This window comes from Paenibacillus sp. A14 (assembly GCF_036864815.1).
In the GTDB taxonomy this organism is placed as follows: Bacteria; Bacillota; Bacilli; order Paenibacillales; family Paenibacillaceae; genus Fontibacillus; species Fontibacillus sanfengchensis.
In genome coordinates this window covers 288,358-346,028 of the sequence record NZ_JBAGJD010000005.1, presented here as the reverse complement: position 1 = coordinate 346,028, position 57,671 = coordinate 288,358, and the positions used below count along the sequence as shown (strand labels likewise).

Sequence of the window (57,671 nt, the reverse complement as noted above, 5' to 3'; positions counted from 1 at the left end):
TCGTCAAAATACAGCGAATTATGCCCCGGAGATACATAACCGTATCCCGGACCCGATCCCGGATCGCCGATCTCCCGTTCGAACAGGAAATTGCCGATCATCTTGATGCCATAAGCCGTATTGGCCGCCGAACGGTCCGGCAGCACCGCTCCCTTTCCTTCGGCATCCACATATGGACCCTCCGGCGCGCCCGCACGGAACAGTCTCATATTGTAGCCGCCGTTGGCCGCCAAGCCGCCGTACGTCACGGTCAGATAATAATATCCGGTGTCCTCGTCGTAAAGGATGAACGGGCCCTCGCCGGATTTCGTATACCCGCCGGCGATATGGATGCCGAAGTAACGGTCGATCATGCGGCCGTCCGCCGTTTTTCCGTCCTGCCCCGGGTATTTGACTTGCCCTGTCGCCGGATCGAGCTCCAGGACAAAAATCCCGCCGGACCAGGAGCCGTAAGTCATCCATAACTTGCCGTTCTTATCGTAGAACAGCGTCGGATCGATCGCGTTAGGATAGGAGGCGTTGTTATAGGAACCGTTGCCGTTGAACCAGTCGGTTTTAACGCCCGGCAAAGCGCCTTTCTCAATCAAAGGCTTGATGTTGGTGTTATCCCACTTTTTGTTGACATCGCTGTTGTTGTCATAGGCCTCATCCCGCGCGAATCCGGTGTAAATGACCGTGTCCACGTAACGGTAAGGACCCTCGATCTTCTTGGACACCGCATAACCGATCGCGGACCGGATGTAGGTGGACGAGGCGCTGTAGTACATCATGTAGGCCCCGGTGGTGCCGTCCTCGTTCTTATAATCCTTGTTCCAGAACACGTCCGGCGCCCAGACGGCAAACCCGCCCTTGCTGTCCGCGTCATCCTCCCCGGCCCAGGCGAACGAGGCCGCCAGATTGGCGGACAGGTCGCCGTACAGTACGTTGCCCGGCGTGTCGTACCCGTTCGTAAATCGCGTCCAGTGCATCAGGTCCGTCGATTTTGCCGCTTCGATGTGCGAACCGAATACATAATAAGCGCCGCCGTCCTTGATGATTGAAGGATCATGCACGGATACATTCGCGAAGGACGGGATGCCGGTGCCCGGCGGCGAATTCGGAACCGGTGCGGACCCGCTGCCATGCGAGGAAGAAGCGCCGGAGCCGGAGGAGGCCGAACTCGAACCCGTACCGGCACTTCCGGATTCCGGGCCCTGCCCCTGCGCTTGCCCTTGTTCCTGACGGATCAACCGGCTGTTGGAGGAAGTGATTTTCCCTTTCCCGGTGACGGGAATGGTTTGGTCGCCCCGAATGTCAACGCTTTCAATTGTGCTATCCTCTTCAATATGGATCGAAACGGCACCGGACACGGCGGTGAGCCGCCGCACCGCGGTCGTTCCCTGGGCGGTGAGCCGGATATCGCCTCCCTGCTTATCAATCACGATATCGCCGATGTCCGAGTCAATGAGCGTCAGCGTGTCCTTACCGCCGCTCCACACAAACACCTTGCCCGCTACTTTCACATTCCGCAACACGATCTCCCCGCCGCCCATCGCTTCGGAAAGATAAAGGTTGCCCGGAATCACCGCATCCTTCAAGGTTACCCCTCCGCTTTGGATGATCATATTCCGCGCATTGTCTCCGCCGAACGTTCCCGGCGTAAGCAGCACCTTGCCGGAGAGGCGGTTCAGCAAGGCGACGGCCTCGGCACGGGTAACGGGCCGGGCCGGGTTAAAAGCGCCGCCCGCCGACCCTTTTACATAACCGCCGCTCCAGAGAGCGGTCGCCGCCGGCTTGCTCCACGCCGGCATGGCCGCCAGGTCCCGGAGCCCTGGGGATACCCCGTCCGCAACCGGCTCCAGGCGGAACGCCCGGAACAGCATGGCCGCGGCTTCCTGCCGGGTGACGGGCTCGGCGGGGCGGACGGTTCCATTTTCAAAACCGTCCATATACCCCGCCGCAACCGCCTTCCCAATCTCCGGGTAGGCGGCGTCTTCGGGCTTCAAATCGGTAAAGGCCGCGCCGCCGATCTCGGCAAAGCCCATAACCCGGTTGACGAGCGCCGCGAACTCCGCCCGCGTCATCGGCTGATCCGGCCGGTAAGTACCGTCGCCATAACCGCGAATCCACCCGTTTTGAATCCAGGAAGACCACTCTTTTTCCGCCCAGTGCCCCTGTAAATCGGAGCCGGGTTTCCCCGCTGCTACGCTAACGTCCCCAAACATATTCGACGGCCATAGCAGCGTCCATACCAGCGCTATCGCCACAAGCTTGCCGAACCTTCCCTTCACGGACATCTCTCCTTATTACCGATTCTTTTGAACCCCTGCGATACTCCAAACTATTCCACAGCGAGCGTCACCACGGACATCGGTGGAAGCTTGATCTGCAAGCGGTCAGCCTGCACGGCCACGTCCGAGAATTCCACCGGTTTCACGGCATCGGGACGCTCGAAAGTATTGTGGGCGTTCACCGATCCTGCGGTCAGCAGGGTACCCGATACTTTGGCTTCGTGGGCCCGAACGCCGCCGCGCAGCTCCAGACTCAGTTCCGCGCCGTTGTTGTGGTCGATGTTGCACAAGCTGATGTGAACCTTGCCGCGCTCATCCTTCGAGGCCGATACCGTCACTTGCGGCAGCTTCTCCCCGTTGTACTCGTAGCTGCCGAAGGTGGATTCGACCGCCAGCAATTCCGCATCCTGATGCACTTTGTACATGTCGAAGACGTGGTACGTCGGCGTCAGGATCATTTTTTCACCTTCCGTCAAAATCATCGCCTGCAGCACATTCACGGTCTGCGCGATGTTCGTCATTTGCACGCGGTCGCAATGATTGTGAAAAATATTAAAATGCAGCCCGGCGACCAAAGCGTCGCGGATCGTGTTTTGCTGATACAGGAAGCCCGGGTTGGTGCCCGGCTCCACGTCAAACCAGGTGCCCCATTCGTCGATGATCAGGCCGACCCGCTTGTCGGGATCGTATTTATCCATAATGGTGCTGTGCTTCGCGATCAACTCATCCATATGAAGCGCCTTTTTCATGGTGATGAACCATTCGTCCTCGGGAAAATCAAGCGCCGATCCTTTCCCCAGCCAGAAGTCGCCCGGAATCGTATAGTAGTGCAGGCTCAAGCCGTCCATCAGCCAGCCGGCGTTTTTCATCAGCACTTCCGTCCAATTGTAGTCGTCCACATTGGCCCCGCCGGCGATTTTGTAGAGTTTGTTGTCGCCATAGTTGCGCACGTAAGTCTGGTAACGCCGGTACAGATCGGCATAGTATTCCGGCCGCATATTCCCGCCGCAGCCCCAGTTCTCGTTGCCGACGCCGAAGTACTTCAGCTTCCACGGCTGCTCTCTGCCGTTTTGGGCGCGCCAGGACGCCATCGGCGATTCCCCGTCGAACGTCATGTATTCCACCCACTCGGACATCTCCTGAACCGTGCCGCTGCCCACGTTGCCGCAAATATACGGCTCGCACTCCAGCAGCTCGCAGAGCAGCATGAACTCATGAGTGCCGAAATGGTTATTTTCCACGACGCCGCCCCAATGCGTATTGACCATGCGCTTCCGCCCTTCACGCGGACCGACGCCGTCCTTCCAATGATATTCGTCGGCAAAACAGCCGCCCGGCCAGCGCAGTACCGGTACCTTGATCTGCTTCAGCGCTTCGAGCACGTCGTTGCGAATGCCCTGCGTATTCGGTATGGGGGAGTCCTCTCCCACCCAAATCCCTTCATAAATGCATCTGCCCAAATGCTCGGCAAAATGACCATAGATGTTCCTGTTGATTTTTCCCTTCGCAATATCCGTGTTGATGATAATTTGATTTGACATCTTCTCTCTCCTCCATGTCTCTATTCTCTTCTAGCCTTTGATCCCGGAATTCAGGTTGATCGATTGCAGGAAATGCTTTTGCGCAAATAAAAACAGAACCAACGTAGGAATGATCGCTAATATAGCCGAACCCACCAGCTGCCCGATCATGCGGTAGTTGCCGTAAATGTCCTGCAGCAGCAGCAATCCGGCCGTCACTGGCATCTTGTCGACATCGGTATACACGATGACCGGCCACAGGAAATCGTTCCAGGAGCCGATAAATGAGAACAGCCCGCACACGATCAGCACCGGCTTGATCAGCGGCAAAATAACCGAATAATAAATCCGGAAATCGCTGGCCCCGTCCACGCGGGCCGATTCGTCGAGCTCGGTCGGAATCCCCTTGAGGAACTGTCTGACGAGGAAGATGTTCCCCATGCCGGCCAGCCCCGGAATAATCATCGCCCAGGCGGTATTGACCCAGCCCAGCGCATCGATGATTTTGTAGGAAGGAATCAGGTTAACGACTCCCGGAAAAAAAGAAATGCCGAGCAGCGTAAAAAACAGCGTATCCCTGCCCTTAAAGTTGATGCGCGTGTACCCGTAGCCTGTCAGCGATATGACGACAATCACCAGGAAGGTATGGGTGATCGCGATGAACAGCGAGTTAAACAGCCAGCGCAGAATCGGCGCGGTCGAGGTATTTTCCAGAATCGCCGCATAGTTCTCGAAGTTCCAGCTCTCCGGCAGCAGCCGGAAACCGTTCGAGACCACCTCCGCTTCCGTCCGGAAGGACGTGGTGATTCCGAACAGCACCGGGATAATCCAGATCAAGCAAAGCAAGATTAAAAACAAATAGGCCAGATATTTGGATATATTGATTTTTTTCAGCATGATGCCTCACCCACCTCTCCTTTAGGAAGCATTCCGGTTCATCACATAGTACTGCATGGCGGAAATGATCAGGATCACGAGACCCAGCAGCACCGCCATCGCGGACGCCATTCCCGCGATGGATTCCCCGTGGCCGAACGCCAACTGGCGGATATACATCATCAGGACGTGTGTGCTCTGCTGCGGACCGCCCTTGGTCATCATCAACGGCTGGCCAAAGACGTTAAAAGCGCCGCCCGTTGTCATCACGAAGGTGTAAATGAGCGGAAACCGGATCGACGGCAGCGTGATGCTGGTAAACTTCCGGATGGAGCCGGCCCCGTCGATTTCCGCCGCCTCATAAAGGTCCTTCGCCACGCCGTTGATGGAGGCGCGGTAAATGATCATGTTGCCGCCGACGCCGCCCCAAACCGTGATCACGATAATGATGATCCAGGCATAAGGCTGGTTCGCCGGCCACGGAATTTGCGAGCCGAACACATTGCCGGTAATGCCGAGCTGCTTGTTGAAGATCAGCAGCCAGATCAGTGCCGCCGCAGAGATGGAAATCAGACCGGGAATGTAAAGAATGGACTGCATGAGCCCCTTCATTTTGACCTTTTTATGTTCCAGAGCCACCGCCACAAGCAGCGGGATGACAATAAGAATCGGAACGCTGAGGCCGACAAAAATCAATGTGTTCTTCATCCCGTTCATAAATTGGGTGTTGAAAGTGGAAGTTGTATCGAACAGTATCGTTTTGTAGTTTTCAAAACCTACCCAGATCGGATCCCCGAGCAAATTCCACTTCGTAAACGAAGCGTAAATCCCATAAATCGTCGGCACCAAAATAAAGACGATAAACAGGATGAGATGGGGACCAACAAAGAAGTAAGGTGTAAAAGATCTCTTTTTCATAGCCCTTCCTTTCTCCTTTTGGGAACAGTAATGTGCCATGATCCATGACACATTACTCCACTTGGCGCTTTGCCCTGTTTCAAGTCCGTTTATTGTGCCGCCGCTTTGCTGTTCTCGGCGATTTTGTCTTCGACAAACTTCTGCATGGTGGCCAGAGTTTCATCGAGGCCCACATTGCCGCGGACGATATCCGCACAATACGTATCTACCGCCTCGGCAATGTACGGATAGTGCTCATACGTATAAATGTAAAGGGATTCAATTTCCTTTTCGTTGGAAGTAAAGAAAGATTGCATGTAGTTTTTGTATTCCGGGTTTTCGATGACCTGCTTACTGGCTACGATTTGCCCGGCTTTCGCCCACTCCATGGAATTCTGACGGATGAACTCCAGGAAGGCGCCGATGCCTTTTTCCTTCTCATCCGTGCGCTTCTCGTTCTTCAGCATGGCGAACAAATGCGAGGAGGCCCGGTTCGTGAACTTGTCGGGCGTCGGCGAGTAAATGTTGGTGACGCCGAAGTTAAGCCCTTCCACTTTGGCGTGCGCGGTGGAGCTCCAGGTCCCGTCCGTGGAGAAAAGAACATGTCCGCCTTGGAACATCAGGTAACCGTCTTCACCGAACGGGGTCATCAAGCCCGCGTCGGCAATCTTCTTCACGCTTTCAAACGCCTTCTTCATCACCTCGGTGTTGACGGCCGGCTTGCCGTCCTGCTGGATATCGCCACCCAGGTTTTGCACCTGGGCCAGGATGACCCAGCCGAGGAGCGCGTCATTGACGACATAATCGCCCTCACCCAACTTGCCCTGGAGAGACAACATCTCGTCGATGGTGACGACGTTATCGTCCAGGAAAGATTCAACGTTGTATTTCTTGAGCAGATCCTTGTTGTAATACATCACATTGCTGTGAATATCGAGGGGAACCGTATACTGTGTGCCGTCGATCGTACCGGTCGACCAGGCTTGCGGCAGATAGTTTTCCTGTTTGAGTTCCGGCTGCGCGGACAGAACGCCGGTCAGCGGCTCAAGCACCCCTTGCTTGACGAAGCCCGGAACGCGGTCGGCGTGGATGATGGCCAGGTCGGGCACGCCTTTGCCGGAGTTCAGCACCGTGGAGACTTTGGTGTACATATCCGATGTAATGACGTGTTTTACTTTAATCTCCGGATTGGTCGCGTTGTATGCCTTGACGATCTGGTCCATGTACGCCCCGTCATCCCCGGTTAACGGCGTCCAGAAGACGATGGTATTTTTGTCCGATCCGCTTCCGCAGGCCGAAAGTAAAGCGCTTAATAAAGCTGCCAGCAAAATTAAAGAAATGGTTTTTCTTTTCAATTTGTTCTCCTCCTCGATTTCTTTCTACACGCATAAGTCCCGGTTACCATGCTGTCACGCCCAGATGTTGTTGCCCCCACTAGTTCATTAGATGTACGTACATGTTTAAGCGGATATAGGCCTCCTTTCCTCAACTAGCCATATGACGACTTACTCTCAGCTGTTTTTTTCTCGGCAAAAAGGATGTTTTTAAACGTTGAATTGTTTGTAAGCGTATTCTATGTATCAAATATTAATCCGCATGTTCGTACATGTCAATCAGTTTAATCATTTTTGTACGTACATATTTATATATGTATTTGCGGCCTTCCTATTTATTCATAGTAAATTTCCATGCGATTTGATACGATAGTTTTGTTTCCAAGTTGGGCAGGTTAGTATATAGCTAAACATACAGATCGAAGTGGTGATAACGTGTCGGAACAAAAAACCAAATACAATATGGTCAAGGAACAAATTACGGAATGGATCCGAGACGGAAAAGTAAAGCCCGGAGATAAAATATATTCGGAGAAAGAGCTTTCCGGCATGTTCGCTGTCAGTCGTCATACCGTCAGGCAAGCGATCGGCGCCCTGGTGCATGAGGGCTTGCTTTACAGGGAACAAGGTGCGGGGACGTTTTGCTCCGCGAGCCCGAATTTATCGGCGAACGATTCTTATGCGGGGCCTTCCGGCTCCTCTCCCGCGAGCGTCAATCGGAAGAATATCGGCGTCATTACGACCTATATCTCCGACTATATTTTCCCTTCGATTATCAAAGGCATCGAATCTTATTTGACGGCCGAAGGATATTCGCTAACGTTGGCTTGTACGGACAATGATTTGGAGAAGGAAAAACAATGTCTGCAAGCGATGCTGAACCGAGGGGTTGACGGACTGATCGTGGAGCCGACGAGGAGCAGTAATTACAACCCGAATATCAATTACTATTTAGCGCTTGAGCAGAACCAGATTCCCTATCTGATGATCAACCAATTCTACGCGCAGTTAATGCCTCCCCATGTTATCGTGAATGATGACCACGGCGGCTTCATCGCTACGGACCATTTGATCCGGCTTGGACACCACCGCATCGTTGGGCTGTTTAAAACGGATGACCTGCAAGGAATAGAACGGATGAAAGGATTTATCCGGGCTTTCCGTGAGAACGAAGTCGAATTCTTCTCGGAAATGGTGCTAACCTACACAACCGAGGAGCAAGGCAGTGCCCTCATTCGGCGTCTGGAGCCCTTCTTCAGCGGGGCTTCGCCCCTTCCCACCGCCATCGTCTGCTACAACGACCAGTTGGCCCTGGCCGTACTGGACTTGTTGAGAAAACAAGGACTGCGGGTACCGGACGAGATCTCGATCGTCGGGTTCGACGATTCCCCCCTGGCGGAAGCTTCCGAGGTAAAGCTGACCTCGGTCACCCATCCCAAAATGGAGCTGGGCATGGCCGCCGCCAAGTGGATTGTGGCCGCGGTCGAGGGCATGGACCTGCTTCCCCAATCCATCGTGTACGAGCCAAGGCTGGTGATCCGCGGCTCCACCGCGAGTGTGAAGGGGCGTGAAGTATAAAGGAAAGGGACTGCCTTCTTGTCCCTTCGCATGCCTCTAGGGTATATTGTTTGATAGATTAGAGAAACGAAAGAGGATAACCTATGGTAACGATTCACGATGTAGCCGCCAAGGCCGGCGTCTCCGTCACTACGGTATCCCGGGTGCTCAACAACCGGGGATACATCAGCGAAGCGACGCGAAAAAAGGTCTATGATTCTATGAATGCGCTCGGATATCAACCGAACGAGATCGCCCGATCCCTGTTGCGCAAGCAGTCCAATATCCTGGGTTTGATCGTTCCCAGCGTCTCCCACCCCTTTTTCGGCGAATTGGCGGACCGGGTGGAGTATTACGCCTATCAGAAAGGATACAAAGTGCTGCTATGCAACTCCCAGCGCGATCCCATCAAGGAAAGGGATTATATCGAGATGTTGAAGCGCAACCGGGTGGATGGGATTTTTATGGGGAGTCATACGCTAGAGGTAGAGGAGTACCAAAGCCTTCGTTCGCCGATTCTGACTTTTGACCGGCAGATTGGAGAGGAGATTCCGTTTATTAGCTCGGACAATTACGAGGGCGGCCGTTTGGCAACCGAACGGCTTGTGGCCCTAGGCTGCCGCAAAATCGCACATATTTGCGGTAATTTGCAGCTGGATTTGCTGGCCAACCAGAGAACAAGCGCTTTTCTTGACGTGGTTCGTCAGCACGGGATCGAGCATCTGATCATTCAAACGGACATGAATGTGTTCGATCAGGCCAAGTATGAAGAACTGCTCAGCAAGCTGTTGAAGGAGCATGCGGATATCGACGGAATTTTCGCCACTAGCGATATAATTGCCACCTTCGCTATCAAGGAATGCAAGCGGGTCGGCAAGAGGGTCCCCGAAGAGGTCAAAATCATCGGCTATGATGACGTAAGCGCAGCACGGTGGGTTACGCCCGAATTGACCTCCGTACGCCAGCCCGTCGACGAGATGGGCAAACTTGCCGTAGACTTGCTGTGCAGGCAGGTGGAAGGAGAAACCGTCGATTTTACGAATATTTTGCCTGTAGAACTTATTGTGCGGGATTCCGCCTGAAAATCTGGCCATTGCCAGTAGCCACTATCTCCGCGTTTATCGTACCGGGGGAGCGCCGCACTTTCGAGGAGCGCAGAAGCCCGAAGCTTGCGGGGGCATTTCAACGAAAGACCGGAGCTCTGCCGGGTATTCGAACGGAAGTCTCAAGCTCGCCGGGCATTCTAACGGAAGCCATAGCCGCTATTTCGTCCTTTACGCATGAATTGACATTCTAACGGACGCAGTAGCGGCTATTTGGGCAAAATGAGTTCATTGGGGCGTGATATTACCTCAATAGCCGCTGCTATTTCCGTTAGAAATCCGCAAGAGTTACTTTTGAGCGAAATAGCGCCTATTATATCCGTTGGAGCAACCGTCGAGAAGGGCCTTCCCTCAGTCACCTACGATGACTTTTGGGATAGCCCCCATTTTTTTTGCGATTTTTTATGTCAAACGATTGACATATGTTAATCGTTTGACATACAATGGTCTCGTAAACGATGCAAGCGATTACATTTAACAGGGGGAAAAGAAATGAAACGAGTATCCTGGATGAACATGACGGTCATGATCGCAATTTTAACGCTCCTCGTCTCGGCCTGCGGAGGCGGCAATCAAGCCGGCTCCAAAAGCGCCGAAGGCGCCGAATCCTCAACTGGAGGCTCCGGCGGCAAGGTGAAAATCTCCTTGCTGAACTCCAAGGGCGAAATTCAAACCCAACTCGAAGAGGCAGCTAAAACGTTTGAAGCCGACCATCCCGGCATCACGCTCGAAATTATGGCGGCTCCGGCGGGAACCTCGCCTTTCGAACGCGCCTCAACCATGTACGCTTCGGGAAACCCGCCGACCATGATCATGCTGGATACGGGGGATGTCGAGAAATTTAAAGACCGGCTCCTCGACTTGAGCGGTGAGAAGTGGAACGCCGACATCGTGGAGAATGCAACGAAACTGACGACGTTTGACGGCAAGAACCTCGCCTTCCCTCTGGCCATAGAAGGCTACGGTTTCATTTACAATAAGGCGGTTCTCGATCAAGCCGTCGGCGGTGAATTTGATCCAAGTACGATAAAGACCAGAAGCGACTTGGAAAACCTGTTCAAACAAATCGAAGCTTCCGGAAAGAAAGCGCTGATTATTTCGCCGATGGACTGGTCGCTTGGAGCCCATTTCCTGCCGCTGGCTTACGCTACCCAGAATAAGGACATGGCCGAAGTCAACAAATTTATCGATTCGTTGAAAGCGGGCCAAACCGCCCTGGCCGACAACAAATCTCTGAACGGGCTGCTCGATACGTTCGATCTGATGAAAAAGTATAACATCGACAAGAAATCCCCGCTCTCCGGCGTCTATGAGCGCGGTGCCGAGCTCCTCGGCAAGGGGGAAGTCGGCATCTGGTTCCAAGGCAACTGGGCTTGGCCGCAAATTAAATCCTTCGATACGGCGAACGGGGAATACGGGTTTATTCCTGTACCGATCAGCGATAATGCCGCCGATTTCGGAAATCAGGAACTCTCCTCGGCAACGTCCAAGCGGATTGTCGTAGACAAGGAAAAGAGCTCGCCGGAACAGCAAGAAGCGGCCAAGGCCTTTTTGAACTGGCTGGTGTACGAGGAAAAAGGGCAGGACTTCCTGGTAAATAAGGCCAATATCATCCCGGCCTTCAAGAGCATCACCCTGCCGGCCGCCGATCCGCTCGGCCGATCCATTCAAGAATACATGGCCAGCGGCAAATCCCAGGAATCGATGAGCGTTCTGCCCGCCGACCACTGGGCCAAACTCGGCGCTTCCATGCAGAAATATTTGAGCGATGCCGGAGACCGCAGCACATTGATTCAGGAAATCGAGGAATATTGGAAAACCGTAAAATAAAGAGAACGGCTCCTCCACAATTCATCAGTTAACAGAACAGAGAAAGGGCAAGCCTGGTCTTGTCCCTTTCTGTTCTTCCATCGACATAGACATAATAGAAAAGAGGAATCGAATTATGATTAGGGAGAAGGAATGGTGGCCCCGCCTGCAAAACCGACTGTTGTTCACCGGCCCAACCTTGTTTGCCTTTATCACAGTGATGATCATCCCGTTCCTTTACGGCATTTATCTGACATTGACGAATTGGGATGGCATCGCCACCTCACATTCGCTCGTTTGGTTCGAAAACTACACCAAGGTTTTTCAGGATAAAGTATTCTGGCAATCCTTCGGTTTAACGCTTAAATATGTGTTTTTTACCGTAGTTCTGGTCAATGCCGTGGCCTTTCTGCTGGCCCTCGGTTTATCCCGCGGCTTGAAGGGCCAGAACCTGTTCCGGGCCGGCTTCTTTCTGCCCAATCTGGTCGGCGGCATCGTGCTCGGGCTGATCTGGCAGTTTATCTTCTCGAATGTCTTCGTTTTCCTTGGCGAAAAAGCGAACATCCCACTCTTCAGCTACTCCTGGCTGGCGGATCCGGATAAAGCGTTCTGGGCCCTGGTCATAGTTACAGTATGGCAATACGCCGGATACATGATGGTGATTTACATCGCCGGACTCATGAGTGTGCCTCATGATGTTCTGGAAGCGGCCAGCATTGACGGAGCCAACCGCTGGACCAAGCTGCGCCGGATGATTTTGCCGCTGATGGTCCCTTCGTTTATCGTATGTATCTTTCTGACGCTGCAGCGCGGCTTCATGGTGTACGATGTGAACCTTTCGCTGACCAAAGGCGGTCCGTTTAAAAGCACGGAAATGGTCTCCATGCATGTTTACGAAAAGGCTTTCCTTTCCCGGGATTACGGGCTCGGTCAGGCCGAGGCGCTCGTGCTGTTTCTCCTGGTGGCGGCCATTACATTGCTTCAGGTCTACTTCGGCAAAAAGATGGAGGTGGAAGCCTAATGCGCAGCTCACGTTCTTCGGCCTGGATAAGAACCACCGGTTTGATCTTGGTCCTTTGCCTGTTCGTCTTCCCGTTTTTCTTTCTGCTGCTCAATTCGTTTAAAGCGAATACGGCCATCACGTCCAACCCGCTATCGTTTCCGGGAACGTTGAACTGGGAGAACTATCGAAACGCCTTCGAAAAAATGAATTACACGGCTTCCTTCTTCAATTCGTTGGCGATCACCCTTTTGGGCGTGGCTCTAATCTCGCTGTTTGCCGCGATGACCGCTCACTATTTTGTGCGGAACAACACGAAATTCAATCAGTACACGTTTATGATCATGGTTGCGGCGATGATTATTCCTTTTCAGGCCATCATGATCCCGCTCGTCAAAATCTACGGTTCCTTGAACCTGCTGGATAACAAATGGTCCCTGATCTATATGTATCTGGGTTTCGGGAGTCCGCTGGCGGTGTTTATTTACCACGGCTTTGTAAAAGGGATTCCCGCTGAGCTGGAGGAAGCCGCACTCATCGATGGGTGCACGCGCCGTCAAACCTTCTTCAGAATCGTATTTCCGGTGCTGGCGCCTACGACGGCAACCATTTCGATTTTGAATGTACTCTGGATCTGGAATGATTACCTGCTTCCTTCCCTGATCCTCATTTCGCCGGAAAACAGAACCTTGCCGCTCTCCACCTTTAACTTTTACGGCACTTACTCCGTGGATTATGGGCCGCTCATGGCCGGCCTCGTGCTGACGGTCTTGCCGATTATGCTCGTCTATTTGTTCGCTCAACGGTACATTATCCAGGGAGTCATGCAGGGTTCCATAAAATAAGGGATTTTTTCGGGAGGCCTATTTAAGTATGTTTACTGAATCAACTTATACCGCCCAACGAGCGGATCGATTCATTCGGGAATCGAAGCATTTATTGAATCCGGAATACAGACTTAACTATCATCTCATGGCGGAGTACGGCTGGATGAACGATCCGAACGGATTTATTCATTCGGGCGGAGTCTATCACCTGTTCTATCAGCATTATCCTTACAAGGCGTATTGGGGTCCCATGCATTGGGGCCATGCCGTCAGCCGCGATCTGCTCCATTGGGAGTACCTTCCCGTGGCTCTTGCCCCGGGGGAAACTTATGACAAGAACGGGTGCTTCTCGGGCAGTGCCGTAGAAGTTGACGGGAAGCTCGTGCTTATGTATACGGGCCATCGGGTGACCGGAGCGGATCCGGATAAGGATTATGAACAAGTCCAGGCGCTGGCCATGTCCGAAGACGGGATTACCTTTACGAAATATCCGGGGAACCCGGTGATTCACCGCAGCCAGATTCCCGATGGAGTAAGCCGCAAAGACTTCAGGGATCCCAAAGTTCTGCAAATCGGCGACCGCTATTATGTAGTTCTCGGGTCTAACGATGCGCAAGGCAACGGCCTCATCTTGCTCTACCGGTCGTCCGATTTGAAAGAATGGACTTTTGTAAACATTCTGGCCCAGAGCGACGGAACCATGGGGGATAATTGGGAGTGCCCCGATCTGTTCCCGCTGGGAGACAAATACGTTCTGATGCTGTCGCCCCAGCGGATGCCCGCTCAGGGAGAACAATACCGGAACCTCCACTCCACCATGTACATGGTTGGGGAGTTTGACCCGGAAACCGGGTCGTTCCATCCGACCTCCCAAGCTCAAGTGGACCATGGCTTTGACTTCTACGCCCCGCAATCCGCCGTCGATGACAAAGGAAGGCGCATTGTGATCGGCTGGATGGAAATGTGGGAACAGGACATTCCTACCCAGCATGGACACCATTGGGCCGGTGCCATGAGCCTCCCGCGCGTGGTCGTCCCGGACGGGAACCGGATTCTGTTCCAGCCGGTTCTCGAGGTGGAGTCCTGGCGCACCGCTCTATATGAATTGGGAGAAACCCGGCTGGATGGCGAGATCCCTTTGAACACCTCGGGAGACTGTTATGAGCTTCAGGTGGAGTTTGAGCCCGGCACCGCCACGCAATTCGGACTGAAGCTGCGGACCGACGGAACGGGAAAAGAAGAAACCGTCATTGCTTACGAAACTTCCGGGGGAATGCTCTGCATCGACCGGGATCGGTCCGGCGTCGGCTTGGGCGGTCGGCGCAAAGCCTTCGTCCCTCTTAAAGAAGGCCGGCTTCAACTGCGGATTTTTATGGATAAATCATCCGTTGAGGTGTTTGCCGGAGACGGGGAGGTCGTCATGACCGCCCGGATCTATCCTGGGGCCGCCTCCCAGGGAATCGTATTGTTCTCCACCGGGGAGTGCCGGGTGGACCGGCTGCGGAAATGGGATCTCGCAAAGCGGTGATGTGGAAGGGATTCCTCCTCCCTATTTTAAGAGCGGTAGCCGGGATGGGGATACCGTTCGGCAAACCGGGCGTATCCTTGTACACCCAGGCCTTGCTGGCCGCGGAGGCGCTGCATCTGCTGGAGGAATAGACGGCAAATGCCATAAACAAAGAACAGAGCGGGCTGCAAAAGGGGAATCCCTTTGCAGCCCGCTCTTTTTTACAATGATCCGTCATTCACTCTAAACCGCTTGACCAGGTTCTGAAGGTTGATCGCCATATCGGCCAGTCCTTGAGAGGCGTGGGCGATTTCCTGCATCGAGGCCATCTGCTCTTCCACGGCTGCCGATGTGGTCTGTGCGCTTTCCGCGGAATGTTCGGACATGTTGGACAACTGGTGGACCGCTGCGGAAGCCTGCTCGGTTCCGGCGGAAATTTGCTCGGCCACCGCGGAAATATCCTGAATTTGCTCGGTAATGCGCGCGGTCGACTGTTCGATGTTCGCGAAAACCGCTGCCGCCTCCTCGCTGATCCGCAGCCCCTCTCCCACCTGAGTGCGCACATTTCCGTTCATCGTTGCGTTGGAGCGCTGGATCAAATCGTTCATTTTATGGATCGTCGCGCCGATGTTATCCGCAGTCCGTTTGGACTGCTCCGACAGCTTGCGTACTTCGCCGGCAACGACGGCAAATCCGCGTCCCTGTTCGCCCGCTCTGGCCGCTTCAATCGCCGCATTCAGCGCCAGCAAGTTGGTCTGGTTGGCGATCTCCGCAATAGCTTCATTCATGGCGCTGGCCTCCCCGGAAAGCTTTGCCAACTCCTGAACCATATCCGTGGACTCGGCCACCGCCTCCAGGATCCGGTTCATCTGCCCGCTGACGTTCTCGATAGTCCGGCTTCCCCGTTCCACATCTTGTTCGGTTTGTCCCGCCGAGTCCACGATCTTATTCGCCGACTCCGCGATGGCTCCTACGCCGCGGGCCATTTCTTCCACCGCCCGGGCCGTCTGCTTGGAGGCTTCCGCTCCCGATACCGCGGCCTCCGCCGTCTCCTGAATGATCTCGGCGACATGCTGTACCGATTGGGGGGTTTGCTCCGTCCCTTCCTTGATCGTCTCCGAGGACGAAGCAAGCTGGGAGGAGGTTTGACCAAGCTCGGTTACCATCGTGCGCAGAGAATCGGTCATCGCGTTGAAATCATCCGCCAGCGCGCCGAATTCGTCTTTATTTTTCAACTGTACTATTTCCGTTAAATTTCCGTTACTGACACTGTTCGTTCCCCGCTGCAATCTACGGAGCGGCACGACAAAAGAGCGCATTACGAAGAAAATCAGAATGCCGACAATGAGGATGGAGAAGCCAATGACGATCAGCGTGGTGTTCATGATCGGTTTGGCGGCCACCCCATAGTCATTGGGGCTGAGCATCGCGTTGACCTTCCAGCCCGTTGCGGGCACTATGTCCGTGTAAACTTCGAGCGGAACTCCCAAGGAACTGGAGATTGTTTTCGTGATGTCGGCGTACTTCTCTTCGGCCGAAGCCTTTTCCAGGACATCTCCGGTCACTTCTATCGGCGCCCCGGGCTTGAGATACCCCTGATCGTAAACAAATCCTGTGCCTGTCACGACTTTCCCCAGATTATCCGTGACAATCAGCGTTCCGGTATCCCCGATCTTCGCGTTGCTCACACTTTCCGTCAGCTTATTCAGGTTGAGGGCAAAATTTAGCACCGTTTTCCCTTCGCCCAGCGACTTCGATACATTGAACACCCTCTGCCCCGTCAAGGCCGTCTCGCCCGTTTCCGACAAGGCCGCTTCCCCAGCCCGCTCCAGACCTTTCGTATACCAGCCCGCCTTCAGCGGATCGAATTTACCGTTTTTCGGCTTGGGTGAAACCACAAACGCGCCTGTTTCGTCCGCCAGAATCACCTCTTCCAATTCGGGATAAGCGGCCCGGATCCGGTCCAGCTTGCTTTGGGTTTCCGGAGCGCCGACATCCCCCGCTTTAAATTGGGACGACACCAGCTCCAAATTCTTGATGACGGAGGTCAGCTGCTGATCAATGGAGCTGCGAACGAGAGCCACATTGGAGTAGATGCCGTTTTTGATCCTTGCCTCCACTTCCCGCTCCGCGCTTTCGTACGAGAAAAAGCCGATTACCGCGCTCGGCACGATGAGGATAATTAAAAACCAGATGACCAGCTTCGTTCTCATCAGCCTCAACTGGCTTTTCACAAATTTCCAACCTTGCGTTACCCGCTCTTTTAATCCCGGTTTAACTGGGGGAGAAGATACAGAGGATTCTTTTTTCAATGGTAGTCACTTCTCTCTTATGTAATTTAAAAATTGAACTATATTTTATTTCGACATTTTGCAACATTTTTTTCACATTTGAGTTCTAGGCAAGGTACCTCTTACTAATTAATTTAGGCTCTTGTCCTGGACTTACGTCTATTTGTCATTGACAGCCCTCTGCTCATGACCCTTATAATGAGAAAGCCTTTTTTAGGGGTTTGTTTGAAATTGATAACAAGGGGTTTTGAATGATGTGGTTTTTGTTTGCCTTATTGACGGCGATGGCCTGGGGAGGTGCGGATCTTTTTTACAAAAAAGGCAGCGATAGCAACGACCGGTTCAGCCATATCAAAATCGTGATCATGGTCGGCCTGGTCATGGGTGTGCACGCTGTTGCTTATATGCTGTTAAAAGGACTCGCCTTTCATCCTGCGGACATGATCCGTTATCTGCCCGTTTCCGCCCTTTACATTTTGTCGATGACGATCGGTTACATCGGCCTTCGCTATATCGAGCTGTCTATCGCCTCTCCCGTGCAGAATTCCTCCGGAGCCGTGACAACGATGCTATTGTTTCTCTTTTTTACGCACAGCTTGGGCGTCCTTGAAATTGTGGGCATCGCGATCATTACGGCAGGGGTGGTCGGCATCGCCATCCTGGAAAAAAGAGCCGAACGAGCCGCGCTGGAGACCGGAGCGCTGCATTTCGACAAAAAATATCAGATCGGCGTCATGGCGATCCTGTTTCCGATCCTTTACTGCCTGATCGACGGGCTCGGTACCTTTGCGGATGCCATCTATCTGGACGAATGGAGCTTGATTAGCGAAGATGCGGCGCTGCTGGCTTATGAGTTCACCTTCTTCCTGTGCGCCTTAATCGGGTTGATTTACCTGCGCGGAATCAAAAAACAACCCTTCAACCTGTTCCGGGAACGGGTCAAAGGGTATGCGGCGATCTTCGAAACGATCGGGCAGTTTTTCTATGTCTTCGCCATGTCCAGCAATGCCATCATCGCCGCACCACTGATCGCTTCCTACAGTATTTTCTCGATCCTCCTCTCCCGCCTGTTCCTTAAAGAGCGGCTGAGCCGGGCGCAGTATGCCGTCATTGTTATCGTCATCCTGGGAATCGCCCTGCTGGGAATCGCGGATGAGCTGTAGGAATCGCGAACGCCTATTTCAACAATGCCCGCCTGGGGAAAAGAAAATTACGGGAAAAACTCCCGTTATTTCGGGCTAAAGGGCGCACGATATGCAATTAGCTGGAAAACCTCCTGCTAATCGCCGGCTAGAGGGCCCATTCGCCCTTGGGATGCAGAAATAGCTGGAGAAATTCCAGCTATTTGGTCTTCTGACGGCTTTCGAGCCAATTAAACGGGAGAAATTCCAGCTAATCGCTCAGCTGCTTGCTACGTCGTTAGTCTTGAGCCGTTCTCCTCCACCGGAACCTTGCGGAGATTCGTAGATTCGCCCCTGTGGGAATTTTAACGGAAGCAGCAGCCGCTATTTTTACAAAAAACACTATTTCCACACTAGCGTTGCATTAACCCGCGAGGTCTAACGGCTGTAGCATCCTCCCTTTGAAGCAGGGCAGGTGAATAAGAGCCTTTTGCGCCTTATGCAGCGCTATTTTGGCGAATTCGGGTGGTCGGGGGGGGGAATAGCCGACTTTTAGGCAATGACGTTGCATCAAACCTTCCTTGATGCTGCCCATTTGGGGCCAATCCGCCGCTTCGGCAAGCAGCATGTCGAACTTAGATCGTCGTCTCCCCCTCTAAACCATGCTAACGGTCGCCACAGCCGTTATTTGCCCTGTTTGCGCTGACTCCAAATTCTAACGGCCGCCACGGCCCCTATTTCATATAAGTATGGCTGTTTTGGTCGAAATGATGGTAAATAACGGTTCACACGACCGTTAAAATCCCAATACGTGATTCAATCGCAACATAACGGCTCTCACGGCCGTTAGACTTCCTAACTGCAGAACCTTGTTTAAAGGCCGGTACTTTTTTGCGAAGTTCTTTAAAAGCGATTAAGGCATCAAGCTCCGTTGTAATCATGTGTCAGGGTTAATGCAACGCTAGTGCTTTTTCCAAAGTCTAACGGACGCAACAGCGCCTATTTCCGCAACCCTTGGCAAAACGGCCGATTTTCTGTCAAATAGCCGCTACGATTTCCGTTAGATTTTGAAAATGGTCTTCTGGGCAGAAATAGGCGCTATGATTTTCGTTATAGATGGACACCGCACTAAGAAAAAGCGCCCTGAAGGGTGCCTTTTCAGTAGTGTAGGTCATTATTTTGCACGTTCTCCGTTGCTCACATCGTTAAAAAACTTGAGTGAATACAGCGCACAGATGCCGACGATCACATAAACGATTCGGGACACGGTGGCGTCCTGGCCGCCAAAGAGCGAAGCCACCAGATCGAACTGGAAGAGTCCGACCAGAAGCCAGTTTAAACCTCCCACGATCAGTAAGGTAAGAGCAATGATATTTAAGGTTTTCAATCCCGTCCACTCCTTATAATGTGTAACTGCATGTTTATTAGCAACGTACCCATTTTGTGGATAGGTTATGCGTTTATCTAAAAAGAAAAACAATTTCCGCCGACGCAGAGGAATGAACATAAGGGAATAACGCTCGGCCACCGAAGCGTTATCCCCTCTTTCTTTTCCTTTATTTCATAAAGTTTTCGGCCAGCTCGTAGCATCTTTTCTTGGTTATTTCGGCCTTGGTCGCGGCCAACTGCAAAGCTTCCATGGTCCCTCCCTCGAATTCCTCCGCCGCTTTCGCCGCGGCTTCGTCCCGCTCGGTAATCCACTTTCGCTGTTCTTCCTTCAAATCCTTCATGGCGCTTTCGGTAAGCTGGTTCTTCAACTCCCCGTAAATCTCATTCAGCGCCGTATCCCATCGCTTGTAAGTTTCGTCCGCCGCCTGGGTCATTGAGGCGGTGGTCCCTTCCTCGTTGAGTTGATCCAATTCCGACAGTCCCTTTTCGATCTCATCGAGCATTTCGAGAGCATCCGCCTGGGTCATTTTCTGAACGCCCGGCTTTTTTCCGGCCTCAGCCGGTTCTTTGCCTTGGGCCGGACCAGTATTGTCTTTCGTTCCTGCCGCTCCCGGGGTGTGGCTCACACTGTCGCTGTTTTTGTCCGCCGACGGGCTCTTCGCCGGGGCGCTGTCCGCCGTCCCTTTACCAGCGCTGTTCGATGCGGCGCTTCCCTGATCCGCCGGCGGACTTTCCTGTCCGGACGGAATGGGGATAATCTCCGCTGTCCCCTCATTTTTGGTCCCTCCGCAGCCGGACAAAAATACGCAAGTCAACAACGTTAGAATAACTAGTTTTTTCAATATCTTCACCTATCCTTACCAATTTTTATCTTCATCACATTTATACGACAGCAGTTCATTACCTGAAACGTTACGTCAGTAAGGAAGGTTGCATGTTTCTTCCAAATAGCCAAAAAAAGTGATAAAAGCCCGCTCCTCAAGGAACGGGCCTTCAATCCAACACCTATTGAAAAAGCGGCTTAACTAAACCGGGAAATGCAGGATTGAATCATCTGCGGCAAATTCGGGATATCCCGTTCCGTCACAAACAGGCTGATTTTCGTTTCGTCCATATCCATGGCCTCCGCCAGGAATCCGCTTAATCCTCTTGCCCTCCGGTCGATTTCCATAATGACTTTGACGCCATCCGCTTGCGGCAGAAACACCACTTCAAGCTCATCCAGCCTTTGGCGGTTCGCGCCATTCACGGGCACGAATTCGAACTCCTGCACAAACGGCAGGCGATTGCGGAAAATGCCCGATGCCTGTTCGCAATTGGCGTAGTGCAATTGAAAGCCCAGGGAATGAACCGCATTCAAAAAGGCGGATACCAGCGGTGTTGGAGAAATGGCGATGTAATCCCGGTCGGACGAATCGACGGCGTTTTTAATATCCAGCCCCGTTTGGACCCAGACGCGGGTTTTTCCCAAAGTGAGCGGGGTATCCAATGGCAGGATGAAGGAAAAAGGAATGTCTTTCTCTTCGTCCGGTTTCAGCGTAAACGACCGGGTAAGCTGATAGCTTCCCAGCTCCGCATGGGACGTAATCGTACTGTCATTGGATTCGCGTTCATAGGTCGTAAACAATTTAAGAAAAATACTATCGATCGTCTGCTCGACATTACCTCCCTTAATGCGGACAACCCCCTCAACGGGTTCGCCAGGGATCAACTGGTCGTGGTAAAGCACGGTATCCACCTTGGCGGAACCGATTCCAACACTGGCCAGCAATTTGTTTACGAATGACATCATACCCCTCGCTTTCAATAATTTAGGATAAATATAGCACAAGACGACGCATAATTGGGATAACCTTTGAGCAAAATTTTGAAGTAAATAAAATTAACAGTTATGGAGGGTTTACCAACCGATGAATACTCTTGGCGCACATGAGGTTATGGAACTGCATGAAGTAATGAACGATGCCATTCACGGATTGAATACATTGCAGTTGTTCCGCCCGCACGCAAAAGACCCGCAATTGCAAACGATGATGAACAACCACCTGCACGCCTGCACGATGGAATACAACAACCTGGTGCAAATGGCTCATCAATTGGGAGCTTCCGAAGCGATGCCGGCCCGCGCCCAAAAAACACTGCCGGATATGCGGATGAATCCGGCCGATATGTCGTTCCAACCGATGTATGGACTACGCAATCCGCAAACCCAAACCCCCGCCCAAAGCAGCGATCAAATCGATGACATGGACGTAGCCCTCTGTCTGATTACGTGTCACAAGCAAACAGCCGCTTTAAAAATGAAGGCCACCCTGGAAATGGCCAACCCGACGCTGCGCCATTTCATGCAAACTTGCGCAAACAAATCGGCGGACATGGCTTATGAAGGCTTCCAATACGCCAACCAAAAGGGATACTATCAAATCCCGACGTTGAAAGACACGACGATGAACACCTACATGCATTCCTACGGTACCGCTCCAATGATGGGCAACCTGGGCAACCTGGGCAACCAACAGTCCGGTCAGCAATACATGTAGTGCGCTGGTCGCCGAAACCCCAGCTATAAAAGAAGCCGCCCCAGGCGGCTTCTTCTATTCTTTCTCTCCATTATTTTTTCCGGACGCGACACGCTCTTTCAACTGATCATACAATTTTTGTGTCAACACCGGCTCCTCTTCATTGTAAAAAATATACCCTTCCTCCAGCTTGATCCGGATAAATGGGGGACGGTCCTTAAAAATGTACAGCCTGGCATCGCCCAAACCCTTCAAGCGGAAATGACCGCGTGCATGCCGTTCGGTCGCTTCCCCGTTGATCTTTATCCCTGATGCAGGCAGCTCGTCGACAAGGGCCAATTCCCGGATGTCTTCCGCACGGAAGTCGTAAGAATACATCGGATAATCGATTTCAATGCGATTTTCCGCGGAAAACCGCAGTTCGGGCGATATGAGTTCGGAACGGATAAGCATAAAGGAAACTCCGACAAGCACCGAGGCGGTCAGACCGAGAATGCCCCAGACGAGTATTTTTCCGGTCAAGGTCGCAGTGTTAACGGTTTCGCCCAGCCCCACTCGCTTGGGAACGAAAATACTCTTGTCATAAGGATTATGATAGGTAAACCCGTTGGCCCAGTACTCATCGTCATCCGTTACAAGGACTTTTCCTTCCTGAGCCAGCACATCCCGCTCAAGCGTGCGGATTCTACGGTAGGCGTACATTACCATCGCGCAGGGCACCGCTGTGAACAACAGGGTAATCGCCACCCAGTTTGCGGCCATTCCGGCACCCGCGCGAAGCGCGAGCAAAGTGATCAAATAAAAATGGATATTCTCCACGATCGCAACCGCAAGCCATAATAAAGAGAGCACTCTCCTTCTGGCCTGATTCAGACCGATATTTATTTCACTGTTCTCGCTGTACACTTTGGCTCTGGTTCTTCGCATCAGCAAGGAGACCAGGAAAAGCAAGGCCGTGACAACGAGTCCACCGGAGGCGATGCCGAGAAGCCGGATTTCCTCGCGGGCAGCCAACAGCATTATTCCTGTGGCCATGGCCACAGGAAGGACAAACAGCCACAAGGAAGCGGACTTCCGGTTTTTCAACCGGGCCACCCGCAAATCGCCCATAACCACCCGCTTCGGCCCCACAAACCAGTCCTGTTCGCGCTTTAAAGCCAGCATCTGCCGGAACGCCTTGCGGAAAGGCAGGGCCATAACGATGAGAAAGACCGGCAACCACATCAAAAAGCAAACGATCTGATAGGCCATATGGCCGCGAAGGAGCAGCACGGGAACAAACATCAGCACCATGCCGAGGCCGGTCATCCTGAACCGCTTGCGGAAACCGGCTTGAATCCTTGCCGTCTCCGGATGCTCCATCGCATGGGCAGGCAATGTCACGGCAAACAACATACCATTATGGTATTTGGCCTGCGGACCATATGTGGCAAGGAGTACGATATAACAGAGCAAGGCAACGCCCGATAACAACACAGTAAAAATAGGAATCAACTCATTTCATCAGGGAATTAAAGTTGATAGCTCATTTTCGAAAAAATCCGTGCGCAAAGCTGCTGAAAACACGATTGGTCAACTCCCCGGATCGTCGCTTGGGCGATAAGCAATTCGAGCTTTTCCTCCAATTCCGCTTCCGGGGCGGAATCACCCTTACGCCGCTGTCGGGCGTTCACTTTGGCTCCATGGCGGCGATCAATCGCAATGTATCCTTCCTGTTTCAGCAGCGCATAGGCTTTATTGACCGTCATCGCGTTGATCCCCAGGTCGTCAGCCAACTGCCGGACCGTGGGCAGTTTCTCCCGCTCCGCCAGTTCCCCGGTAGCAATCCCGATAATAATCTGATTGCACAGCTGTTCATATAAAGGAGTCTCGTTATCCAAATCCAATGAAATCAGCATGGACGGGCACCTCCCAGTATGTTGGTTTTTTGTATTATATATATTAATACAGATAATACTTAAAATCCAGATCGTTCCACTTCGCCCTTAGGTCCGGCGAATTCGGAGCTGCCGACGGCCTGTCCTCGTGGCAGTCTCCGGCTCCGGTATTCTAACGGACGCAGTAGCCGCTATTCTTGCAAAAAACGCCTTTTCCGAAATCTAACGGACGCCATAGCGCCTATTTTCCGCCTTTCCTGTTCGGACGGCCAAACCTTGGCTAAATAGGAGCTGGTATTTCCGTTAGGTTTTGACATCGGCCTCTCGGGCAGGAATAGCGGCTATTATTTCCGTTGAAAAAGTTGAATCTCGCCTCTCCCCGTCTCCACGCTTCACTCCCGCAGTTGCTCCTGCACCTCCAGGTACAGCACCTGCAGAAATTTCTTGATGTTCACCTTTACTTTGCCGTCCTTGCGCCCTTGTTCCAGATCCTTCATCTTTTGGCGTACTTCCGCAAAGTCAAAATAGAGCGGCGCGTAATATTCGAACTTCGGGTGGCCGTAGTCGGTCAGCCCGAGGGAGGCCAGATGGCTGATCCCGACGGTCAAGGCGCGGCGCAAGCGCTGCTCGATCGCCTTGATTTCCCTTTCGGGGTCGGCCGAATCCCGAGTTCCGCCGGTACCGGCCACGGCCCGGTAGATCTCCCGCAGCGGCGGAACCCCCGTTCCAGGCCCCTCCATCAGCCATTCCAGAATCGCGATGATGTCGCGGCTTCCGCTCTCGCCGATCATTCCCATGCTCATCAGAATGGGCTGCACGGCGTCCTTCACGGTTCTGCGGGCGACGGAACCCCTCATGGGAGCCGGGCCGCCGGCAGCTTCTCCGGCATATGGCCTGCCGGATATTATCCCGGGTCCCTCCGACACCGCCAGCGCCCGCTGCATTCCCTCCAGCTTCGCCAGCGAGGAGCGGATTTCCGTGAGATAGCGGTTCACGTTCCAACGCTCCGACACCTTTCGCAGCACCGCTTCGACCTCGATCCGATTGATCGGCTTGCGGATAAAGAACTCGATCCCCGTCCGGTACGCGCGCCCGACCATGTCCTGATTTTCAATCTGCGAAATCATGACATACTTGGCCCCGCAGCCGCGGCTTTGCAGCAGGGAGATCGTTTCGATGCCGTCCTGGTCGGGCATCAGCAGATCCATCAGCACAACGTCGGGCGACTGTTCCAGAATCACGCGGGCGCCTTCCGCGCCGCCTTCGGCCATTCCCACGACCTCGCCGAGTCGGCTGCCCTCAATGATATGCTGAAGCATCCGCCGGGTGCCCCGGTCATCGTCCACAATGCAAAAAGAAAGCGCCATCGTTCAATCCCCTCTCTTGATCGAGATCGTTGGAATCGCTACTTCAAACACCGTCCCCGGTCCCGCGACCGGAGCTCTTACTTCGATCCGTCCACCAAAAGCATTCACAATATCCCGGACATGCGACAATCCGATGCCGGTGGCCGCGGCCCCCTCCTCATCGAATTTCGTCGTAAAGCCCGGCTCGAAAATAAGTTCCCGATCTCCCTCCTCAAAGCCTCGGCCGTTATCCTGCACCACGATCCAGGTCCGGCCCTGCGCCTCAAAAATCCGCAGCCCCACCGTTCCGCGTCCTTCGATCGCCTCCACCGCGTTCGCCAACAGGTTGTTCAGCAGCGTAAGCAGCGGAATATAACGGTTCGTCCGGTAGTTGGCCGTCACCATTTGCTCGAACACGATCTCCTTGCCCAGCATATGGGCGTATTCGCCGTTGCTCTTGAGCGAAAACTCGGCCATCTGCGCGAGCCGCATGTCGGCAGCGGCGTCTTCTTGCTCGGACAGCTTCAGCAGCCCGGCCAGAATTCGCTGCGAATCCTTCTTCACCTCGTGAATCTGCTGCGTGATATCCAGCAGCCGCCTGGCGTGCGCGATCCGTCCGTCCTGTTTAAGGTCGCGGTACAGCCCATAGCTCTCCGCCGTCAGCCGCTCCACCGTGTCGACCGATTTGCGCAGGTAAAATACCTCGCCATACAGCCCCGAGCCGAAGCCAAGCATCTGGTCAATCCGCCGCTGCTGCTCCGCCTGGACGGCGCGCATCCGGTAAATCGCCATACTGCTGTAGATGCCGGTCGCGAAATACGTTCGGAGCACGGCGATCAGGGACAGGTACGCCCACTCGCTCAAGTGGAAGGAAGAAGTGCCGAGGACGAGCATGCGGGTCAGCAGTTCCGCCTCATTGGAAATAAAGTCGGCGCAGGCCGACGCGCCGCCGAGCAGCAGCGGATGGACGCGGTCCAGCCGGCGCACGAAGGATAAAGCCGCCCCGAAGGCGATATAATACACGGCCGCGGAAATATGGTTGCAGAAGCTTTGAAGCGGGGGAGCGTGATTCGGCCAGAGCACATCCAGCGCCACGCGAAACAGCAGGACGACGGCCCCCGTCGCCATGCCGGTCTTCAGGCAAGGGAGGTCGCGGAGAAGGAGGAGGAACAGGAGAAAGGCGCTGCTCCCCAAGGCAATACGAAAAATATCGCCGTCAAACGGATTGATTTTAAATTCGCCGGCGATCGCCGTACCCGCAGCCACCAGGAGCATCCGGCCTGCCCGGTGGCGAAAAAAAGGCCCCGTCTTCATCGCTTCTCATCCCCCGCCGATACGTTGGAACTATACTAGCATACTCCCGATTTTTTTCAATAAGCACTCTGACATCGGGTGTAACGGCGGGGTTAAACCATCTTGTTCTCCAGCCGCCGGGACAGCAGGGACAAAACGTAATTGACGATAAAATAAATGACCGCGCAAAGCAGCAGCACCGGGATCGCATAATTGTAGCTGTGCCCGATAATAATCTGGGCATTGTGCATCAGCTCCGCCAGGGCGATCGCCGTGGCGAGCGAGGTGTCCTTGAGCAGGGAAATAAACTGGCTCACCAGAGGCGGCACCATCCGCCGCAGGCCCTGCGGCAGGACGATATGGCGCAGCGTCTGCACCCCGCTCAGTCCCGAGGAACGGGCGGCTTCGATCTGCCCTTTGGGGATCGAGTTCAGCCCGCCGCGGACCACTTCGGAGATCATCGCCATCTCGAACACCGTCAGGGCCGCGATCGCCGCGCCTTCCGGTCCGAGCTGAAGCCCGAGATCCGGCAGCGCGAACCGGCTGAACAGGATGATCAGCAGCAGCGGCAGGTTCCGCAGCAGCTCGACCAGCACCGCCAGGACGGGCGACAGCACCGGCACCCGCGCATACCTGGCGATCCCGATCAGGCAGCCGAAGGTGAAGCTGAGCGCGATAGAGATCAGCGCGATTTTCAAGGTCATCCACAGGCCGTCCAACAGAAATACCAAAAATTCGCCCGAATACGCTCCGGCAAAATCCATGCGTTTCCCCTCCTTTCTTATAAACGCTTAATCATGCCTGGCCAGCTTCCGTTCCAGCACGCGGGAGCCGTAACTCAGCGGCAGCGTGATGATCAGATAAAACATCGCGACGAACAAGTACGTATTGATCGTGTCGAACGTCTCCGTGGCGACCACGTCGCCGTAATACATCAGATCGAACCCGGCGACGATGCTCAGGACGGAAGAGTTTTTGACCAGGTTGATAAACTGGTTGCTGAGCGGCGGAATGACCAGCTTGATCGCCTGGGGCAAAACGACATGGACCATCGTCTGCACATAGCCGAGCCCCGAGGAACGGGCCGCTTCCGTCTGACCGGCGGGCACCGCCATAATCCCCGCCCGGATCGCCTCCGCGATAAAAGCGGACGTGTACACGGCCAGTCCCAGCGTCCCCGCCGCAAAGCCGCTTAAGGTCACGCCCATTGAAGGCAGCCCCAAATAAAACAGGAACACGACCAAGAGCAGCGGAATGTTGCGAAAAAACTCCACGTACCCCGTCCCGAACCAGACCAGCGGACGAAGCCAGGTGATCCGGAATACGGCGATGATGACGCCGAGTACGAAGCTTCCGGCCAAACCGAGCAGGCTGGCCCAAATCGTATTGAGAAAGCCGCGCAGAAACGGTTCCATATTTTCGGTCAATACGGTAAAATCCATCGATGTCTCACCCCCTGGATTGAAGGGAAGGTTAGGCGGTCATTCCGCCCCTCCTCCCCTGGAACTCGTTTACTCCGCAGGCTTCTTCCCGATCCATTTCTCGTAAATCGCCTCGTACTCTCCGCTCTCCCGCATCGCTTTCAGCGCGTCATTGACCGCTTGCACCAGTTCGGCGCTGCCCTTGCGGAAGGCAATCCCGTACGGCTCATCGGTGAACGGTTCCCCGACGACCTCAAAATTCGGGTCCTGCGCCGCCATGCCGTACAGAATCGCATCGTCCGTCGTCAGCGCATCGCCCTGCCCCGCTTTCAGCGCGCTGAAGGCATCCTGGTAATTGTCGAATTCCAGAACCGTGACGCCGGGCACCTTTTCTTTGATATTTTTCACGGAGGTGGCGCCCTTGGAGCTCATCACCTTGGTCTCCGCGCTCACATCCTCAATCCCCCGGATCGGGCTCCCCTTCTTCACCAGCAGCGACTGTCCGGCTTGAAAATACACGTCCGAAAAATCCACTTCCTTCTTCCGCTCCTCCGTGATCGTCATCGTGGCCACGACCATGTCGATTTCCCCGTTATTGAGCATCGGAATCCGCGTCTTGGACGTCACTTCTTTAAACTCCACCTTGCTCGCGTCGCCCAAAATCCGCTTGGCCAGTTCCTTGGAGATGTCGATGTCGAATCCCTCCACATTCCCGGAGGACGGGTCCTTCAAACCGAACAGCTTGGTGTCGAACTTCACCCCGACGACCAGCTTGCCCCGCTCCTTAATGGCGGCGAGCCCGCCTTCTTCCTTTTTGCCTCCGCAACCGGCCAGAACGGTCATCATCAAGCACGTCGCCAGGCCGAGCGAGATCATTTTCCAATGTTTTTTCATGAATTCCCTCTCCTTTATCATCAAAATAGCCTCTCCGCCTGCGGACCCCGCCGCCGGGCAAAGCCCCGATTCTAGTGGCTCAGCAATCGGCCGAGGAACGTCTTCAGCCGCTCTTCCTGCGGCCGGTCGAAAAACGCCTCCGGCTCGCTCTCCTCGAGGATTTGACCCTGGTCCATAAAAACAACCCGGTCCGCCACCTCGCGGGCGAAGCCCATTTCATGGGTCACGACGACCATCGTCATCCCCTCGCGCGCCAGTGCTTTCATCACGTCCAGCACCTCGCCGACCATCTCCGGATCGAGCGCCGAAGTCGGCTCGTCGAACAGCATGATTTTCGGCTTCATCGCCAGCCCCCGGGCGATCGCCACCCGCTGCTGCTGACCGCCGGACAGCTGGGACGGATAGGCGTTCGCTTTGTCGGCGATGCCCACCTTCTCCAGGTAATACATCGCCGTATCGGCCGCCTCCGCCTTGGACAGGCCCAGCACTTTGATCGGTGCCAGGGTGATGTTATCGAGGACTTTCTTATGGGGATACAGGTTAAAATGCTGAAACACCATACCGATATCCCGTCTGACGCGATTGATGTCGATCTTTCGGTCATGGATCTGTACCCCGTTTACCGTCAGCAGGCCGCTCGTAATCGTCTCCAGCCGGTTGATGCAGCGCAGCATCGTGCTTTTTCCCGAGCCGGAGGGGCCCACGACCACAACCACTTCCCCTTCCTCCACGGACAAATTGATGTTTTTTAACACATGAAAATGCCCGTAGTGCTTCTCCACCTGATGAAATTGGATCAGTTTGAGTCCCTCCCTTCTAAAAACCGCCATATGCCTGGACCGATGTTATGATTTGTTACGTAGTAAACCCACCGTACAGGAACGACTACGGAATCCTACGGCATCCTACGGAAAAATCCGTTAAAAATTGTGATAACCGTTTGTTATGAGGGTGATAAAACGGGAGGAAAGCGCTGGCAATAACGCCCTGTGGGAGGTTTGCGCCTGTGGAAGGGTTCATTGAAAAATCCGGGCCGGATGCTTACAATCGAACCAAGAGATTTGCAGAGGGGATACAGCAATGTATGAATTAACGCCGGTTCAGGCTCAAAACATAGTGGACAAGATGATGAAGGACATTCCGTATAACATCAACATTATGGATCATACGGGCAGAATCATCGGCAGCGGAAACAAGGAACGGATCGGCACCCTGCATCATGGAGCGGTAGAGGCGATCCGGCAAAAGAAAGGCGTCGATATTACGAAGGACGAGCGATTCGTCAAAAAAGGCATCAACCTGCCGATCGAATTGAACGGCCGCATTGTCGGCGTGGTGGGAATCAGCGGCGAGGTGGCGGAAACGAGGCCGTTCGGGAATCTTTTGCGTTCCGCGGTGATCCTGCTCATCGAGCAGAGTATGGCCCTTGAGCGGGAAAACCTGAAAAACGCCCTCAAGCAGGAGTTTTTTCAGATCATCACCGATCCGGAGACCGCCTATACCAAGGAACTGGCGGAGCAGGCCTCGGTATACGGGATCCAGTTGGCGAAGCCTTCCCGGATTATATATATGGAAGCGCCGGATGAAATGGCCGAGGAGCCGGTTGCCGAGCTCGCTTCCTTCAAGCCGTCCGGCCACTCGCTCTGCCTCGTCATTCAAGAGGACGGCCCGGTGGAGGCGCTTCAGGAGCGAATCGCCGGCCTGTATCCGGAAGCGTTCATGACCGTCAGCCACCGCAACGAGACGGTCGCAGCCGGATACAGCCAGGCCAGGTTGGCGATGCGCGTGCTGAAGGGGGTCTTTTTTCAGCGAAAAAGACTGGCCTATGCCGAGTGCGAATTCATCGCGGATATGGCGAAGCTGCAAAAGCAAAAGAACGACCCCAAAGCCGAAAGGCTCGCTCATTTGCTCGAGAAGAACGAAGAGCTGATCCGAACGCTCCAGGTCTACCTCCAGTGCAACCTGAATGCCAATGAAACGGCAAACCGGCTCATCATCCACCGCAATACGCTGAATTACCGGTTAAGCCGGATCCATAAAACGACGGGGAAAGATCCGAAGAATCTGCTGGAGCTTGTGGAGCTGTTGTTTATGCTGGTTTACCGGGCAAAATAATAGGACGTCCGCCGGATTCGGTGGACGTCCTTTTTTATGAGTTCTATTTTAACAAGCGGGCGATGCTTTCCGCCGTACGGGCCACATTTCCCCGGCCCCGCGCAAGCAGGCTTTCGAGATCGGAGGCTCCGGGCACGATGCCGAAAATGGCGTCAAACCCTTCCTCGTACAACGCCTCCACATCTTGGCCCACATACCCGGCCAGGGCGATCACCTTCATCCGTGGATTCACGCTTTTGGCGGCCTGGGCCACCCCGTAAGGCGCTTTGCCGAACTTGGTTTGGAAATCGATACCGCCCTCGCCCGTAAAGCAGTAATCCGCCTGCCGGAGTTTTTCCTTCAAGCCGGTATATTCAATCATGATTTCTATGCCCTTCTTCATCGTCGCCTTGGTGAAAGCGAGTAGCCCGGCTCCCAGTCCGCCTGCGGCCCCCGCTCCGGGAACGTCCGCCACCTCGATTCCCAGCTGCTCTTTGACGATCCTGCTGTAGTGTCTCAAATTGTGGTCGAGAACCTCCACCATCTTTGGGGTGGCTCCCTTTTGCGGGCCGAACACCGCCGAGGCTCCGCGCTCTCCGCAAAGCGGGTTCGTTACATCGGACGCCACCAGAATGTGGATGTCCTTGAGCCCCGGGAGCACGCCGGACGTATCGATCCGCTCCAGTTCGCCCAGGAATCCTCCGCCCAGCGGCAGTTCCTCGCCGGATTTATCGAGAAACCGATATCCAAGCGCCTTGGCCATCCCCGTGCCGCCATCATTCGTGGCGCTTCCGCCGATGCCGAGAATAATTTCCGTAATGCCTCTTTGGAGGCAGTCCCGAATGAGCTCCCCCGTTCCGTAGGTGGTCGTAATCAGCGGGTTTTTGGTCTCCTTGGTTACATGGTGGATCCCGCTGGCGGACGCCATTTCAATAACCCCCGTCTTTCCGTCGCCCAAAATGCCGTATTGTGCAAGCACCGGAGTGCCGAGCGGGCCGGTCACCTCCTTCTGAATCAAAGTGCCGCCGGTGGCGTCGATCAGAGACTGGACGGTGCCTTCTCCGCCGTCCGCCATGGGGACATGGATGCATTCCGCGTCGGGGATCGCCCTTTTGATCCCGGTTTCCATCGCCTCGCACACTTCTTTTGCCGTCATGCTTTCTTTAAACGAGTCCGGTGCCAGTACAAATTTGGTTGCCACCCGCGTCCACTCCCTTGTCTTTTTATAAAATAAATCCGTAAAGCACAACCGCTACAATCGTCATCGTCAACCCGACCATACTTTCGAACAGAACGACCTTCATTCTGTCCTTCATGCTCATGTTCATCGCGCCCCGGGTCACGTGGAAGTAAGTGCCGTGCGGCAGATGGTCGATGACCGTCGCCCCGGCATGCGTCATAACCGCGGCGGATAAAGGCGCTACGCCGGTATTCAGAATCGCATGGGAGAAAGAACCTGTCGCCAAGATGACGCCGGTAGACGTCGAGGCGGTGGCCGCGGCCATCAGCACGCCGGCGATCGGAGCCAGGAAGGTGCCCGACAATCCCGAAGATTCGACAAGCGCCACCACTTGTGCCGGCAGGGTCGAAGCGGTAATCAGGCCGCCGATGGCCCCGGCGCCGATGATGATGAGAATCGTGGGGGTCATCCGGTTCAGGCCGGCCCCGCAGTAATCCAAAATTTTAGTGCGCTTGCCCAATGCCAGCGTTCCGACGATCCCCGCAAAAGGCAGGATGAACAAGGAATCGATTTTTAACGAAGCCAGGGCGTCGATACCGAGCATCGAACCGATCGGACTGATCATGAGCAGCACGATCGCGATGAGCGGGGTGACCAAAGCTTTCGATAAAGCGGGAAGCTGCGTGGCGTTGGTTTTTTCCAATTCCTCGACTTCGGCATCCGTCACTTTAGTCCCTTTATATTTGATTAAAGAAGCAATGATGACAGCCACAGCCACCCCGAACAGCGCCGGGATCAATCCGCCGATCATAACCTGGTTCACATCCAGCTGAAACCCGCCGGCCGCCGCAATCGTGTTCGGGTTCGGGGAAATGATGTTCCCGGCCTTGCCGCCCCCCGATAAAGCGACCAGCATGGCCACTTTGGAATAGCCCATCTTATGACCGACCGACAGAGCGATCGGGGCGACGATCAGTACCGCAACGGGGATGAAAACCCCTACGGCCGTAATAATCATCGTGGCCAGGGCCAGCGACAACATGGCTTTCGTTCCCCCCAGCTTGTCCACAATGACCTTGGCGATCGTTTCCGCCGCTCCCGACTCCATCATCACCCCCGCGAACACGCCGGCCGCGATGATCCGGACGACCGTGCCCATCACGCTTTGGGTTCCGGAGATCAGGATGCCGACGGCTTCCGCAAAGTCCGCCCCGCCGATAAAAGCGCCTGCAATCGCCCCCAAAATCAACGAATACGTGGGTGCGAGCTTTAACAAAATCAATATAATGGCCAGCGCCAAACCGATCAACGCGCCAATCCAGCTTATCTCAATTGCTGCTGTCATGATAGTTCCTCCTTGTCGATTTTCTTCTCTTAACCGGTTTCTCTATTTCCGGCTTCTCTATTCGCTCTTGTAGTAAGTTTCACATGTACTGGTTGCCGAATTAATGCATGCCGTCTCTATGCGCTTCGTTTTGCAACCCCTTTCATCTATCGTTGTAAAGCCCTTTCATTTGGATACGCTTTCAGTATAAGAGCATCTCCGCCTTAGAACAATTGATGAAACTCTGAATAATTTTGTGCATATGCACAAGTGGTGAAAAGCTTCATTATGGTTCATTATTAGCTCGCTTCCCTGTTATATTTTCGGATTGGCGGGAAAGCTGATGACTAGAAGACCCTGTGTCGTCCATTTTGTGCCAAAGGAGTCATGCCCATGTCATCCCCTTTTCCCGAAATGTCGTGCAAGTTGGTGAGAGAACCGTTTCACGACCCTAAACTCCTGGCGTCGATCTGGGGGCAGCCTTGGGGCGCGGGCAATCCGGTCGGGCGAATCGACCGGATCCTCATGCACCGCCCGGGTGAAGAGGTGCTGAAACTGCACGGGGCAGCCGGACGGATCGAATCCGGGCCGCTCCTGCTGAATCGGATCCGGGGCAGGGGGAGCCAGAACGGCAGCGGAGCCCGCCGAACCTGGACCTCCTCCAGCGTCAGCATGACGGATTAACCTCGGCCCTAGAGAAGGAAGGCGTCCGGGTGGTTCCCCTGGAGGGTCCCGCGGATGCCTGGCCGGAAGCCATGTTTACCCGGGACCTCGGGATGGTCATCCCCGGCGGGGTGGTGCTATCCCGCTTCGCGTTATATATCCGCTACGGCGAGACCCGCCTGGCCGCGCAAACCCTCAGCCGGATAGGCATGCCGCTCCTCGGAAGCGTTCAGGGGCACGGCTTCGCCGAGGGCGGGAGCTTCATTATGCTGGACCGGCGAACCGCCGTAATCGGGCGTTCGGAGCGCGTGAATCCCGAGGGCATCCACCAGCTTCGGCAGATTTTGGCGCTGCAGGAGATCGAGCTGCTTACGGTCGACCTGCCGGCCTCGATCATCCATCTCGACGAGGCCTTTTTGATGGTCGACCGGAACAAGGCGCTGGTGAATATCTCGCTCCTGCCCTATTGGTTCCTGCACGAGCTGGATCGGCGGCACATCGAGCTGTTCCATGTCGACCCGCAGGACCCCTTGCTCACGATCAATGCGCTGGCCCTCTCGCCCGGCAAGCTGCTGTTCTCCGCCGACGGCGCACACACGATGGACCTGCTGTCGCGGCACGGTATCGAGGTCATCCCGGTGGAGGTATCCGAGATTACCAAAATGGGCGGCGGCATTCACTGCTGCACCCTGCCGCTGATCCGGGCGGCCGTGGAGTAGAGCCGATCCGGCGCGATGATGCCGGTGAGGGCAGCAGCCGACCGGAAGGGTTGGTAAGGTAAAGAGGTAGGATAGGTAGGATAGGTAGGATAGGTAGGATAGGTAGGATAGGTAGGTAGGTAAGGTAGAGTAAGTAGGTAGGGGGTAGGTTGGGCAAATAGGTCGGGTAGGTTTGCAGGTGAAGACGTATCGATACGGTCGGGCAAAAAGATGCAAATGTGCAGGAATTTTTCCCCTCTCGAAGGGCCCGAAGCGAAATAAATGCAAAAATGCAGGAATTTTTAGCGATTTAGCTCCAACGGGGCGATTTCGCTGAAAAAGCCTGCAGATTTGCAGGAATTTGCGCAGACCGGGCTTACAGCCTGGGAAAAACCTGCAGATTTGCAGGAATCTCACTCCCGGGCGTCCGCCCCAAGCGAAAAAGGTTTCCTTAAGACATTTAACTACATGTCCTAAGGAAACCTTCATGGATTTAACTACCGGTATGCCATGCCGCTTACCGGTTTAGGGCTTCCAGCAGCCGGTAGACCGCCGCGGCGGCTTCGGCGCGGGTCACCGCCTGATCCGGACGGAAGCTGCCGTCCGGATCACCCATCAACAGGCCCGACTCGAGGGCCGCCTTGACGGATGGCGCCGCCCAGGCCGGGATGCTCGCCGCGTCGGCCGCATTTCCGCCGGTGCCGGTCGCAGCCGCACTGGACCGGGCCTCGGCCGGGAGCGCCTGGGCCAGCATGACGGCCAGTTCGGCGCGGGTCAAGGCTTGGCCCGGGCTGAAGAGGAGCTTGCCGCGCGCTCCCGCGCCCTTGACCAGCCCGGCCTCAAAGGCCGCCGCGGCCTGTTGCTTCGCCCAGACCGGAATTTCGCGGTCATCGGCGAACGGGGTGGCCGAACCGGCCGCGCTTAACCCCAGCGCATCCACCAGCATTTTGGTGAATTGCGCCCGGGTTGCCGGTTCATTCGGATGAAACTCCCGATCCCCAGACCCCTGGATCACCTGCATCCCGATTAACCGATACGCAAACGGCTGCGCCCAATGCCCCTTCAAATCCGGCAATTCCGCCGGTTGATAGCTGAATACGGCATACTTGGCGAATGGACGCACGTCCGCTGTCACCGTTCCGTTTCCGGTATCCATACCGCCGAGGAAGATCCATTTGGCTTGACGTTCATCGTAGTAGTAAATGGCCGGAACGCGGTTGTCCGCTAAACCTTCCGCTTCATAATTCAGGGTAAGCTTCGCCGGCGGGTTAAAGACAGACACCGCGCTGCCCTCAGCGGTTTTCTCCAGAGCGACTACAGGACTGATGCGGCTGAGATGGCCCGCTGGCGGTGCCGACGCCGCCGGAACGACCGATGCCGTCAAACGGCTGGCCGAACGGCCCGGCTGGGCCGGTGCCTCGATGGACATCACGCCGGAAATTTGAGCGCGTGCGCCCTGTCCGGCAGGCCATTCCACGTCCACACGGCTACCGCTTTCGTTCATCCCCACCGGCTGCTCATGGCCGGGGTTCTTGTCGCCGGTGGAGGCGGAGCCGCCGCTGCCCGAGCTGCCGCTGCCGCTTGACCCACTGCCGGAACCGCCACCGGATTCACCACCGGAGCCGCTGCCCGAATTGCCGCCGGAATGACCCCCGCCCGCGCTAACAACCACCGTGCGGATGACCTCTTTTGCCGGATTGCCCGCCAAATCGCTCACATGATACTTCAAAGTATAAGTTCCGGCCGCCTGTGTATTCACCGTTCCGGTAATTTGCACCTCGCCGGCCAAGTCGATATTATCTGAGGCATCCGCCCCCGCCTCCTCATAAGCCGCTCCAACCCCCAGGTTCACGGTTGGCGTTCCTCTGAGCGTAATCACCGGAGCCGCCCGGTCGATGTTCACTTGCAGTTCCTGTGTTTTTTGCAGATGTAAATTATCGGTGGCCTGGTAGGTGAGCGTATGCCGCCCCTCTTCGGCGATCTCAATCTCGTCCCGAGGCGTGTAAGGCACAAAAGACCCCTCGTCCAAGGACAGCTTCAACTCGACCTCCGTTACCGGATTCGAATAAACGGCGTATACGCTGGAGACGACGCTTTGATTCGTCCATTGACCGCTGGCGTATGCCGCTCCGTCCGCCGTTTTCATGGAGGCGCTCAGCGTCGCGGGGGACGTATCGCCGAACCCTTTGACCGTGACGACAAACGTTTTGTGCTCCGTCACCGTTCCCCTTGTGATAGTGGCCGTCAACGTCACCTCCGTATCCTCCGCCGGATAACGGACCAGCAAACGGCCGTCCTGGCCGATCAGCTGTGGATGGGAGCTGTCCCATTGAACGGTAACGCCATGCTCGCCCCGCACGGGGAGCTCCAAATCGTCGACGACCGCGCTCGTACCGCCCAGACTGAGCTTAGCCGCGGTATCGTCCACCGCCTGCCGGTCGCTGTACGGATCGACGTTCACGAAAATCGGATTGGAATAAAACCAAAGATCGGAGAAGTTCCGCCGGTTGATCTCCTCAAACCGGGTCTCGTTATCCGCGGTCGTGTTTTTCACATCGACCAGCGGCTCGCCGTTGCTCGTCTCCCCGGGGACATCCGTACCCAGGTCAGTCCCCCGCAGGCGGAAGTATTTGTTCTTCTCGGCCGGTCCCAGTTTATAGGTGATGACATGGTAGCCATCCTCATCCGTCGTCCAGTCCTGGCTCGTGAACCGCTTGATCACTTTCGTCGTATCGTTGGTACTCTTGGTATACTCCGGAGTGCCGGGCTCAGCATAGCCGGTCACGTCGCCGGCGATCAGATCCACATGGTCCACCTGCACCGGATCCCCGTTATGGTTGCCCGCCGGGCTTTTGAACCGGATGGTGAGTTCCATATCGTCCCCTTCCGTCACTTGCAGTTCTTCTCCCATTTCCGCCTGCCCGCCGGCGCCCGCGATGCGGAAATCCAGTGCGTCGATCAAATCGCCGAAGACGGAAAAAGATTTCCCCGAACGCATCCCTTCCACCACCGCATGCATGTCGGAGCCGTCCACCCAGGTGTAGTTCTTGGAGTAGTCCCCCGGCATGTAACCGCTGGAGTATCGCCGGGTGCCGTCGATATGGAAGTGAAAATCGGAGTTGGCGAAGTTCCAGAACCGTCGGCCTTCACCAAGCAGCGCATCCCATACTCCGCCAAGCTGGGCGACCATGATGTCCGTACCGCCGTAAACCTGAGGCACTTCCCCCCGGTCCGGCGCCATCTGGTTGCCGAGCATGCCTTCGAAACCGAAGGCAATTTCCGGCGCAATGTTGTTGAAATCACGGAGATCCTCGATTTTGAATTCCGCGGAAGTCCCCCGTTTTCTCGAAGGGTGGTTAATAATCATGAAGCTGTCCGGATAATTGTCTTTCATCCACTGCACGGCCTTGCGGGCGTCCGCTTTGGTGCTGTAGGCCCGGCTGTCCCGCGATTTCCATGCCGCGACTTCCGCCGGATCATAATATTTTTCGTCGCGATTCGTAAACAGGTATTCAAAATGACGGATGCCTTCGGCGATCGGGTCGGCCTCCAACCGCTTCGGCAAAATACCGACGCCCACATGATCGTAGGTAGGCATATCCCACTCAAAACCGGTGAATATGATTTTACCTTCGTATTTTCCCGAATCCGCAAGCTGCTTGATTTTGGGAAGCTGGTACAGCTCGATCCCCTTGGACAGCGGGATGGAACCGCCCGGCAAAGCCGCCCCGGTATCGTCGCGTCCCACCATCCGCAAATGGTCGGAGACCCCGATCCAATCCATGTCATTCTGCTCCAGGGCACGATCCAGCACCTTCTCCAACGATTCCTGGGCATCATCGGACAGATAGGTGTGCGTATGGTACTCGCCGATCATCCATTGTCCTCCGCCTTGCAGCGGTTCCGCGGCCCCCGAAGCGGCATAGCTTTTGGAAGGGATAACCGCTCCCGCCGTCAGCAAACTGCCGGCCAAGGTAACGGCCACTGCCCTCTTTAACCAAACTTTTAATTTCATTGAAATGTTGTCCTCCAGTCCGTTCGGAATGATTCCAATGTATCAGCCGGCTGTTAAAATCATGTTCGGGGTAGGTAAAAATTTTCGTCATATGTAAATTGGTGTCAAACTTAAAACCGCCGTCTCGTCCGCCTGTTATTGAAGCGGCCCCCGGCGACTGGTAGAATGTACCTTTAAGCACCTATTTTTCATGCAAGGGAGAGGAATTTATGACAGCCCAACGGCAAGCGGCCCTGCAATCCATGGTGGATTGGCTGGCGCACGAAAACGAGCTCGGGAAGGAGCCGGCCAAAATCGAAATCGCGGGGGAATTCGACCGCCACGACATGCACTATTACGTATTCAAGTACAAAAAAAATCTGCTCGGTAAATGGCTCCTCGGCGTCTGCGGCGGTTATGAGAGCCCGTCCGACACGGAGCATTGCGGTCATATTTTCAGTGAGATGCAGCCTTACGACCCCGCCACCGCCGAAGAGGATGCCATCGCCATGGTGGAGATGATTCGCGCTTATTGGATGCAGCGGGCAGCCGAAATCGAGCAGGCCCAGGCGCAGGCCGGAGCAGGTTCCGATGGGGCGCAGGAGGAGGAAAAATCAGGGGTTTTTAACGGCTTCGTCCTGTTGAATTCCACCGAGTGCGATATGGAGCAGATTAAAGCAAACCTGCTGCAGGATTGGAATATCTCCACCTCCCCGGCCGATGAAGACGAGCCGCCAACCGCCGGGGAAAAAGAGGGTATTCTTGTTTTTGAGGCGGAGGGCTGCATGCTCGCGCTTAGTTTTATCGATGCACCCATCCCGGATGGCGAAGCCGATTATTACGCACAGGGGAACTACCTGTGGCGAGAGGCGGCCGAGGTCACGGCGACCCATGTCGCTCAGATCATCGTCGCCGTATTCAGCAAGTCCGGGTCTCCGATCGATAGCGGCAGATTGTACACGAAGCTGGCCTCCAGCTGCCTGAAGCTTCCGAATGCGGTCGGCCTCTACATGTCCGGTACCGTATTTGAACCCCAGTTCTACCTGGATATGGCGGAGCTTATGAAAACCGAGGATACCGTCCCTTTGATGAACCTCGTTCACTTTGGCCTGGTCGGGAGCGAAAAAGGGCTCAGCGGTTATACTTCCGGGCTGAAGGCTTTTGGCAAGGATGAAATCGAGGTGCTGGACAGCCAGGCGACGCCAGCCGAGCTCCGCGACTTCTTAATCGATATCTCTCTGTATGTCGTAGAGCAGAATGTGACTTTGCGGGATGGGGAAACCATCGGCTTCTCGGCGGAACAGAAGCTGCCGATTGCCCGCTCCGAGGGTGTTTATGTCGAAGGGGAAAGCCTGAAGATTCAGTTTTGAGGTGGAATTGAGATTCATGCCCGAAAGAGATTGGCATAGAAAAACCCGCTCATTTGCGGGTTTTTCATTTACGGCCGTCACACCCGGAAGGAGATGGTCGGCTCGACGGACACCGGCTGTGCCGCGCCTTGCGGTGTGTAGATTTTCACATCGGATGCCGTTGAACCGGCAACCGGTTGAACCGGCGGCACGTCCGTCCCTTCTCCCGCCGGCAGGCCTGCTTCGGCAGAAGACGCGCCTCCAGGCAGGCTCTGACCGGCTTGTCCGGTGCCGCCGGTTTCCACGGTCACCGGCTTGCTTGCGGCATACCGCCGCATCTCCGCTTCCCGAACAGCCACTTCCCGGCGGTGCTTTTCGAGGGCCGCTTCGCGCTCCGCCTTTTCCTTAGCCCGCTTCTCCTGTTGGTCTTTCTCCAGCGCTTTCCCAGCCTTTTCGCTGGATGCGGCGGCATTCTTCAAGGAGTTGGAGGCATACCCTGCCGCATTGTTCATGATGTCAGATTGTTTACTGTCTTTCGCCCAACGATATACCCCCATGGACGCATCCGCCATTTTCATGGAGGAGGCTGCCCCCATCAGCCCCTGCATGACTCCGATTGGTAACATACTCATTCCAGATCCCTCCTTTCAACAAAAAATACAATTTATGTTTCGTCGAAAATGGGAGCGATCTAAAGCATTATGTCATAATCGGCCGCCTGTATGTCATGAACGGTCGGCTTGTCCGCTCGCCAAGGGCAACATGAGGGAGAGGCGGAACACCCCGGGCTGCAACTCGATATCCATCGTTCCCCGATACTTCTCCACTATGGCTTTCATGCTGTCCAATCCCATACCATGCAACTCGGCAGGTGCCTTACGGGTCATTAAAGCTACGGATGGGTCGCCCGCGTTTTCCATGCTATTCTTCATTTCCAGTATATAAAAGTGCTTGGCTGCTCCGGTCTGAATGTGAACAAATTTCCGCCGGTCCGGCTGCTTAATCCGCTTACAGGCTTCTATGGCATTATCTAACCCATTGCCCAGAATAACACTCAGGTCAAAATCCGATATCCCGGAAAATCCGAGCCTTTGCAAGTCACATTGAAAATCGATTCCGGATTGTCTTGCCTCATGACCCTTAACGTATAGTACGGCATCGGCAACAGGATTGCCGGTTATTGCGTAATCCTCCAGCAGGCCGCTTTTTTCGGAAAGGTGGTTAAGATAGGCTTTGGCGGCGTCCACACGTTTGCCCTCCAGCAAACCCATGAGGCTGATGACATGATTTCTCATATCGTGCCGTACATGCCGCAATTCTTTCTGCTGGTTTTCCAGGGCCTGATAATGCGCTACCTGCAAGGCCAGCCGCTGCTCGTTCATCAACTGAAGCATCGCATGATTCGTTCCGAAGACCAGCCGCAAGCTTGCCGCAAGTCCAAGCACGGACAGCAGGAACAGCATGACCGGATCCCCAAATTGGAAAACAAACGAGGGGAGCGGGAGATTTCTATATACATAAAGTAGATGAAATAACTGGTGGTGATTGAATATATACGCCGCTATTTCCAACGCCAGCACGATAAAAGCCATCGGGAGAAGCAGAAGCCCCGAAATTCTGCGCGGGAGGTTCCCGCCCAGGGAGGAACAGCGGCGGGAAATGACTTCGAGGAGAGTCACGCAGATAGCATACCTCAGCGTGCTGATCCAGTAATAGACATGCAATGGCGGCACATGATGAAAGTAGTGGTCAAAAGCCACATCCACGCATCTTCCAAGCAGCGGAACAACCGCATACGCGGTGAGCTGTTGAATGACGTATAAAACGATAGCAATAGCCAGCTTCTGAGCGGGGTTGCCCCGGAACAAGAGCTGGATTAGAAGCATTAGTCCCAACCAAGAGCAGGTTGTCCCCACAAAATAATTCACGCCGAGCACTCGATTAAGAAAAATGTAATCAAATCCGATGGGGTACAGGACGAGCACAGCAGCCGCCGTTTTCGGCGAAGCCTTGGTGCCAAGCAGTCTGTGGCAAAAAAGAAAGAACCCGTATCCATAGAAGCCCAGCACAAGGCATTTGGCGAAAAACCAGACGTTCATAAAATGCCGCCTTCTTTTTTTACATAATTCAGCAGCGCCTCCATGAACTCCTTGTGTCGGCGTTTGGACAGTAACACCTTGTCCCCGTTATCCATCAGAATTTCATTTTTATCAAAGCTCATTACGTGCTTAAGGTGGATCAGATAGCTTTTGTGACATCTAAAAAAGCTTCGGCGGTTAAGTTTTTCTTCCAATGCACTGATCTGATCATAATACTCTAACACGCGCTGGTTACAGTGCGCTTTGATGACGCGGCCGCTGATTTCGAAGTAGATCACGTCATCCAAAACGAGTTTTATCGCCTCCCGGTTGCGAGTCACGACAATATACCCTTCTCCCCGTTCCTCGGCCGAGCACTTATCCACCACCGCCAGAAGAACCTTGGCCAGCTTGCCGTCATCGACAGGCTTGATGAGATAATGAAAGGCCTCTACGTCAAAAGCATCGTAAACATGCTCCCGATAAGCCGTAATGAACACGAGGAGAAAAGGCCGGCTTCGTTTTCTCATCAAGGCGGCCGTAGTCAGTCCGTCCAGGTGCTCCATTTTGATGTCCAAAAATAAAAGATCAAACGCGCACGCCGACTCCAACAAAGCCGAACCTGCAAAGAATTGCTTAATGCTATGCGCGACACCCGCTTCTTGTAAAACCGCATGAACCTTTTTTGAAAGCTCAAGGCACTCCACAGCCTGGTCGTCGCAAATGGCAATGGATAACATTCCAATCTCCCATTTCTAATAATGCTTCTTTATTTATATTTTTCGGTTGGAGATACCATAGATTTAGGAAACCCAGGAAAATACCCGCAGAATTTCAGGACACTCCCCTTAAGGCCGCCAGCCGCAGGGCAACCTGATCCAGTCGCTCTCTGATCAATACAGCTTCCGCATACTTTGACGGAATGCCCTCGTATCCGAAATAAATCCCGGCCAGTCCGCCCGCGATCGCTCCAATCGTGTCGGAATCCCCGCCGAGGTTGGCAGCCCGCTCGACCACCGCGCTGAAATCCGGGGCCGTCAGCAAAATATGCAGCACCCACCGAAACGTGTGCACCACAAAACCGCTTGGCCCGCAATCAGGTTCCTGTTCGATCAGGCCTTCGTATTCGGTCCCGGCAACTTCGCGCCGGATGGCGTCCCCGAGCTCTTCCCCGCGCAGCAGGCGGTCGGCGATCCGGTTATAGATGACGCAAGCTTCATTGCACCGTTGATCGTAATGCGTCATTCTTGACTGCATCACCGTAACCCTCTCGATCTCGGCCGGCTCCCTGTAGGCTAGGGCCACGGGCAAGCATCTCATGAGGGAGCCGTTCCCCCCGCTTTGCCCGAGATCCATGTGCGCATAGAAGGCCGCCTCCTTCCAACTGCCCTCGTAGTGTTCAAAAACGTGACGAATAATGTTCCCGATATCCTTCGGCCTGGAATGGTACCACTCCAGAAAAAGACGCCCGATCGGCTCCTCGGGATCAGCCGGATTGTGCAAAATCCCCTCTGCGACGCACAACGTCATCATGGTGTCATCTGTCACTTCCCCGGGCGCAAGCCCCCACACTCCACCGCCCACAATCTCCCGCAAATATCCGTACTGCGCCCGGATTTCGCGGGCATTCATAAATTCCGTCGTTCCGCCAAGGGCATCCCCGACAGCGACGCCGTACAATCCGCCCTTAATTCTGCTATGGATTAGCGCTTCTTCACCCATCCCGTCGCCCCCCCATCTTTGATCGATCTGTAAAACTGTTCGACATCCGCCCGAATCGGTAGGCCGGAAACCTGCCCGTCGCCCACCTCGATCACCAGCCATTCTCCGCCGGCCGTCTTGGCGATATCCATGGTAAAAAAGCGGCTTGCTATCCCCCCGGCTACATTTCCAAAAGGTTCGAGGTTAACATGAACCCGGCTTGCGCGTTCATAAGCGGCCTCATCCCAATAGTCCAGGCAAGCGATCATTTTATGATCCAGGAAAAACAAACGGTACTCCTGAGCCAGCGGCATCCCGCTCTTCGGGTGTACACCAAGCTGGGCGAGAGGAACAAACTCACGGATGACAACCCCGCCGTTTAGTTCGGAGCCTTGGCGGCTGAGGAAATTCTCCACCACTCTGCGAACCCCTTCCCGGTCCGAGGCGTCCGGAATGAAGCAGGCGTCCTCCCACTCATGCTTTCTTGATTTTACATAATCCTTGACCAGGACGGGTTTGCTCCGAAAGACGGTCATTTTTTCAAAAAGCGGGCCCAGGCCCTCCTTAAGCTCCTCCTGAGGAACCCAAATACTGTAAGGGGTCACCGCCTTAATCGCCTCGTACGAACGGGGAAAATCATGCCCGCTCCTATATGCCTCAGGCGAATTGATCAGGATGGCATTCTTGCGGGACAGGGCTTGATATAAGCGCTCGTAGTCGTCCGGCTTCAGCATCCAGCCCCGGTATATAAACACTTTCGGCGTTTCGAAAGCGGGTACGCGCCGGACCGCCAGTTCCGCACTCCCCTCCAACAACGCCTCCAAAGAAATCAAATGAACATCCGCTCCAAGCCTGCGGGCCGTTTCATATTCCCGCAAGTATTCCATGTCCGGGGCCTTCTCATTTAAAGGGTCCGAACAAAACACAAATTTCATTTTCTGTACAACCTCCGCAATTATATTGTGGATAAAATCCGCCGCCGCCCGCGGGGCGCGGGCCGGTTAATTTTCGTCTGCCTCGCAGCATCCCGGCGGGATCCGATCAGCCAGCCACACTTCATTACCTGCGTAGTAAAAAGTCACACCCGTTTCTCTTGCTTTTTGCGTATCGATCCGGAGGATGACCAGTTCCCCCCGGCGGCTCCCCGCCAGCGCGGCGAAATGCGTCCCTTCCGACAGATGCACATACTGCCGGCACATCGGGTGAAGCCCTTCCTTGAGAATGGAAGGTAGCGCCTTCCGGTTCGTTCCGTGATATAACACGGCCGGCGGCTCGCCCGGAGCATATTGCACCCGATCATGGCTGTGGCCGTACCTGGCCCGGATACGGTCATCCTCGATGACGAAACGCTGTTTGTCAGAATTGCGGACGACCTGCTCCACATCTTCGCGTTGGACCCGGGACCACCGCCGCTGGGCCGCGATCGCCCGGAGAAGCGCGTCCACTTCGCACGATCCGTCCGCGGGATTCAATTGGAGGCCAAACTCCTCGGGAGTATGGCGGAGCATTTTGCTCATCAGCTTGCTTAAACTTTTTTCGGAGCTTGAATCCAGCATCATGGCATTCCTTTCGTCCATTTGGTTACTTATACCAACTAATCTCTGATTGCATTATAACCCCTCCCGGCCCTTACGGTCATGTGGGGGGACGAGTTTCGTCACTATCGGCTGGGGGTTCAGGGCCTGAAGCTTGCAAATTAGTCCGCCGCTTTCGTTTTCGGTGAAAATAACGATCCTTTGGGCCGCTATTTCGGGCCGATTCGGCTCCGCGGGAATCATAGCGGTCAAAACGGCCTTATTGCCCTGGTGCAGACCCCGAAATCAGGTTTGCTGCAATTTGTGCGATCCTGGTGATTTAAGCAACTTGAACACATTGGAACGCCAACTTGACTCCCTGCGCCACGCAAACTACTTTCTGCCCCCATGGAGAATTCCTGCGGATTTGCATTTTTCGGCCTAGGCGGAGGCCTGCCCTGTGGCCCGAACCCTCGGAGGGTCTCCTTTGCAGACCTTACTGCCTACCCTGCGGTGATGTGGAGTCCGCCCCTCATATGGTATACTGCCTGTAATATATGAAAAGGGTGGTTTTACTAGGATGTGGAAAGAATTTAAAGCCTTTGCCCTGAAGGGCAATGTCCTTGATCTGGCCATCGGGGTAATTATCGGCGGGGCCTTCGGTAAAATCGTAACCTCCCTGGTCAATGATATGCTGATGCCCCTATTTGGCATCTTGATGGGCGGCATCGATTTCAAGGACCTTATCTTTCAATACGGAGAAACGAAATTGATGTACGGCGCTTTTTTGCAAACCGTCATTGATTTCTTCATCATCTCCTTCTCCATTTTCCTGTTTGTGAAAGGACTCAACAGGTTCAAACGGAAGGAAGAGCCGGAACCGGAAACCCCGCCGGAACCGTCCAAGGAGGAAGCGCTGCTCACGGAAATCCGCGACCTGCTGAAGCAGCAAAGACAAAACGGAGCGTAACCCCGAACGGGGGCGTGGCGGTATGAGGCGGCATGACGTGACCTAATTAACGGGAATTCCTCCCGTTAAATTGGGCCTATTCGTCCTCAGAGTCGATTTAGCTGGAAAACCTCCCGTTAATTCATCCGAAACCAGGGTATACCAACGGTTGGGCCGCGAAATAGATGGAGCTTTTCCATCTATTTCGATTCCAAGGCCCACGAGCGGAAAATTAACGGGAGGTTTTCCCGTTAATAATCCAGAGCGGCGCGGATGCGCCAAAAAGAGCCTGAACCCCCTCCCGGCGGTTCAGGCTCTTGTGCATCGTCATTACAGCCGCGGATCGATGGCCTTCTCCTGCGCCACTTCAAACAGCAGGTTGGCGGCGATTTCCTGATACGCCGTGTGCCCGGGGGCAATGTCGGCGAATGGAACGCCCAGCAAACTCATCCCGAGCCGATATTCGTTCAGCGAAGTGCGAAGCTTTTGGCTGATGTTCTTTTGTTTCAGCAGCTTGCGGTATTTATGCGGGAACTTGTAGTCGTACCCGTAGATGATGGACAAGTACTCGGGGTTCCGCACTTTCATGTAAGGCACGGTGGCGCCGGTCCACACCTCCGGCTTGATGACGACGCCCTCCATGTGCTTCTCCAGCGTCAGCTCGACGAAGTACCGCTCCGCTCGCTCCAAGCTGTCCGGCGCCGACAAATCCAGCGCCAGCGCTTCGTCCTCCGACAGGAAGCCGTACATGTCGGACGTCGTCCAATCCGGCAATTGCTCCCGTCCGTCATCATAGACGATTTTGAGCAGGGCAAACGGTTTGTACTCCAGCTCGCCTTCGCCGTCCGCAGCATACCATTCCAGCTGACGCTTGTAGGTCTCGTAAGCTTGGACGTGTTCTTCCAGCGGGACATAGGTATCGCGGAGCTCATGAACATGCTTGTAATTCTGGTACACGCTTGGACCGTACTTGTCGCTCAGAACGGACTTCGAAGCCCGGAACTGGTCCTGCTCAAAGCCGCTCGCCTCATAGTCCTCAAGCAGCTTCCCGAACGCCTGCTCGAAGCCGTTTTGCCGCAGGAACGCAAGCTCGGATTCCAGCGCGGTCCCGATCGGCTTAAACTGCCGCTCGATCAGACCTTCGCCCAGCGCCTTCCACGGAAGGAGCTCCCCGTCCAAAAGCAGCATGGCGATCTTCTGCTCCTCCATATAGCCGCCGAACTTCCGCAACAGCTTGCCGAAGATCTCCGACAAGTCCACCTGATTGATTTTGTACCCGTTTCGGCTGACGGCAAAGCACTTCTCCGGCTCTTTATGCAGATATACATTGCATCTCGACCCCATATATTTGGGCTGCAGCACGATCCGCTCTACACCGCGGTCCCTGAAATAAGCCAGCCCGCGCTCCAGGGACTCCAGCTCGCCGGCCGCTTCGTCCTTATCGGCCGGCGACATCGTCCCGGAGATAAAATTGATCTTATGCCGCGAGCAGTAGTGGAGCCGGCGGATTTCGTCCTCTTCCAGGTCCGCCACCGACACCTTCCGCTCCCGCTTGAACAGCGTCTTCAGCTCTTCCCCTTCCCCGATGACCGCCTGGGCCGATTTGCGGGACTTCAGGAACGGTTTGTACGAGATGCTGACCGAAGTCAGCAGATTCCCGTGCACACTGCCGGTATCGATATGGAGTTTGTTGCGGATGCGGAACGGCTGCTTCGCCGCGATATGTCCAAACACGTGGTAAGGGTGATTGGACACCGCTTCCTCCTCCAGAAAGGCCAGTTGCTCCTCGAACGAAGCCTCCCGATCGATCCGGAAATTCCGCTGGTGCCGCGCCGAGTTCGTGTCCAGCTTCCCGATATATTTTTTCCGGCACGGCGCATGGGTGACATAAAACGAAGGACCTTGGACCCCGACATACCGGTAAAACGGCTTCGACAGCGACACCAGATGCCGGAATTTTGCCAGAAGTTCCGCATCGCCGCGCAATACCTCAATCGAGTCGAAATACGAGCGAACCAGCTCATGATCGGCACCCTGAATTTCCCCGTTCAAATATTTACCCACAAAGTTCTCATGGTTGCCGAGCACGAAGTAGAAGTACTCCCGATTCTCGTAAAGGAATTCGATGATCTCCTTCGTTTGCCGGCCTTTGTCGATCCAGTCCCCCACCAGGACCATCTTCGTCTGCCGCAATCGCTCGGGCGCCGACAGCTTGCCGTCCTCCAACCGGAAGCCGTGGTCGCGCAGCAGCCCCTGCAAATCGCCTACACATTCATGGACGTCGCCGATGATAACATACTGCTGATCCTGCGGGAGAACTCCGGCCAGATAAGCATCCAAATTCTCAATGACGATGCGGTATTCCGGATTCGCTCTCCCTTCCTCAGGCAGGAAGAAATCTTTGGCCCGCACCTTATGGATTTTGGCATAGCCTTCCCGGGCCAGCGAGCCCAAGACCTCTTTTCTCAGCCGGTTGATATGGTTGGTAATGAGCTTCTTCGAGCGCTCCGAGGCATAGTAATCGTCCCGCTTCCGGTAATCGAACACGATCGCTTCCAGATTATAATTGTTCTGATAGGCGATATCCTTCACTTTGGCCCGGAAATCCTCGGACAACCCGGTGGTATCGACCACCACGAACTCCGCGTTGACCGGAAAAGAAGTCGCCATTTTCAAACGCTCGAACAGAAGATGAAACGCCTGCTCACTGGCCTCCAGCATCACTTGATCGTACTTGTCGTAATCATGGCCGAGCACCTCCTGGCGAATCTGGTCTGAGGACAGGTATTGCACGTTGCTCTTGATCCCTTTGTCCCGATCTTCGAAACGCAGCCCAGGAATCAACACTTCCTTGGCGAACGTGGTTTTGCCGCATTCGGTAGAGCCGATCAGCATAAAAACCGTATGAACTTTACTCCGGAACTCCATGGATCAGGCCCCCTCTCTCTTCAAAATAACCCCTTGGGTCGTTGTGATCCCGTCGACCTCGTCGCCGATGGCTACAAATTCATACTGTAGATTCGCGAAGCGCTTCAACAGATCGCCGATCCAGGCCTGGAACGAAGCTCCGCCCAGCTCCCATTTGTGATCGTCATGCCGGAAGCCTTCCAGCTCATAATAGCGGTTAAAGTCGGCATTCGGCGTCGTGATGATCAACCGGTCGAAATCCACCTGTCCGCAGATTTGCCGGATCAGTCGCTCCGCTTCCTCCCGGCTCATATGCTCGATGACCTCGGTCAAAATCACATCGACCCGTTCCCCGTTGTAGCTCTCCAGAAAAAGATCGATCGAGGCGAACGTGATGATATTGTCCAGCTCTTTTCGCGCGGCCTTCCGCTGGACTTGCTCCAACAGCTCCTCGTTGATATCGACCGCGTAATAGCTGCCTTCGATCTTCCCGGCAAAAGGAATCGCGTAGAATCCTTCTCCGCAGCCCACGTCGAGAATCGACTTGTCAAAAGCGAGCGCGCTTCCGATGTAGTTCCGCCGCTGCAGCGCCGTGCCGCCAAAAGCAAAGCGAATGCTGTAGCGGTCCGTCTTCTCGAGCTCCGCCTTGTATTTTTTGAACCGGTCCCGGGAAGCCAGAAAGTTCCGCACGAACAGGCTCCGGATGTAAAACGGCGCGTCAATCACGTTCAGACTCTTGATATATTTGTCCAAAATGCTGTCCGAGATATCGACGTACTCATTGCCGAACATCGACAGGAACAAACACAGCACGCTTACCGCGTGAAGGAGCTGGTACAGGCTTTTTTGCGTCTTAACGGTCAAAGAATAGCTTTTGTACGCCTGATGCGTGATTTCGAAAGTGAAGTCCTTCAGGTGCTTCTCAAAAAACGCGATGTACTGCACACGTTCGATGTGGATCATGTTGATAAAAAAAGTATGCTCATAGCCCTCCGCATCCTGCTCGTTCCGCGTTTTTAACGGGGCGGAAAAGAACTCGCCGATCGCGTTCAGCGGAAACAGCGGCGTATTGTATCTCGACACATTCAGGTACTCGAAGGTCTCCCCCTCATGCTGCTTATACGAGATGTCGTTGTCGGCGTCTTTAAAATAGACGTTAAAGGTCTGTTCGTCGGTATACCAGCCGTAGGCCGTCCCTTTGCGGATCGAGCGCAGCTGCATGCCGGAATGCGGATTCTTTTTGATCAAAAATGAAAACTTCGGATTCGTGGATGTAACCTGTACGATAGCCATAATGAACCTTCTTCCAATGTGAAAATATGTACGCGATTGCCCGCCTCTACGCCCATACCTCGCGCAAGGCGGAGCGAAAGAGGGCGTCCAACCGCTCGTCTTCGAGCTGCGACGGTTCCGTCTTGAATTTGGCGGCCGCCTCCTCGAAGTAATCCAAGCGCTCCTCCAAATATTCGTGGATGGCGGTCAACTTGGGCTCCAGATCAAGCTCTTCCCCGGCCTTTTTGCGGTCCAGCAGGCGTTGAACTGTGTCCATCAGTGCGCTTTCCGGCGGGATCAGGTCCTCCACCAGCTTGTCGAACTCCACCGGAGGCATCGTATTGTACTTCTCGATCCAGCCGCAGGCGAGCACCGGCCGCAGCACATAGAAATACTTCTTGATCTTCACCCGTTCCCCTTGCAGATATCCCCGGAAATTCCCCTTCGCCATGTTGAGGTAGTGGTATATGCATGATTTCGGCGAAAACGTCAGCGGGGATATGCGGCGGATCTGCTCCGCCATGGAATACTTCTCCAAATATTGTATCGGAGAATGCAGCCATTCCAATAAGGGCGGGTTCGATTTGCGGAATAGCCGCAAGGCCTTCTTCAAATCCCAACCGTTGATGTCCAACTGATCGCTGATCGGCCGCTCGATGACATCGCGGCCTTCGAAGATGGACAAATACCAATCCTGAGGCCGGATATAGAGAAACCGGACGTCATAGTCGCTGTCCCGCGAAGGGAAGCCCCAAGCGCGGCTTCCCGATTCGCAAGCGTATAGAATACTAACCCCTTCCTGCTCTTCAATGCGCCGAAGCTCGTTCAGGATGACGGGGCGGAATTCGGACGATTCCTGGGTCATAGGGGATCACTCCTTCTTGTCGAGGTCCATGGCATCCACCTGCTTCGTCATGGACGCGTAGCCTTGCAGCGTCTGGGCAATGTAGGACAGGACCGTGTCGCTCCAACCGTAAATGTAAAAGGTGTTGCGGTCCATTTCCGGCACCATCGCGTACCGGTAAGGAGCGATGTCCACGATGAACGCCTTGACTTCCGGGTTGATGTTGGCGCGGTACTGGGCCAGTTCCCGGTAGAACGGGCTGCCGGTGTTTTGATGCTCATCCGTAATGATGATGATCTGATCCACCCGCTTGCGCTCCAGAAGCAGCTTGCGCACGGGCGCACCGGTATCGGTCCCGCCGCCGGCGCGAATATGCTGCGCTTGGCCGAGGATGCTGTCGCGCTTCGAAGGTCGCGCGTCGTGGACCTCGTGGTTGAACAACCAGAACAGCGAGTTTCCCCGCGTCTTCTTGAACAGGGCCAAGGCAAATACCGAACCGGTCTCCAGATATTGTCCCTCCATCGAGCCGGAGATGTCCAGGAAAATCGCCGTGTTCCCGCCCAAATCCGGCAGATTGCCGAAGGTCAGGTCCACCGCGTCCCGCAGCGCGTCGCGCAGATCGGGATGCTCGACCTGACGAAAGGCGGTAGCGAACCGGAACGGCAGGATGCGCGCCTTGCGCAGCGCCTCTTCATCGTTGAACCGCGCGATAACGTAATCCACGTTCCGCTTATCGTCCAGGACGCCCGCCCGCTGCAGGGCGTTCAGGTGGCGGAGCAGCGCAAAGGTCGGCATCTGGTACAGCAAGGCCTCCCACACGGCCTTGGTCGGCTGAATTGCGCCGGTGACCGTCTCGTACGGAAGCTTGCCGCATCCGATCCACTCGATCTGCTCGCTTTCGCTCGCGGCGCGCTTCAGCCGTTCCAGCGCCGCCACCTGCGGCAGCAGCTCAAGGTCGGCCTCCCAGCCGCGCAGGTACCGGAACAGCGCCTGCTGCTTCAAGTCCGCCGGCTTCGGATGGGCCGTGGCGATCACGTCGCCCAGGCTGTAGCCGCGGCCGCGGCCGTTGTATTTGACAGCCCAGTATTCGCTGACGCCGGCCAGGAAGTGGTTCACCTGGCGCTTGACCGCACGGCCGCCCTCCCCCCGGCCCTGACCCTTCAGAATGGTCAGGAAGTCGAACAGGTCGGAAGGAATCCGCACGACCTGCGGGAACACCTTGGCAAACAAATCCGGCCGGTAAGCCGAGAGCACCGCCAGGCCGAAGATCGGCTGCAGGCGCATCAGACCGGTATTGCGGGCGAACACGAGCGCTTTTGCCATAAACGTCGGGTTGGCCGCCGCCATTTCATGGTGGAGCTGCTCGGCATCGCTCAGGAGTTCTTTTTGATCGGCATAAAACGTATTGCTCATCGTATTGGTCAGCAAAGTCTGCAGGTACTGTTCCTCCGCAGACCGCGTATAAGCGGGATAATGATCTTTGTTGCGAGTGGTCGGTCTGAACGGACCGAACAATTTTTGGGCGAAACTCATTTTAAATAACCTCCTATATCCGTATGTGAGTGCAATGACGCCCAACAGAATATTTAGATAACACCGGTGAGGAAAAAGAGGGGCGGGTTCGGTGCAGGAGTCGAACCTGCCGTAAAGCCCGGTAATTCCATAAGTGCGCTTGGATGGCGAAGTAACCCGCCCCGGCGCCTCACCGGTATTATTTAGATGTGCTGGGAACGGGTGCGCGAGGAAGAAAGCTTGTTGAGAAGGCTGCTGTGCCCTCCGGCACGATCATTACTAATCCCTAATTAGTCGAAGTAACCCTCTCAGGCGCCTCGCGCGCGTTCCTGCATTTGATGCAACTCATCTTCGAGGAAAAAGGCGGACAGGTCACATAAACTGCTCTACCTCTGAGCTATTCCGCCGTTAGGCGGAAGTTGGATTCGAACCAACGGCCAGTCGCTTAAAAGGCGAAGGATCCCGTCCAGGCGCCTCGAAGATCTCACTCGGCCGTCCCCTTGCGGCGATGACCTTGTGAACCTATCTTCGCCGATTTTTCGCTTCGCGAACATGGCGAAAGTATTACGAGGGGAAAATTTCCGGGTTGGGTTGGGGAAGCTGAACGGATGAAAGGTATGGTTCCTTTTATTTAAAGGGAATACTTCCTGCTAATTTTCCGGTGTGGGCCCTTTGAAAGGACTTAGCTGGAAAAACTCCCTCTAATCAGGGCCTTGCCGGCCGCTTCTCCCTTCCTCGGCTGAAATAACTGGAGGTTTTCCGGCTAATTCAGCTCAGTTGCCGGGTAGGCACCAAATTAACGGGAGATATTCCCGTTATTGGGCCGCATCTTTTGTCAATCGATCCAGTCTTCGTCAAACCAGCGGCAGCGACGTATCCGGCACCAACGTTTGGTGGAAAAACAACAAGAGCGTCAACGCCAAAGGGCTCGCCGCGAGCGAAGCCGACTTCGTCAGCCTGACCCCAACGCTCACCCGCAACAGCAACGGCTCTCCGAACCTCGGCAGCTTTCTGAAGCTGAGCGAAGGAAGCGACCTCGCGGGGGCCGGTACCCCTTCCGGCGCCAATATTTGGGGCACGCTAAAACATACTAAAGCGATACTTGCCTTCCAGTCCGAACGAATTCCAGACGGTATGGCCGGGGATCCCCTGGCTGTACCGTTTTTTTGTTTCACCGGGACAAAACGGGTATAGCCAACTTTTCGGGCCTGCGCCTCCCGGGCCCTATGGTATCATGTTCATAACGTTAATTTTTATGGAAGGAAATCATTATAAAGCATGAATATTTCATCCTCTGTAACATCCAAGCAATTAATGGAGCTGCTATTAAACGTAGCTGTCGTCCGCCCGGTGTTTATCTGGGGGCCGCCCGGCGTGGGAAAATCCTCGCTGGTTCAGCGGTTCGCCGATCTGGTCGGCTTGCCTTGCGTCTCGCTGCTCGGCAGCCAGCTGGCACCGGAAGATCTCATCGGAGTACCGCAAATCGTCGACGGGGTGAGCCGGTTTTGCCCGCCGAGCATGATTGCCCGAAACGAACCTTACTGCCTGTTTCTGGACGAACTGAACGCATGTACGCATGAGGTTCAGAAAGCCTTTTACAGCTTGATTCTGGAAAAACGCGTCGGCGAATACCGTCTGCCGGAAGGCTCCGTCGTGATTGGAGCGGGGAACCGGGCCCAGGACAGCGCGATTGTGAAGCCGATGTCGTCCGCGCTCATGAACCGCATGTTTCATGTGCAGCTTAAGGTTTCCCACCGCGAATGGCTGGAGTGGGCTTACGAGAACGACCTCCATCCCCTGGTCATCCAGTATATCGAGACGCGCCCGGATCATCTGTGGGTTCAGCCGCCGAAGCACGAGGAACCGTTCTCCACGCCAAGGTCGTGGCACATGTTAAGCGATGCGCTGAAGGAATACGGGGATCGGCTGCAGCCGCAGGTCCTAGAGATTCTCGCGACAGGCTGTCTATCCCCGCATCATGCCGGACAGTTCAAGGCTTTTTATAAGCAGAGCCATCATAAATACAAGCTGCATGAAATTATCGAAGGCGGAGCGAACTGGCCCCACCTGCCGGAGGACCGGGATGTGCTTTACTTTATGGCCCAGTCTTTCCGGGCTCACCTGATCAAGGAGCTGCCGGAATCTAAGGACGCGCTCGCCGAACATCATAAGAAGCTAGCCCACCGCGCCAAGGCCCTGCTCAAGAATTTAAGCGCGATCAGTCTCGAAATCGCCCAACTGGCCGTGGCCAGGGACGAAGCCGGCGAGAGTCTGCCGGATTGGTTCCTGGTGGAGATCGTTCGGGACTTGCCTAGACTTGTACAGAAGAAGGAAGCATGATCGATTATGGGAAAACAAAAACAAAAGTCCGGAGAAATGGACCCGGCCACACGGGCTTATGAGGAGGGGCTGCGGTTTGTCTCCCGCCACCCGATGTTTGCCCCGCTCGCGTCGCACGCTCATTTTGTGCGCATGGAGGGCAATCTCTGCCCGGATAACGGTTGGGCGGTCACGACAAACAGCGGATATATTCATGTTCATCCGAAACGCAGGGCCCTGTCCGAAGAATGGATTTACATTCTGGCCCATGCCCTTCTGCATTTAGGCTTCGGGCATTTCAAGGTCATGGAACGGCAGGACATGTGGAACACGGCCTGCGACGCTTTTATCGCCAAGTTTCTTTACGATATGCGGCTGGGGCAGCCTCCGGAGGGAATGGACGGGCGTGTAGAGATCGGAGCAGGAAGCGAGGAAGAGCTTTACCGGAAATTTATGGATAGGGGGCTCCCCCCTGCCTTCCACAACCTGGGTACAGCGGGGCCGGGACACCAGGACATGCTCCTCAACTCGAAGGCTTCCGACCGCTCTTACTGGGGTAACAAGAACGTCAACTGGCAGGATTTGTTGGGCAAAGGGCTCGCCATGGCCGTGACGAGCGCGGTCAATGTGTCGGCGGGGTATGAAGCCTACCTCGGCGCAAACCGCGATATTTTGACGCCCGTTATGAAAGCCCGCAACTGGTTTGTCAGCAGTTACCCGCTGATGGGCGCGATGGCGGCCGATTTTCGAATCATTGAGGATCCTCTGCTCTGCACCCGCCTGTCGATTTCGGTGGCCGCCGTCGATGCCGAGGCCAAGGAAATTTACGTCAACCCCGTAGCCGGGCTGGATGAGCAGGAATGCCGCTTCGTGCTCGCCCATGAATTTCTGCACGTCGGACTACGGCACCATGCCCGCGCGGAGGGGCGCGACCCCTACCTGTGGAATGTCGCCTGCGACTATGTCATCAACGGGTGGCTTATGGAAATGGGGTTGGGCGCCTTTCCCCGGGTGGGAGGCCTGCATGACCCCGAGCTTAAAGGACTGTCGGCGGAATCCGTTTACGACCGGATCGTCACGGACATGCGGCTGTACCGGAAAGTCGCGACTTTTCGCGGCGTCGGAACGGGCGATATTCTGGAGCCGAAAGTCCCCTATTGGTGGGACCGAAAAGACGGGCTGACGCTGGATGATTTTTATCGCAGCTGTCTCGGTCAAGGGCTCGACTATCATTTCGACCAAAACCGGGGCTTCCTGCCGGCGGGTCTGATCGAGGAGATCCGGGCCTTGTCCCAGCCCCCGATCCTGTGGGATGTGGAGCTTGCCAAGTGGTTTGACAGCTACTTTTCCCCGCTGGAAAAAGTCCGGACTTACGCCAGAATCAGCCGCCGGCAATCCTCCACCCCGGATATTCCCCGCCCCCGCTGGGTGCCGGATGCGGGAGCCGAGGACGGCCGCACCTTCGGCGTGGTTCTGGATACCTCCGGTTCCATGGACACCAAGCTGCTGGGCAAGGCCCTGGGGGCGATCGCCAGCTACAGCATGGCGCGGGACGTGCCGCTCGTTCGGGTCGTGTTTTGCGACGCGGCCGTCTACGATCAAGGGTACCTCGCGCCGGAAGTGATTGCGGACCGCGTCTCCGTAAAAGGCAGGGGCGGAACGACCCTGCAGCCGGCCATCGATCTGCTCGAGCATGCCGGGGATTTTCCGAAAAGCGGCCCGTTGTTGATCATCACGGACGGCTACTGCGATCGGGTGAGCATCCGCCGCGAGCACGCTTTCCTGATTCCGAAAGGAAACCATCTTCCCTTCGTACCCAAGGGGAAAGTTTTCCGAATGGACTGACGCCTGTTAAAATAGGATTATACATAATCAGGAAACAGGTGGTTGAGGTGGCAAAAGAAAGCTTCGATAAGGAAATCCAGTTTCTGCGGATGCTCGTGCTGACCAGCGGGGCTTACAGCAGGCAGCAGTTCGCCGAACGTCTCGGCATCTCCGTCCATACGTTCGACAAGACGCTGCGCCGGCTGAAGGATATCGTCGGCACGATGTATCAGCAGCTGCCGCAGGAGCAAAGCAAGGAATTCGCGGAGGCGATCCGCTTTAATTACTACGAGTCGGCGGACCCGATGCTGCTCTTTCTGTTCCGCGCCAAGTCGCTGAAGGGATCGGAATCGGTGCGCTTCTCGCTCCTTCTGGCCGCGCTGAACGACCAGGCGCTGACAGCGATGGAGCTGATGGACTACTGCTGCGGCAGCCTCCCCTCCGACATCCCGCTCCCCGACGAGAAAACGGTCCGGTCGGATCTGAAATACTTGGAAGAGGTCGGTGTCATCCGCAAGGAGTCCGCCTCCCGCCCTTACCGCTACCGGTTGGACAACGACCTGGTGCGGGAATTGACGGAGGAGGAGCTTTACGACCT

At 55.0% G+C, this 57,671-nt stretch carries 51 protein-coding genes and 1 tRNA gene (2 of these 52 only partly in view); 19 read left to right on the top strand and 33 right to left on the bottom strand.

From position 1 onward, the window contains the following. The 5 genes from V4U88_RS16050 to V4U88_RS16030 form a co-directional block, all read right to left on the bottom strand. Positions 1-2,270: the 5' portion of a LamG-like jellyroll fold domain-containing protein gene (locus V4U88_RS16050; protein WP_334074253.1), read on the bottom strand. Its footprint begins 1,990 nt before the window's first position; the window shows 2,270 of its 4,260 coding nt (coding positions 1-2,270); its start codon is at positions 2,268-2,270; its stop codon lies off the left edge, out of view. Positions 2,271-2,320: 50 nt separating this feature from the next. Beyond that, complete coding sequence (locus tag V4U88_RS16045; RefSeq protein ID WP_334074252.1) at positions 2,321-3,811, bottom strand: alpha-N-arabinofuranosidase; 1,491 nt, start codon at positions 3,809-3,811, stop codon at positions 2,321-2,323. A gap of 30 nt (positions 3,812-3,841) precedes the next feature. Continuing rightward, positions 3,842-4,687 carry a carbohydrate ABC transporter permease gene (locus V4U88_RS16040; protein WP_334074251.1) on the bottom strand — a complete coding sequence of 282 codons (846 nt, stop codon included), beginning with the start codon at positions 4,685-4,687 and terminating at the stop codon, positions 3,842-3,844. A gap of 21 nt (positions 4,688-4,708) precedes the next feature. Further along, positions 4,709-5,584 carry a carbohydrate ABC transporter permease gene (locus V4U88_RS16035; RefSeq protein WP_334074250.1) on the bottom strand — a complete coding sequence of 292 codons (876 nt, stop codon included), beginning with the start codon at positions 5,582-5,584 and terminating at the stop codon, positions 4,709-4,711. An 89-nt stretch (positions 5,585-5,673) separates the two neighbouring features. Further along, positions 5,674-6,918 carry an extracellular solute-binding protein gene (locus V4U88_RS16030; protein ID WP_334074249.1) on the bottom strand — a complete coding sequence of 415 codons (1,245 nt, stop codon included), beginning with the start codon at positions 6,916-6,918 and terminating at the stop codon, positions 5,674-5,676. A 441-nt stretch (positions 6,919-7,359) separates the two neighbouring features. On the opposite strand from V4U88_RS16030, the gene V4U88_RS16025 reads away from it, so the two are divergent. From V4U88_RS16025 to V4U88_RS15990, 8 genes are all read left to right on the top strand, one after another. Continuing rightward, positions 7,360-8,475 (top strand): GntR family transcriptional regulator, encoded by a 1,116-nt coding sequence (locus V4U88_RS16025; RefSeq protein ID WP_334074370.1) that lies wholly within the window; start codon positions 7,360-7,362, stop codon positions 8,473-8,475. An 83-nt stretch (positions 8,476-8,558) separates the two neighbouring features. Next, positions 8,559-9,536 carry a LacI family DNA-binding transcriptional regulator gene (locus V4U88_RS16020; RefSeq protein WP_334074248.1) on the top strand — a complete coding sequence of 326 codons (978 nt, stop codon included), beginning with the start codon at positions 8,559-8,561 and terminating at the stop codon, positions 9,534-9,536. An 11-nt stretch (positions 9,537-9,547) separates the two neighbouring features. Next, complete coding sequence (locus V4U88_RS16015; protein ID WP_334074247.1) at positions 9,548-9,751, top strand: hypothetical protein; 204 nt, start codon at positions 9,548-9,550, stop codon at positions 9,749-9,751. Between the two features lie 298 nt (positions 9,752-10,049). After that, complete coding sequence (locus V4U88_RS16010; RefSeq protein WP_334074246.1) at positions 10,050-11,387, top strand: ABC transporter substrate-binding protein; 1,338 nt, start codon at positions 10,050-10,052, stop codon at positions 11,385-11,387. 115 nt (positions 11,388-11,502) lie between these two features. Further along, the gene (locus V4U88_RS16005; protein WP_334074245.1) at positions 11,503-12,387 is read left to right on the top strand and encodes a carbohydrate ABC transporter permease; all 885 of its coding nucleotides are present in this window, start codon (positions 11,503-11,505) and stop codon (positions 12,385-12,387) included. Further along, positions 12,387-13,211, top strand: coding sequence for a carbohydrate ABC transporter permease (locus V4U88_RS16000; protein ID WP_334074244.1), 825 nt, complete (start codon positions 12,387-12,389; stop codon positions 13,209-13,211). Before V4U88_RS16005 ends, V4U88_RS16000 begins: the two co-directional genes overlap by 1 nt. Before the next feature lie 28 nt (positions 13,212-13,239). Beyond that, the gene (locus V4U88_RS15995; protein WP_334074243.1) at positions 13,240-14,721 is read left to right on the top strand and encodes a glycoside hydrolase family 32 protein; all 1,482 of its coding nucleotides are present in this window, start codon (positions 13,240-13,242) and stop codon (positions 14,719-14,721) included. Then, complete coding sequence (locus V4U88_RS15990; RefSeq protein ID WP_334074242.1) at positions 14,721-14,852, top strand: hypothetical protein; 132 nt, start codon at positions 14,721-14,723, stop codon at positions 14,850-14,852. Before V4U88_RS15995 ends, V4U88_RS15990 begins: the two co-directional genes overlap by 1 nt. A 69-nt stretch (positions 14,853-14,921) precedes the next feature. Here the strand turns inward: V4U88_RS15990 and V4U88_RS15985 are convergent, their stop codons facing one another. After that, a complete protein-coding gene (locus V4U88_RS15985; RefSeq protein ID WP_334074241.1) occupies positions 14,922-16,913 on the bottom strand; it encodes a methyl-accepting chemotaxis protein in 1,992 nt (663 codons plus the stop codon). Positions 16,914-17,245: 332 nt separating this feature from the next. On the opposite strand from V4U88_RS15985, the gene V4U88_RS15980 reads away from it, so the two are divergent. Continuing rightward, entirely contained in the window at positions 17,246-18,154 is a 909-nt protein-coding gene (locus V4U88_RS15980) for an EamA family transporter (RefSeq protein ID WP_334074369.1), read from the top strand. 382 nt (positions 18,155-18,536) lie between these two features. Here the strand turns inward: V4U88_RS15980 and V4U88_RS15975 are convergent, their stop codons facing one another. The 5 genes from V4U88_RS15975 to V4U88_RS15955 form a co-directional block, all read right to left on the bottom strand. Continuing rightward, positions 18,537-18,740, bottom strand: a complete 204-nt coding sequence (locus tag V4U88_RS15975) for a hypothetical protein (protein ID WP_334074240.1) — start codon at positions 18,738-18,740, stop codon at positions 18,537-18,539. Between the two features lie 157 nt (positions 18,741-18,897). Next, positions 18,898-19,053 (bottom strand): hypothetical protein, encoded by a 156-nt coding sequence (locus tag V4U88_RS15970; RefSeq protein ID WP_334074239.1) that lies wholly within the window; start codon positions 19,051-19,053, stop codon positions 18,898-18,900. A gap of 233 nt (positions 19,054-19,286) precedes the next feature. Continuing rightward, positions 19,287-19,499: a DUF378 domain-containing protein gene (locus V4U88_RS15965; protein WP_334074238.1), complete on the bottom strand. Its 213-nt coding sequence runs from the start codon at positions 19,497-19,499 to the stop codon at positions 19,287-19,289. 169 nt (positions 19,500-19,668) lie between these two features. Further along, positions 19,669-20,343: a lysozyme inhibitor LprI family protein gene (locus V4U88_RS15960; protein WP_334074237.1), complete on the bottom strand. Its 675-nt coding sequence runs from the start codon at positions 20,341-20,343 to the stop codon at positions 19,669-19,671. Positions 20,344-20,522: 179 nt separating this feature from the next. Further along, a complete protein-coding gene (locus tag V4U88_RS15955) occupies positions 20,523-21,293 on the bottom strand; it encodes a sporulation protein (RefSeq protein ID WP_334074236.1) in 771 nt (256 codons plus the stop codon). A gap of 118 nt (positions 21,294-21,411) precedes the next feature. Between V4U88_RS15955 and V4U88_RS15950 the strand changes: the two genes are divergently transcribed. Next, the gene (locus V4U88_RS15950) at positions 21,412-22,041 is read left to right on the top strand and encodes a spore coat protein (protein WP_334074235.1); all 630 of its coding nucleotides are present in this window, start codon (positions 21,412-21,414) and stop codon (positions 22,039-22,041) included. Between the two features lie 54 nt (positions 22,042-22,095). Here the strand turns inward: V4U88_RS15950 and V4U88_RS15945 are convergent, their stop codons facing one another. The 8 genes from V4U88_RS15945 to V4U88_RS15910 form a co-directional block, all read right to left on the bottom strand. Next, entirely contained in the window at positions 22,096-23,514 is a 1,419-nt protein-coding gene (locus V4U88_RS15945; RefSeq protein WP_334074234.1) for a DUF5808 domain-containing protein, read from the bottom strand. 17 nt (positions 23,515-23,531) lie between these two features. Beyond that, positions 23,532-23,918, bottom strand: coding sequence for a GntR family transcriptional regulator (locus tag V4U88_RS15940; RefSeq protein WP_334074233.1), 387 nt, complete (start codon positions 23,916-23,918; stop codon positions 23,532-23,534). Between the two features lie 371 nt (positions 23,919-24,289). Continuing rightward, entirely contained in the window at positions 24,290-25,264 is a 975-nt protein-coding gene (locus V4U88_RS15935; protein ID WP_334074232.1) for a response regulator, read from the bottom strand. Between the two features lie 3 nt (positions 25,265-25,267). Continuing rightward, positions 25,268-26,557, bottom strand: coding sequence for an ATP-binding protein (locus V4U88_RS15930; protein ID WP_334074231.1), 1,290 nt, complete (start codon positions 26,555-26,557; stop codon positions 25,268-25,270). Positions 26,558-26,649: 92 nt separating this feature from the next. Then, positions 26,650-27,300 carry an amino acid ABC transporter permease gene (locus tag V4U88_RS15925; RefSeq protein WP_334074230.1) on the bottom strand — a complete coding sequence of 217 codons (651 nt, stop codon included), beginning with the start codon at positions 27,298-27,300 and terminating at the stop codon, positions 26,650-26,652. Between the two features lie 27 nt (positions 27,301-27,327). Further along, positions 27,328-27,978 carry an amino acid ABC transporter permease gene (locus V4U88_RS15920; protein WP_334074229.1) on the bottom strand — a complete coding sequence of 217 codons (651 nt, stop codon included), beginning with the start codon at positions 27,976-27,978 and terminating at the stop codon, positions 27,328-27,330. A 69-nt stretch (positions 27,979-28,047) separates the two neighbouring features. Further along, entirely contained in the window at positions 28,048-28,851 is an 804-nt protein-coding gene (locus V4U88_RS15915; RefSeq protein ID WP_334074228.1) for a glutamate ABC transporter substrate-binding protein, read from the bottom strand. Between the two features lie 71 nt (positions 28,852-28,922). Continuing rightward, positions 28,923-29,651 carry an amino acid ABC transporter ATP-binding protein gene (locus V4U88_RS15910; RefSeq protein WP_334074368.1) on the bottom strand — a complete coding sequence of 243 codons (729 nt, stop codon included), beginning with the start codon at positions 29,649-29,651 and terminating at the stop codon, positions 28,923-28,925. A 280-nt stretch (positions 29,652-29,931) separates the two neighbouring features. Here V4U88_RS15910 and V4U88_RS15905 point away from each other — a divergent pair, with 280 nt between their 5' ends. After that, positions 29,932-30,966 (top strand): CdaR family transcriptional regulator, encoded by a 1,035-nt coding sequence (locus V4U88_RS15905; protein WP_334074227.1) that lies wholly within the window; start codon positions 29,932-29,934, stop codon positions 30,964-30,966. 43 nt (positions 30,967-31,009) lie between these two features. Here V4U88_RS15905 and V4U88_RS15900 read toward each other — a convergent pair whose 3' ends face one another. Then, positions 31,010-32,146, bottom strand: coding sequence for a glycerate kinase family protein (locus V4U88_RS15900; protein WP_334074226.1), 1,137 nt, complete (start codon positions 32,144-32,146; stop codon positions 31,010-31,012). 22 nt (positions 32,147-32,168) lie between these two features. After that, a complete protein-coding gene (locus tag V4U88_RS15895; protein WP_334074225.1) occupies positions 32,169-33,470 on the bottom strand; it encodes a GntP family permease in 1,302 nt (433 codons plus the stop codon). Between the two features lie 393 nt (positions 33,471-33,863). On the opposite strand from V4U88_RS15895, the gene V4U88_RS15890 reads away from it, so the two are divergent. Both V4U88_RS15890 and V4U88_RS15885 read left to right on the top strand, forming a co-directional pair. Continuing rightward, positions 33,864-34,133, top strand: a complete 270-nt coding sequence (locus V4U88_RS15890) for a hypothetical protein (RefSeq protein ID WP_334074224.1) — start codon at positions 33,864-33,866, stop codon at positions 34,131-34,133. A 29-nt stretch (positions 34,134-34,162) separates the two neighbouring features. Further along, a complete protein-coding gene (locus tag V4U88_RS15885; RefSeq protein WP_334074223.1) occupies positions 34,163-34,831 on the top strand; it encodes a dimethylarginine dimethylaminohydrolase family protein in 669 nt (222 codons plus the stop codon). Between the two features lie 496 nt (positions 34,832-35,327). On the opposite strand, the gene V4U88_RS15880 is transcribed toward V4U88_RS15885, so the two are convergent. Then, positions 35,328-38,825, bottom strand: coding sequence for an S-layer homology domain-containing protein (locus V4U88_RS15880; RefSeq protein ID WP_334074222.1), 3,498 nt, complete (start codon positions 38,823-38,825; stop codon positions 35,328-35,330). A gap of 209 nt (positions 38,826-39,034) precedes the next feature. Between V4U88_RS15880 and V4U88_RS15875 the strand changes: the two genes are divergently transcribed. Further along, positions 39,035-40,174 (top strand): DUF4261 domain-containing protein, encoded by a 1,140-nt coding sequence (locus tag V4U88_RS15875; RefSeq protein ID WP_334074221.1) that lies wholly within the window; start codon positions 39,035-39,037, stop codon positions 40,172-40,174. A gap of 77 nt (positions 40,175-40,251) precedes the next feature. Here V4U88_RS15875 and V4U88_RS15870 read toward each other — a convergent pair whose 3' ends face one another. The 6 genes from V4U88_RS15870 to V4U88_RS15845 form a co-directional block, all read right to left on the bottom strand. After that, positions 40,252-40,785 (bottom strand): hypothetical protein, encoded by a 534-nt coding sequence (locus V4U88_RS15870; RefSeq protein WP_334074220.1) that lies wholly within the window; start codon positions 40,783-40,785, stop codon positions 40,252-40,254. A 93-nt stretch (positions 40,786-40,878) separates the two neighbouring features. Then, a complete protein-coding gene (locus tag V4U88_RS15865; RefSeq protein ID WP_334074219.1) occupies positions 40,879-42,252 on the bottom strand; it encodes a sensor histidine kinase in 1,374 nt (457 codons plus the stop codon). Next, entirely contained in the window at positions 42,249-42,971 is a 723-nt protein-coding gene (locus V4U88_RS15860) for a LytR/AlgR family response regulator transcription factor (RefSeq protein ID WP_334074218.1), read from the bottom strand. The genes V4U88_RS15865 and V4U88_RS15860 overlap by 4 nt, the downstream gene beginning before the upstream one ends. A 94-nt stretch (positions 42,972-43,065) precedes the next feature. Then, complete coding sequence (locus tag V4U88_RS15855) at positions 43,066-43,953, bottom strand: ADP-ribosylglycohydrolase family protein (RefSeq protein WP_334074217.1); 888 nt, start codon at positions 43,951-43,953, stop codon at positions 43,066-43,068. Further along, entirely contained in the window at positions 43,935-44,819 is an 885-nt protein-coding gene (locus V4U88_RS15850; RefSeq protein ID WP_334074216.1) for an ATP-grasp domain-containing protein, read from the bottom strand. The genes V4U88_RS15855 and V4U88_RS15850 overlap by 19 nt, the downstream gene beginning before the upstream one ends. Positions 44,820-44,933: 114 nt before the next feature. Beyond that, complete coding sequence (locus tag V4U88_RS15845; RefSeq protein WP_334074367.1) at positions 44,934-45,488, bottom strand: RNA 2'-phosphotransferase; 555 nt, start codon at positions 45,486-45,488, stop codon at positions 44,934-44,936. A gap of 538 nt (positions 45,489-46,026) precedes the next feature. On the opposite strand from V4U88_RS15845, the gene mscL reads away from it, so the two are divergent. Then, positions 46,027-46,416: a large conductance mechanosensitive channel protein MscL gene (gene mscL / locus V4U88_RS15840; protein ID WP_334074215.1), complete on the top strand. Its 390-nt coding sequence runs from the start codon at positions 46,027-46,029 to the stop codon at positions 46,414-46,416. Between the two features lie 309 nt (positions 46,417-46,725). Here the strand turns inward: mscL and V4U88_RS15835 are convergent, their stop codons facing one another. From V4U88_RS15835 to V4U88_RS15815, 5 genes are all read right to left on the bottom strand, one after another. Next, positions 46,726-49,323 carry a metallophosphoesterase gene (locus V4U88_RS15835; protein WP_334074214.1) on the bottom strand — a complete coding sequence of 866 codons (2,598 nt, stop codon included), beginning with the start codon at positions 49,321-49,323 and terminating at the stop codon, positions 46,726-46,728. A 3-nt stretch (positions 49,324-49,326) separates the two neighbouring features. Beyond that, complete coding sequence (locus V4U88_RS15830; protein WP_334074213.1) at positions 49,327-50,595, bottom strand: class I SAM-dependent methyltransferase; 1,269 nt, start codon at positions 50,593-50,595, stop codon at positions 49,327-49,329. Positions 50,596-50,641: 46 nt separating this feature from the next. Then, positions 50,642-51,439: a nucleotidyltransferase domain-containing protein gene (locus V4U88_RS15825; protein ID WP_334074212.1), complete on the bottom strand. Its 798-nt coding sequence runs from the start codon at positions 51,437-51,439 to the stop codon at positions 50,642-50,644. A gap of 6 nt (positions 51,440-51,445) precedes the next feature. Continuing rightward, on the bottom strand, positions 51,446-52,951 hold the full coding sequence (locus V4U88_RS15820; RefSeq protein ID WP_334074211.1) for a TROVE domain-containing protein: 1,506 nt from the start codon (positions 52,949-52,951) through the stop codon (positions 51,446-51,448). A gap of 389 nt (positions 52,952-53,340) precedes the next feature. After that, a tRNA-Lys gene (locus V4U88_RS15815) sits at positions 53,341-53,424 on the bottom strand. Positions 53,425-53,707: 283 nt separating this feature from the next. Here V4U88_RS15815 and V4U88_RS27030 point away from each other — a divergent pair. From V4U88_RS27030 to V4U88_RS15795, 4 genes are all read left to right on the top strand, one after another. Next, complete coding sequence (locus V4U88_RS27030) at positions 53,708-54,124, top strand: hypothetical protein (protein WP_416367266.1); 417 nt, start codon at positions 53,708-53,710, stop codon at positions 54,122-54,124. Between the two features lie 120 nt (positions 54,125-54,244). Beyond that, the gene (locus V4U88_RS15805) at positions 54,245-55,270 is read left to right on the top strand and encodes a MoxR family ATPase (protein WP_334074210.1); all 1,026 of its coding nucleotides are present in this window, start codon (positions 54,245-54,247) and stop codon (positions 55,268-55,270) included. 6 nt (positions 55,271-55,276) lie between these two features. Continuing rightward, positions 55,277-57,094 carry a vWA domain-containing protein gene (locus V4U88_RS15800; RefSeq protein WP_334074209.1) on the top strand — a complete coding sequence of 606 codons (1,818 nt, stop codon included), beginning with the start codon at positions 55,277-55,279 and terminating at the stop codon, positions 57,092-57,094. A gap of 47 nt (positions 57,095-57,141) precedes the next feature. After that, positions 57,142-57,671, top strand: the 5' end (the start) of a protein-coding gene (locus V4U88_RS15795) for a helix-turn-helix transcriptional regulator (protein ID WP_334074208.1). The gene runs 781 nt beyond the window's last position; the window shows 530 of its 1,311 coding nt (coding positions 1-530); it begins with the start codon at positions 57,142-57,144; its stop codon lies beyond the right edge, outside the window.

What these genes read in the sequence shown, in the direction of transcription:
- V4U88_RS15975 (WP_334074240.1), bottom strand. Translation starts at nt 18,740, where the DNA reads ATGCTGCTTGCCGAAGCGGCGGATTGGCCCCAAATGGGCAGCATCAAG.
- V4U88_RS16010 (WP_334074246.1), top strand. Translation starts at nt 10,050, where the DNA reads ATGAAACGAGTATCCTGGATGAACATGACGGTCATGATCGCAATTTTA.
- V4U88_RS15845 (WP_334074367.1), bottom strand. Translation starts at nt 45,488, where the DNA reads ATGCTGGATTCAAGCTCCGAAAAAAGTTTAAGCAAGCTGATGAGCAAA.
- V4U88_RS15805 (WP_334074210.1), top strand. Translation starts at nt 54,245, where the DNA reads ATGGAGCTGCTATTAAACGTAGCTGTCGTCCGCCCGGTGTTTATCTGG.
- V4U88_RS15915 (WP_334074228.1), bottom strand. Translation starts at nt 28,851, where the DNA reads ATGAAAAAACATTGGAAAATGATCTCGCTCGGCCTGGCGACGTGCTTG.
- V4U88_RS15890 (WP_334074224.1), top strand. Translation starts at nt 33,864, where the DNA reads ATGTCGTGCAAGTTGGTGAGAGAACCGTTTCACGACCCTAAACTCCTG.
- V4U88_RS15940 (WP_334074233.1), bottom strand. Translation starts at nt 23,918, where the DNA reads ATGCTGATTTCATTGGATTTGGATAACGAGACTCCTTTATATGAACAG.
- V4U88_RS16035 (WP_334074250.1), bottom strand. Translation starts at nt 5,584, where the DNA reads ATGAAAAAGAGATCTTTTACACCTTACTTCTTTGTTGGTCCCCATCTC.
- mscL (WP_334074215.1), top strand. Translation starts at nt 46,027, where the DNA reads ATGTGGAAAGAATTTAAAGCCTTTGCCCTGAAGGGCAATGTCCTTGAT.
- V4U88_RS15905 (WP_334074227.1), top strand. Translation starts at nt 29,932, where the DNA reads ATGTATGAATTAACGCCGGTTCAGGCTCAAAACATAGTGGACAAGATG.
- V4U88_RS15820 (WP_334074211.1), bottom strand. Translation starts at nt 52,951, where the DNA reads ATGAGTTTCGCCCAAAAATTGTTCGGTCCGTTCAGACCGACCACTCGC.
- V4U88_RS15870 (WP_334074220.1), bottom strand. Translation starts at nt 40,785, where the DNA reads ATGAGTATGTTACCAATCGGAGTCATGCAGGGGCTGATGGGGGCAGCC.
- V4U88_RS15880 (WP_334074222.1), bottom strand. Translation starts at nt 38,825, where the DNA reads ATGAAATTAAAAGTTTGGTTAAAGAGGGCAGTGGCCGTTACCTTGGCC.
- V4U88_RS15850 (WP_334074216.1), bottom strand. Translation starts at nt 44,819, where the DNA reads ATGGAATACTTGCGGGAATATGAAACGGCCCGCAGGCTTGGAGCGGAT.
- V4U88_RS15980 (WP_334074369.1), top strand. Translation starts at nt 17,246, where the DNA reads ATGTGGTTTTTGTTTGCCTTATTGACGGCGATGGCCTGGGGAGGTGCG.
- V4U88_RS15925 (WP_334074230.1), bottom strand. Translation starts at nt 27,300, where the DNA reads ATGGATTTTGCCGGAGCGTATTCGGGCGAATTTTTGGTATTTCTGTTG.
- V4U88_RS16000 (WP_334074244.1), top strand. Translation starts at nt 12,387, where the DNA reads ATGCGCAGCTCACGTTCTTCGGCCTGGATAAGAACCACCGGTTTGATC.
- V4U88_RS15835 (WP_334074214.1), bottom strand. Translation starts at nt 49,323, where the DNA reads ATGGAGTTCCGGAGTAAAGTTCATACGGTTTTTATGCTGATCGGCTCT.
- V4U88_RS15935 (WP_334074232.1), bottom strand. Translation starts at nt 25,264, where the DNA reads ATGGCGCTTTCTTTTTGCATTGTGGACGATGACCGGGGCACCCGGCGG.
- V4U88_RS15950 (WP_334074235.1), top strand. Translation starts at nt 21,412, where the DNA reads ATGAATACTCTTGGCGCACATGAGGTTATGGAACTGCATGAAGTAATG.
- V4U88_RS15955 (WP_334074236.1), bottom strand. Translation starts at nt 21,293, where the DNA reads ATGATGTCATTCGTAAACAAATTGCTGGCCAGTGTTGGAATCGGTTCC.
- V4U88_RS15875 (WP_334074221.1), top strand. Translation starts at nt 39,035, where the DNA reads ATGACAGCCCAACGGCAAGCGGCCCTGCAATCCATGGTGGATTGGCTG.
- V4U88_RS15985 (WP_334074241.1), bottom strand. Translation starts at nt 16,913, where the DNA reads ATGAGAACGAAGCTGGTCATCTGGTTTTTAATTATCCTCATCGTGCCG.
- V4U88_RS15970 (WP_334074239.1), bottom strand. Translation starts at nt 19,053, where the DNA reads ATGATTACAACGGAGCTTGATGCCTTAATCGCTTTTAAAGAACTTCGC.
- V4U88_RS16045 (WP_334074252.1), bottom strand. Translation starts at nt 3,811, where the DNA reads ATGTCAAATCAAATTATCATCAACACGGATATTGCGAAGGGAAAAATC.
- V4U88_RS16005 (WP_334074245.1), top strand. Translation starts at nt 11,503, where the DNA reads ATGATTAGGGAGAAGGAATGGTGGCCCCGCCTGCAAAACCGACTGTTG.
- V4U88_RS15990 (WP_334074242.1), top strand. Translation starts at nt 14,721, where the DNA reads ATGTGGAAGGGATTCCTCCTCCCTATTTTAAGAGCGGTAGCCGGGATG.
- V4U88_RS16020 (WP_334074248.1), top strand. Translation starts at nt 8,559, where the DNA reads ATGGTAACGATTCACGATGTAGCCGCCAAGGCCGGCGTCTCCGTCACT.
- V4U88_RS15995 (WP_334074243.1), top strand. Translation starts at nt 13,240, where the DNA reads ATGTTTACTGAATCAACTTATACCGCCCAACGAGCGGATCGATTCATT.
- V4U88_RS15830 (WP_334074213.1), bottom strand. Translation starts at nt 50,595, where the DNA reads ATGGCTATCGTACAGGTTACATCCACGAATCCGAAGTTTTCATTTTTG.
- V4U88_RS15865 (WP_334074219.1), bottom strand. Translation starts at nt 42,252, where the DNA reads ATGAACGTCTGGTTTTTCGCCAAATGCCTTGTGCTGGGCTTCTATGGA.
- V4U88_RS16040 (WP_334074251.1), bottom strand. Translation starts at nt 4,687, where the DNA reads ATGCTGAAAAAAATCAATATATCCAAATATCTGGCCTATTTGTTTTTA.
- V4U88_RS15825 (WP_334074212.1), bottom strand. Translation starts at nt 51,439, where the DNA reads ATGACCCAGGAATCGTCCGAATTCCGCCCCGTCATCCTGAACGAGCTT.
- V4U88_RS15800 (WP_334074209.1), top strand. Translation starts at nt 55,277, where the DNA reads ATGGGAAAACAAAAACAAAAGTCCGGAGAAATGGACCCGGCCACACGG.
- V4U88_RS15920 (WP_334074229.1), bottom strand. Translation starts at nt 27,978, where the DNA reads ATGGATTTTACCGTATTGACCGAAAATATGGAACCGTTTCTGCGCGGC.
- V4U88_RS15860 (WP_334074218.1), bottom strand. Translation starts at nt 42,971, where the DNA reads ATGTTATCCATTGCCATTTGCGACGACCAGGCTGTGGAGTGCCTTGAG.
- V4U88_RS15895 (WP_334074225.1), bottom strand. Translation starts at nt 33,470, where the DNA reads ATGACAGCAGCAATTGAGATAAGCTGGATTGGCGCGTTGATCGGTTTG.
- V4U88_RS16025 (WP_334074370.1), top strand. Translation starts at nt 7,360, where the DNA reads ATGGTCAAGGAACAAATTACGGAATGGATCCGAGACGGAAAAGTAAAG.
- V4U88_RS15930 (WP_334074231.1), bottom strand. Translation starts at nt 26,557, where the DNA reads ATGAAGACGGGGCCTTTTTTTCGCCACCGGGCAGGCCGGATGCTCCTG.
- V4U88_RS15855 (WP_334074217.1), bottom strand. Translation starts at nt 43,953, where the DNA reads ATGGGTGAAGAAGCGCTAATCCATAGCAGAATTAAGGGCGGATTGTAC.